This is a genomic window from Streptomyces sp. NPDC052012, from assembly GCF_040689265.1.
In the GTDB taxonomy this organism is placed as follows: Bacteria; Actinomycetota; Actinomycetes; order Streptomycetales; family Streptomycetaceae; genus Streptomyces.
On record NZ_JBFAXA010000025.1, the window covers coordinates 57,672 to 113,787 of the forward strand.

At 70.9% G+C, this 56,116-nt stretch carries 55 protein-coding genes (1 of these 55 running past the window's edge); 21 read left to right on the top strand and 34 right to left on the bottom strand.

Translation table 11 applies throughout. The features are described 5' to 3' along the window. On the bottom strand, positions 1-915 hold the 5' portion of the coding sequence (locus AB0412_RS29680; RefSeq protein WP_366405672.1) for an alpha/beta hydrolase. 159 nt of this gene lie to the left of the window's left edge; the window shows 915 of its 1,074 coding nt (coding positions 1-915); the start codon lies at positions 913-915; its stop codon lies beyond the left edge, outside the window. Between the two features lie 195 nt (positions 916-1,110). Here AB0412_RS29680 and AB0412_RS29685 point away from each other — a divergent pair, with 195 nt between their 5' ends. From AB0412_RS29685 to AB0412_RS29700, 4 genes are all read left to right on the top strand, one after another. Continuing rightward, entirely contained in the window at positions 1,111-1,338 is a 228-nt protein-coding gene (locus AB0412_RS29685; RefSeq protein ID WP_366405673.1) for a hypothetical protein, read from the top strand. Positions 1,339-1,529: 191 nt separating this feature from the next. Beyond that, positions 1,530-2,198 carry a TetR/AcrR family transcriptional regulator gene (locus AB0412_RS29690; protein ID WP_366405674.1) on the top strand — a complete coding sequence of 223 codons (669 nt, stop codon included), beginning with the start codon at positions 1,530-1,532 and terminating at the stop codon, positions 2,196-2,198. A gap of 156 nt (positions 2,199-2,354) precedes the next feature. Further along, positions 2,355-2,582 (top strand): DUF3107 domain-containing protein, encoded by a 228-nt coding sequence (locus AB0412_RS29695; protein WP_260827407.1) that lies wholly within the window; start codon positions 2,355-2,357, stop codon positions 2,580-2,582. 182 nt (positions 2,583-2,764) lie between these two features. Continuing rightward, positions 2,765-3,034, top strand: coding sequence for a hypothetical protein (locus AB0412_RS29700; RefSeq protein ID WP_366405675.1), 270 nt, complete (start codon positions 2,765-2,767; stop codon positions 3,032-3,034). Positions 3,035-3,115: 81 nt separating this feature from the next. Here the strand turns inward: AB0412_RS29700 and AB0412_RS29705 are convergent, their stop codons facing one another. Further along, positions 3,116-3,871 (bottom strand): ferritin-like fold-containing protein, encoded by a 756-nt coding sequence (locus tag AB0412_RS29705; protein ID WP_366405676.1) that lies wholly within the window; start codon positions 3,869-3,871, stop codon positions 3,116-3,118. Positions 3,872-4,356: 485 nt separating this feature from the next. Here AB0412_RS29705 and AB0412_RS29710 point away from each other — a divergent pair, with 485 nt between their 5' ends. Together AB0412_RS29710 and AB0412_RS29715 are read left to right on the top strand one after the other, a co-directional pair. Next, on the top strand, positions 4,357-6,891 hold the full coding sequence (locus AB0412_RS29710; RefSeq protein WP_366405677.1) for a DEAD/DEAH box helicase: 2,535 nt from the start codon (positions 4,357-4,359) through the stop codon (positions 6,889-6,891). Positions 6,892-6,976: 85 nt separating this feature from the next. Continuing rightward, positions 6,977-7,831, top strand: coding sequence for an alpha/beta hydrolase (locus tag AB0412_RS29715; RefSeq protein WP_366405678.1), 855 nt, complete (start codon positions 6,977-6,979; stop codon positions 7,829-7,831). Positions 7,832-7,855: 24 nt separating this feature from the next. Here the strand turns inward: AB0412_RS29715 and AB0412_RS29720 are convergent, their stop codons facing one another. Beyond that, entirely contained in the window at positions 7,856-8,749 is an 894-nt protein-coding gene (locus tag AB0412_RS29720) for an NYN domain-containing protein (protein WP_366405679.1), read from the bottom strand. A gap of 177 nt (positions 8,750-8,926) precedes the next feature. On the opposite strand from AB0412_RS29720, the gene AB0412_RS29725 reads away from it, so the two are divergent. After that, entirely contained in the window at positions 8,927-9,082 is a 156-nt protein-coding gene (locus AB0412_RS29725) for a hypothetical protein (RefSeq protein WP_366405680.1), read from the top strand. Between the two features lie 27 nt (positions 9,083-9,109). Here the strand turns inward: AB0412_RS29725 and AB0412_RS29730 are convergent, their stop codons facing one another. The 3 genes from AB0412_RS29730 to AB0412_RS29740 form a co-directional block, all read right to left on the bottom strand. Beyond that, complete coding sequence (locus AB0412_RS29730; protein WP_366405681.1) at positions 9,110-9,715, bottom strand: MarC family protein; 606 nt, start codon at positions 9,713-9,715, stop codon at positions 9,110-9,112. A 51-nt stretch (positions 9,716-9,766) separates the two neighbouring features. Then, on the bottom strand, positions 9,767-10,624 hold the full coding sequence (locus AB0412_RS29735) for a PHP domain-containing protein (RefSeq protein ID WP_366405682.1): 858 nt from the start codon (positions 10,622-10,624) through the stop codon (positions 9,767-9,769). Between the two features lie 119 nt (positions 10,625-10,743). Further along, a complete protein-coding gene (locus AB0412_RS29740) occupies positions 10,744-11,385 on the bottom strand; it encodes a DUF6758 family protein (RefSeq protein ID WP_366405683.1) in 642 nt (213 codons plus the stop codon). A gap of 160 nt (positions 11,386-11,545) precedes the next feature. Here AB0412_RS29740 and AB0412_RS29745 point away from each other — a divergent pair, with 160 nt between their 5' ends. Further along, a complete protein-coding gene (locus tag AB0412_RS29745) occupies positions 11,546-12,769 on the top strand; it encodes an MFS transporter (protein WP_366405684.1) in 1,224 nt (407 codons plus the stop codon). A 43-nt stretch (positions 12,770-12,812) separates the two neighbouring features. On the opposite strand, the gene AB0412_RS29750 is transcribed toward AB0412_RS29745, so the two are convergent. Beyond that, on the bottom strand, positions 12,813-13,397 hold the full coding sequence (locus AB0412_RS29750) for a suppressor of fused domain protein (protein WP_366405685.1): 585 nt from the start codon (positions 13,395-13,397) through the stop codon (positions 12,813-12,815). A gap of 499 nt (positions 13,398-13,896) precedes the next feature. On the opposite strand from AB0412_RS29750, the gene AB0412_RS29755 reads away from it, so the two are divergent. Together AB0412_RS29755 and AB0412_RS29760 are read left to right on the top strand one after the other, a co-directional pair. Beyond that, the gene (locus AB0412_RS29755) at positions 13,897-15,012 is read left to right on the top strand and encodes a magnesium and cobalt transport protein CorA (protein WP_366405686.1); all 1,116 of its coding nucleotides are present in this window, start codon (positions 13,897-13,899) and stop codon (positions 15,010-15,012) included. A 23-nt stretch (positions 15,013-15,035) separates the two neighbouring features. Beyond that, the gene (locus AB0412_RS29760) at positions 15,036-15,554 is read left to right on the top strand and encodes a hypothetical protein (protein WP_366405687.1); all 519 of its coding nucleotides are present in this window, start codon (positions 15,036-15,038) and stop codon (positions 15,552-15,554) included. Positions 15,555-15,582: 28 nt separating this feature from the next. Here AB0412_RS29760 and AB0412_RS29765 read toward each other — a convergent pair whose 3' ends face one another. After that, the gene (locus AB0412_RS29765) at positions 15,583-16,347 is read right to left on the bottom strand and encodes a hypothetical protein (RefSeq protein WP_366405688.1); all 765 of its coding nucleotides are present in this window, start codon (positions 16,345-16,347) and stop codon (positions 15,583-15,585) included. A 214-nt stretch (positions 16,348-16,561) separates the two neighbouring features. Between AB0412_RS29765 and AB0412_RS29770 the strand changes: the two genes are divergently transcribed. The 3 genes from AB0412_RS29770 to AB0412_RS29780 are packed head-to-tail and all read left to right on the top strand — an operon-like array spanning position 16,562 to position 19,620. Further along, positions 16,562-17,845, top strand: coding sequence for a CBS domain-containing protein (locus tag AB0412_RS29770; RefSeq protein ID WP_366405689.1), 1,284 nt, complete (start codon positions 16,562-16,564; stop codon positions 17,843-17,845). After that, positions 17,835-18,443, top strand: a complete 609-nt coding sequence (locus AB0412_RS29775; RefSeq protein ID WP_366405690.1) for a DUF1003 domain-containing protein — start codon at positions 17,835-17,837, stop codon at positions 18,441-18,443. The genes AB0412_RS29770 and AB0412_RS29775 overlap by 11 nt, the downstream gene beginning before the upstream one ends. A gap of 43 nt (positions 18,444-18,486) precedes the next feature. After that, entirely contained in the window at positions 18,487-19,620 is a 1,134-nt protein-coding gene (locus tag AB0412_RS29780; protein WP_366405691.1) for an Mrp/NBP35 family ATP-binding protein, read from the top strand. A gap of 129 nt (positions 19,621-19,749) precedes the next feature. Here AB0412_RS29780 and AB0412_RS29785 read toward each other — a convergent pair whose 3' ends face one another. The 5 genes from AB0412_RS29785 to sigE form a co-directional block, all read right to left on the bottom strand. Continuing rightward, entirely contained in the window at positions 19,750-20,421 is a 672-nt protein-coding gene (locus AB0412_RS29785) for a hypothetical protein (protein WP_366405692.1), read from the bottom strand. A 264-nt stretch (positions 20,422-20,685) separates the two neighbouring features. Next, on the bottom strand, positions 20,686-21,123 hold the full coding sequence (locus AB0412_RS29790) for a sec-independent translocase (protein ID WP_366405693.1): 438 nt from the start codon (positions 21,121-21,123) through the stop codon (positions 20,686-20,688). A gap of 99 nt (positions 21,124-21,222) precedes the next feature. Next, the gene (locus AB0412_RS29795) at positions 21,223-23,307 is read right to left on the bottom strand and encodes a trypsin-like peptidase domain-containing protein (protein ID WP_366405694.1); all 2,085 of its coding nucleotides are present in this window, start codon (positions 23,305-23,307) and stop codon (positions 21,223-21,225) included. Positions 23,308-23,441: 134 nt separating this feature from the next. Continuing rightward, positions 23,442-24,362, bottom strand: coding sequence for a zf-HC2 domain-containing protein (locus AB0412_RS29800; protein ID WP_366405695.1), 921 nt, complete (start codon positions 24,360-24,362; stop codon positions 23,442-23,444). Further along, a complete protein-coding gene (gene sigE, locus AB0412_RS29805; RefSeq protein WP_366405696.1) occupies positions 24,359-25,144 on the bottom strand; it encodes an RNA polymerase sigma factor SigE in 786 nt (261 codons plus the stop codon). The genes AB0412_RS29800 and sigE overlap by 4 nt, the downstream gene beginning before the upstream one ends. Positions 25,145-25,306: 162 nt before the next feature. Between sigE and AB0412_RS29810 the strand changes: the two genes are divergently transcribed. After that, positions 25,307-26,005 carry an O-methyltransferase gene (locus AB0412_RS29810; protein WP_366405724.1) on the top strand — a complete coding sequence of 233 codons (699 nt, stop codon included), beginning with the start codon at positions 25,307-25,309 and terminating at the stop codon, positions 26,003-26,005. A 106-nt stretch (positions 26,006-26,111) separates the two neighbouring features. Here the strand turns inward: AB0412_RS29810 and AB0412_RS29815 are convergent, their stop codons facing one another. Continuing rightward, a complete protein-coding gene (locus AB0412_RS29815; RefSeq protein WP_003966491.1) occupies positions 26,112-26,279 on the bottom strand; it encodes a DUF3117 domain-containing protein in 168 nt (55 codons plus the stop codon). Positions 26,280-26,661: 382 nt separating this feature from the next. On the opposite strand from AB0412_RS29815, the gene AB0412_RS29820 reads away from it, so the two are divergent. Beyond that, complete coding sequence (locus AB0412_RS29820) at positions 26,662-27,465, top strand: enoyl-CoA hydratase-related protein (RefSeq protein WP_366405697.1); 804 nt, start codon at positions 26,662-26,664, stop codon at positions 27,463-27,465. Between the two features lie 23 nt (positions 27,466-27,488). Here the strand turns inward: AB0412_RS29820 and AB0412_RS29825 are convergent, their stop codons facing one another. Both AB0412_RS29825 and AB0412_RS29830 read right to left on the bottom strand, forming a co-directional pair. Next, entirely contained in the window at positions 27,489-28,076 is a 588-nt protein-coding gene (locus AB0412_RS29825; RefSeq protein WP_366405698.1) for a DNA-3-methyladenine glycosylase I, read from the bottom strand. Further along, entirely contained in the window at positions 28,073-28,435 is a 363-nt protein-coding gene (locus tag AB0412_RS29830) for a DivIVA domain-containing protein (RefSeq protein ID WP_366405725.1), read from the bottom strand. The genes AB0412_RS29825 and AB0412_RS29830 overlap by 4 nt, the downstream gene beginning before the upstream one ends. Positions 28,436-28,598: 163 nt before the next feature. Here AB0412_RS29830 and folP point away from each other — a divergent pair, with 163 nt between their 5' ends. Further along, positions 28,599-29,459, top strand: a complete 861-nt coding sequence (gene folP, locus AB0412_RS29835) for a dihydropteroate synthase (RefSeq protein WP_366405699.1) — start codon at positions 28,599-28,601, stop codon at positions 29,457-29,459. A gap of 104 nt (positions 29,460-29,563) precedes the next feature. On the opposite strand, the gene AB0412_RS29840 is transcribed toward folP, so the two are convergent. Together AB0412_RS29840 and dapE are read right to left on the bottom strand one after the other, a co-directional pair. Then, positions 29,564-30,322: a TIGR00730 family Rossman fold protein gene (locus AB0412_RS29840; RefSeq protein WP_366405700.1), complete on the bottom strand. Its 759-nt coding sequence runs from the start codon at positions 30,320-30,322 to the stop codon at positions 29,564-29,566. A gap of 120 nt (positions 30,323-30,442) precedes the next feature. Then, on the bottom strand, positions 30,443-31,522 hold the full coding sequence (gene dapE / locus AB0412_RS29845) for a succinyl-diaminopimelate desuccinylase (protein ID WP_366405701.1): 1,080 nt from the start codon (positions 31,520-31,522) through the stop codon (positions 30,443-30,445). Between the two features lie 84 nt (positions 31,523-31,606). Here dapE and AB0412_RS29850 point away from each other — a divergent pair, with 84 nt between their 5' ends. Next, positions 31,607-32,587: a heavy metal transporter gene (locus AB0412_RS29850; RefSeq protein WP_366405702.1), complete on the top strand. Its 981-nt coding sequence runs from the start codon at positions 31,607-31,609 to the stop codon at positions 32,585-32,587. Positions 32,588-32,913: 326 nt separating this feature from the next. Next, positions 32,914-33,363, top strand: a complete 450-nt coding sequence (locus AB0412_RS29855; RefSeq protein WP_366405703.1) for an ATP-binding protein — start codon at positions 32,914-32,916, stop codon at positions 33,361-33,363. A 176-nt stretch (positions 33,364-33,539) separates the two neighbouring features. On the opposite strand, the gene AB0412_RS29860 is transcribed toward AB0412_RS29855, so the two are convergent. Both AB0412_RS29860 and fdxA read right to left on the bottom strand, forming a co-directional pair. Further along, entirely contained in the window at positions 33,540-34,634 is a 1,095-nt protein-coding gene (locus tag AB0412_RS29860) for a bifunctional succinyldiaminopimelate transaminase/glutamate-prephenate aminotransferase (RefSeq protein ID WP_366405704.1), read from the bottom strand. Between the two features lie 134 nt (positions 34,635-34,768). Further along, positions 34,769-35,086, bottom strand: a complete 318-nt coding sequence (gene fdxA / locus AB0412_RS29865) for a ferredoxin (protein WP_167994178.1) — start codon at positions 35,084-35,086, stop codon at positions 34,769-34,771. Between the two features lie 140 nt (positions 35,087-35,226). Between fdxA and AB0412_RS29870 the strand changes: the two genes are divergently transcribed. Together AB0412_RS29870 and AB0412_RS29875 are read left to right on the top strand one after the other, a co-directional pair. Beyond that, entirely contained in the window at positions 35,227-36,276 is a 1,050-nt protein-coding gene (locus tag AB0412_RS29870) for a GNAT family N-acetyltransferase (protein WP_366405705.1), read from the top strand. A 17-nt stretch (positions 36,277-36,293) separates the two neighbouring features. Next, entirely contained in the window at positions 36,294-37,145 is an 852-nt protein-coding gene (locus tag AB0412_RS29875; protein WP_366405706.1) for a transglutaminase-like domain-containing protein, read from the top strand. Positions 37,146-37,445: 300 nt separating this feature from the next. Here AB0412_RS29875 and AB0412_RS29880 read toward each other — a convergent pair whose 3' ends face one another. The 4 genes from AB0412_RS29880 to AB0412_RS29895 all read right to left on the bottom strand — a co-directional run bounded on the left by AB0412_RS29880 (position 37,446) and on the right by AB0412_RS29895 (position 41,495). Then, complete coding sequence (locus AB0412_RS29880; RefSeq protein WP_366405707.1) at positions 37,446-39,758, bottom strand: hypothetical protein; 2,313 nt, start codon at positions 39,756-39,758, stop codon at positions 37,446-37,448. Positions 39,759-39,952: 194 nt separating this feature from the next. Continuing rightward, positions 39,953-40,366 carry a DUF6113 family protein gene (locus AB0412_RS29885; protein ID WP_366405708.1) on the bottom strand — a complete coding sequence of 138 codons (414 nt, stop codon included), beginning with the start codon at positions 40,364-40,366 and terminating at the stop codon, positions 39,953-39,955. Beyond that, complete coding sequence (mshB, locus tag AB0412_RS29890) at positions 40,363-41,232, bottom strand: N-acetyl-1-D-myo-inositol-2-amino-2-deoxy-alpha-D-glucopyranoside deacetylase (RefSeq protein WP_366405709.1); 870 nt, start codon at positions 41,230-41,232, stop codon at positions 40,363-40,365. The genes AB0412_RS29885 and mshB overlap by 4 nt, the downstream gene beginning before the upstream one ends. Positions 41,233-41,300: 68 nt before the next feature. After that, a complete protein-coding gene (locus tag AB0412_RS29895; RefSeq protein WP_030842840.1) occupies positions 41,301-41,495 on the bottom strand; it encodes a hypothetical protein in 195 nt (64 codons plus the stop codon). A gap of 209 nt (positions 41,496-41,704) precedes the next feature. Here AB0412_RS29895 and AB0412_RS29900 point away from each other — a divergent pair, with 209 nt between their 5' ends. After that, the gene (locus AB0412_RS29900; protein ID WP_366405710.1) at positions 41,705-43,825 is read left to right on the top strand and encodes a prolyl oligopeptidase family serine peptidase; all 2,121 of its coding nucleotides are present in this window, start codon (positions 41,705-41,707) and stop codon (positions 43,823-43,825) included. Between the two features lie 164 nt (positions 43,826-43,989). On the opposite strand, the gene AB0412_RS29905 is transcribed toward AB0412_RS29900, so the two are convergent. From AB0412_RS29905 to AB0412_RS29950, 10 genes are all read right to left on the bottom strand, one after another. Further along, positions 43,990-45,042: a dipeptide ABC transporter ATP-binding protein gene (locus AB0412_RS29905; protein ID WP_366405711.1), complete on the bottom strand. Its 1,053-nt coding sequence runs from the start codon at positions 45,040-45,042 to the stop codon at positions 43,990-43,992. Then, the gene (locus tag AB0412_RS29910; protein ID WP_366405712.1) at positions 45,035-46,009 is read right to left on the bottom strand and encodes an ABC transporter ATP-binding protein; all 975 of its coding nucleotides are present in this window, start codon (positions 46,007-46,009) and stop codon (positions 45,035-45,037) included. Before AB0412_RS29910 ends, AB0412_RS29905 begins: the two co-directional genes overlap by 8 nt. Before the next feature lie 6 nt (positions 46,010-46,015). After that, the gene (locus AB0412_RS29915) at positions 46,016-46,993 is read right to left on the bottom strand and encodes an ABC transporter permease (protein ID WP_366405713.1); all 978 of its coding nucleotides are present in this window, start codon (positions 46,991-46,993) and stop codon (positions 46,016-46,018) included. Continuing rightward, complete coding sequence (locus AB0412_RS29920; protein ID WP_366405714.1) at positions 46,986-47,909, bottom strand: ABC transporter permease; 924 nt, start codon at positions 47,907-47,909, stop codon at positions 46,986-46,988. The genes AB0412_RS29915 and AB0412_RS29920 overlap by 8 nt, the downstream gene beginning before the upstream one ends. 6 nt (positions 47,910-47,915) lie before the next feature. Next, complete coding sequence (locus tag AB0412_RS29925) at positions 47,916-49,547, bottom strand: ABC transporter substrate-binding protein (protein ID WP_366405715.1); 1,632 nt, start codon at positions 49,545-49,547, stop codon at positions 47,916-47,918. 219 nt (positions 49,548-49,766) lie between these two features. Beyond that, positions 49,767-50,915, bottom strand: coding sequence for a dipeptide ABC transporter ATP-binding protein (locus tag AB0412_RS29930; RefSeq protein ID WP_366405716.1), 1,149 nt, complete (start codon positions 50,913-50,915; stop codon positions 49,767-49,769). Then, a complete protein-coding gene (locus AB0412_RS29935) occupies positions 50,908-51,963 on the bottom strand; it encodes an ABC transporter ATP-binding protein (protein WP_366405717.1) in 1,056 nt (351 codons plus the stop codon). The genes AB0412_RS29930 and AB0412_RS29935 overlap by 8 nt, the downstream gene beginning before the upstream one ends. 12 nt (positions 51,964-51,975) lie before the next feature. After that, positions 51,976-52,941: an ABC transporter permease gene (locus AB0412_RS29940; protein ID WP_366405718.1), complete on the bottom strand. Its 966-nt coding sequence runs from the start codon at positions 52,939-52,941 to the stop codon at positions 51,976-51,978. Next, entirely contained in the window at positions 52,934-53,863 is a 930-nt protein-coding gene (locus tag AB0412_RS29945; protein WP_366405719.1) for an ABC transporter permease, read from the bottom strand. The genes AB0412_RS29940 and AB0412_RS29945 overlap by 8 nt, the downstream gene beginning before the upstream one ends. A gap of 140 nt (positions 53,864-54,003) precedes the next feature. Beyond that, positions 54,004-55,635: an ABC transporter substrate-binding protein gene (locus tag AB0412_RS29950; RefSeq protein WP_366405720.1), complete on the bottom strand. Its 1,632-nt coding sequence runs from the start codon at positions 55,633-55,635 to the stop codon at positions 54,004-54,006. Positions 55,636-56,116: the final 481 nt, after the last annotated feature.

Here is a 56,116-nt window from a genome sequence, read left to right on the forward strand (position 1 = left end):
CACCGTCTCGGGGTACTCCATCATCGCCACGTGCCCCGCCTCCGGCAGCGTCACCAGCCGGGAGTCCCGGAACGCGCGGGCCGCCCGCTGGGCCATGCGGAAGCCGACGAGCTTGTCCCGGCCGCCGTAGATCAGCAGGGTCGGCGCGAGCACCCGCTCGGCCTGACGCCACAAGGCGTGCTGGCCACCCAGGGTGTACGCGTTGACGAGCCCCCGCGCGGAGCGGGCCATCGCGTCCCAGAAGTACGGCAGCCGCAGCCGCCGCTCCATCTCCTGCACGGCGTTGCGAAAGCCTTCCGGCGTCACGCGGGTGGGATCCCCGTAGCAGAGGGCCATCACCCCGCGGACCCGCTGCTCGGCCGACCACTCACGGGTGATCCGGGTGAACAGAGGTGCCACCCCGGGCATCGCGAGCAGTGCCGTCGGTACGGCGGTGCGCTGCACCCGCAGCTCGGGCAGGGCGGGGGACACGAGCGTGAGCGTGCGGACCAGGTCGGGGCGTACCGCGGCGACGCGCGTGGCGACCGCGCCGCCCAGCGAGTTGCCGAAAAGGTGCACCGGGCCGCGGCCGGCGGCGTCGAGATAACGGATCACCGCGCGTGCGTGCGCGGTGATCGAGTAGTTGCCGTCGTCGGGCGGTGGTGAGTCGCCGAAGCCGGGCAGGTCGACGGCCTCGTTGTCGACGACGTCGTCGAGCAGGGGCATCAGTGCCGACCAGTTCTGCGAGGAGCCGCCCAGTCCGTGGACGTAGAGCGCGGGCGGCAGGCCCTCGCGTGCGGGTTTGCGCGACCGTACCGTCAGGGTGACGCCGGGCAGCTGCACCGACCTGAGGTGCTCGCCCTCCGCGACCCTGACGGCGGCCACCTTGGGCAGCACGTTTGCGGGCGGCACGGACGGCAGCTCGGTCGAAGACATGCGGCAATGTTACGAGACGATCACGTAGTGGTTCATGTGTTCGCCATCACAAGGCCGACCGCAGGGTGCGCACCGCGTCACCTCTCGGTCGCGGATCGCATAGCGTCCGGATCCGGTGTCTCCTAGGCTCGTACAGAGGGCACCCGCATGTGGCCCCTGCATTCTCCAGGGACGTTCGTAGGAAGGGAGCCCAGCATGGCCGTAGACCCCACCGACCCCGAGACGTTCGAGGACGCCGAGGACGCGCAGGAGGGTCAGGAGTACGACGTCGAGGCGCCCGAGGTCGACGCGGCCGAGCAGCACGCGGACATCAGGCCGGACCGCGACGACCCGCTGACGGGTGTCGACCCCGACCGCGCCAACGAGGCGGACCTGGTGGAACAGGCCAGGATCGTCTCGCTCGACGAGGACGACTACCGGTGAGACGACTACCGGTGACACGAGCAGGAAAGAGGACGCATCTTGCCCGCTCTGACACCTTTTGAAACCGTCCGTGCCCCTTTCGCCGTCGTCCGGTCCGTGAAATTCTGCGTTCTCAGCGCGCACACCACGGTTACCGAAAAGTACGATGGCGGCGCGGCTCACACCGCATGTGGACGACAATGGGAGGCGGCGTGACAGCCATCGAGCAGACAGAGGCGGTACGCCCGAGGGGCACCCGCCTGCCGCGCCGAGCCCGACGGAACCAGCTCCTGGGCGCCGCCCAGGAAGTCTTCGTCGCGCAGGGCTACCACGCGGCCGCGATGGACGACATCGCCGAGCGCGCCGGTGTCAGCAAGCCGGTGCTCTACCAGCACTTCCCGGGCAAGCTCGATCTCTACCTCGCACTGCTGGACCAGCACTGCGAGTCGCTGATCCAGGCGGTGCGGGGCGCGCTGGCGTCGACGACCGACAACAAGCAGCGCGTGCGGGCGACGATGGACGCGTACTTCGCGTACGTCGAGGACGACGGCGGGGCCTTCCGCCTGGTCTTCGAGTCGGACCTGACCAACGAGCCCGCCGTGCGCGAGCGGGTCGACAAGGTCACCAACGACTGCGCCGAGGCGATCTGCGACGTCATCGCGGAGGACACCGGGCTGTCCCGGGACGAGTCGATGCTGCTCGCCTCGGGTCTGGGCGGGCTCGCCCAGGTGGTGGCGCGGTCCTGGCTGCACAGTGACCGCTCCGTCCCGCGCGAGCAGGCGGTCCAGCTGCTGACCTCGCTGGCCTGGCGGGGCATCGCCGGCTTCCCGCTGCACGGCAGCGAGAGCAACCACCAGCAGGGCGGCGAGCAGCAGCACTGAACACGGACCGGGCACCGGGGGACGGTCGTTTGTTCCCGTCGGTTGTTCGCTCCTGGCGTGGCCGGGCGGAGCGTGCAGGTCCCCTCACCGGGCTAATGTGTGCTGGGTACGGCGCGGAAGGTCGCGCACTTCACTGACCGTCGGAGGGACATAGCCGTGGAGGTCAAGATCGGCGTGCAGCACGCGCCGCGCGAGATCGTTCTGGAGAGCGGTCAGAGCGCCGAGGAGGTCGAGCGCGTGGTGGCCGAGGCGCTCGCCGGGAAGTCGCAGCTGCTGAGCCTCGTGGACGAGCACGGCCGCAAGCTCCTGGTCCCGGCCGACCGCCTCGCGTACGTCGAGATCGGTGAGCCCGCCCCGCGCAAGGTGGGCTTCGGCGCGCTGTAGGCGGCACGCGGAAGACAGGGCGAGGGCCCGGCGGTACGACACCGCCGGGCCCTTGCGCGTACTGGGCGCGTTCACGGATGGAGCACGGGTTCCGCACAGGGGAGGATTGGATTCCGCAGGTCAGGGGTATGACGGGCTACGACCGATATGAGCAGGCCGGCCATGTGGGAGGGACCCCCGACATGCTCTTGGAAGCGCTCAGCTCCGCGATCCTCGGCCTCGCTCTCGCCTGGGCGGCGACGCGCCGCCTGCCCCATCGGCTGCCCGCCCGCGCACTGGTCCTGTCGACCGGTGTGGCCGGAGCCCTGTTCGGCGCCTTCGTCACGCACACCGCGCTGGACGCGGGCGGCCTGCTGACCGTCCTGCTCGGGGCGGTGATCGTCTCCGTGGCCTCGCTGTCGCTCCTGCTGCGCCCCGCGGGAAGACTCCGCCGCCACTCGGCGACCGCCTGACCGGCGGCCGCCGCCGGCGGGGCACACGCCGGGGCCGGCGCTGAGACGCCCCGCCCACAGCCAGGACGGCACCGTCGGCGGTCAGGCCGCCAGGCCCAGTGCGGCCATGCGCTTGGTGTGGGCCTCGGTGATGCGGGAGAACATCTTGCCGACCTCGGCGAGGTCGAAGCCGTCCGCGACGCCGCCGACGAGCATCGTCGACAGCGCGTCCCGGTCGGCGACCACCCGCTGGGACTGGGACAGGGCCTCCCCCATCAGCCGCCGCGCCCACAGCGCGAGCCGCCCGCCCACGCGCGGGTCCGCGTCGATCGCCGCGCGCACCTTCTCCACGGCGAAGCCTCCGTGCCCGGTGTCGTCCAGCACGGCCAGCACCAGGGCGCGGGTGTCGGAGTCCAGCCGGGCGGCGACCTCACGGTAGAAGTCGCTGGCGATGGAGTCGCCGACGTAGGCCTTGACGAGCCCCTCCAGCCAGTCGGAGGGCGCGGTCTGCCTGTGGAAACCGTCGTACGCGGCCACGAACGGCTCCATGGCGCGGGTCGGCTCCTCGCCGATCTCGGCGAGCCGGTCGCGCAGCCGCTCGAAGTGGTGGAACTCGGCCGAGGCCATCTTCGCCAGCTCCGCCTTGTCGTCCAGCGTCGGCGCCAGCTTGGCGTCCTCCGCGAGCCGCTCGAACGCCGCCAGCTCCCCGTACGCGAGCGCGCCGAGCAGGTCCACGACGGCGGCGCGGTACTGCGGGTCGGCTGAGGCGGCCGTCCAGTCCAGGGCGGCGACGCCGGTGTGTCCGGCGGTGGGATCGGGGGCGTCCGCGGCGTGGTCAGGCTTGTCAGAGCTCGTCATGAAGCGCACAATAGCCCGCTCGTCGCATCCGGGAAGGTCCTGGTCGATCAGTGTGACGACGACTACGTGACCAAATCGGCCATCGCATGTGCGCGAATCCGGGGTATGGTGGTAATGCGCCTGCTGAGCACTCTGACGTACTCGACAGGCCGCATGTATGAGGATGCCCGGTCGGTGGCCCGATCGGCTCCGACCCGACAGCCCTCCCAGACCGTACGGCACATTGCGTACGGGACCCGGAGGGGGACACCCTCAGCGGTTCGAGCGCTAGAGCGTCGGCAGTGGTCCCGTGCCTCACGGCACCGCCCGTAAGGCAGCCGACGTCCCCGGCACGGTCACGTTCACGACCCCCCGCGCTCGCCTCGCACCGCGCACACAGAAGAGGCAGCACCCTGACTACGACGTTCCGAGAGCTCGGGATCCTCCCCGAGACCGCCGAGGCCCTGGAGGCCGTCGGCATCATCACCCCCTTCCCCATCCAGGAGATGACGCTCCCCGTGGCCCTCTCGGGCACGGACGTCATCGGCCAGGCCAAGACCGGCACCGGAAAGACGCTCGGCTTCGGCCTTCCGCTCCTCGAGCGCGTCACCGTCCCCGCCGACGTCGAAGCGGGCCGCGCGAAGCCCGAGGACCTCACCGACGCCCCGCAGGCGCTGGTCGTCGTCCCCACCCGCGAGCTGTGCACGCAGGTCACCAACGACCTGCTGACCGCCGGCAAGGTGCGCAATGTGCGCGTCCTCGCGATCTACGGCGGCCGGGCGTACGAGCCCCAGGTCGACGCGCTGAAGAAGGGCGTCGACGTGGTCGTCGGCACCCCCGGCCGGCTGCTCGACCTCGCCGGGCAGAAGAAGCTCGACCTCAAGCACGTGCGCGCGCTCGTCCTCGACGAGGCCGACGAGATGCTCGACCTGGGCTTCCTGCCCGACGTCGAGAAGATCATCAACCTGCTCCCGGCGAAGCGCCAGACCATGCTGTTCTCGGCCACCATGCCGGGCGCGGTCATCGGTCTCGCCCGCCGCTACATGTCGCAGCCGACGCACATCCGCGCCACCGCGCCGGACGACGAGGGCGCCACGGTCGCGAACATCAAGCAGTTCGTCTACCGCGCGCACTCCATGGACAAGCCGGAGATGGTCGCCCGCATACTGCAGGCCGAGGGCCGCGGTCTCGCGATGATCTTCTGCCGCACGAAGCGGACGGCCGCCGACATCGCCGAGCAGCTCCAGCGCCGCGGTTTCGCCTCCGGCGCGGTCCACGGCGACCTCGGCCAGGGCGCCCGCGAGCAGGCACTGCGCGCCTTCCGCAACGGCAAGGTGGACGTGCTCGTCTGCACCGACGTCGCCGCACGCGGCATCGACGTCGAAGGTGTGACGCACGTCATCAACTACCAGACGCCTGAGGACGAGAAGACGTACCTGCACCGGGTGGGCCGCACGGGCCGCGCGGGCGCGAAGGGTACGGCGATCACGCTGGTCGACTGGGACGACATCCCACGCTGGCAGCTGATCAACAAGGCGCTGGAGCTGGACTTCAGCGACCCGCCGGAGACGTACTCGACGTCGCCGCACCTGTTCAGCGACCTCGGTATCCCCGAGGGCACCAAGGGTGTCCTGCCGCGCTCGGAGCGGACCCGTGCGGGTCTCGACGCCGAACAGCTGGAGGACCTGGGCGAGCCGGGCGGCCGTGGCCCGCGCGGACGCGGTGGCCGGGGCGAGGCCCGCTCCGCCGAGCGCGAGCGCGAGCGTCCGGACCGTACGCCGCGCCGTCGCCGCCGTATGCGCGGTGGTACGCCGCTGGACGAGGCGGCTCAGCAGCAGGCCGCGGCGCCGGTCGCCGAGCACACCGGTGAGGCGGAGGCGGACTCCGCTCCCCGCACCCCGCGCCGTCGTCGCCGTATGCGCGGCGGAGTCCCGGCCGAGGCGGCACCGGCGGCTGAAGCCGCGGTCGACACGGCCGAGGGCACGGCGCAGGACGCCCCCGAGAGCCCGGCGAAGGCGCGTCGCCGCCGCACCCGCCGCTCGGCGGAGACGGCAGCGGCCGACACGACGGCCGCGGTGACCCCGGCGGTCGACACGCCGTCGAACACCCAGGCCCCGGTGACCACGGAAGCCCCGGTGACCACGGACACCGTGGCGGCCACGGACACGGTGGTGGTCGCGGAGTCCGAGGCTCCCGCCGCCGAGCCGCGCCGCCGCCGTACCCGGAAGTCCGCCGCCGAGACCGCGGTCGACACGGCCGAGGGCGCCACGCAGGCCACCGAGCCGGCCGAGGCTCCCGAGGCCGCGGAGACCAGGCCTCGCCGCACCCGCAAGACCGCGGCGAAGGCGGAGACGGTGACCGAGCAGGCCGAGGTCACGGAGACGGAGCAGCCCAAGCCGCGTCGTACGCGCAAGACCGCCGCCAAGGCGGAGGCGAGCGTCGACACGGCCGAGGCCACGGAGGCCGCACAGACCAGGCCCCGCCGGACCCGCAAGGCGACGGCAGCCCCTGCTGCCGAGGCCGCGCTCGACACGGCGGAAGCGGCGGAGGCCAAGCCCAGGACCCGCCGCACCCGCAAGGCCGCCGAGGCAGCCGAGCCGGTTGCCGCCGTCGCCGACATCCCGGCCCAGGCCGCACAGGAGCCGGAGACGGAGCAGCCCAAGCCGCGTCGTACGCGCAAGACCGCCGCCAAGGCGGAGGCGAGCGTCGACACGGCGGAAGCGGCGGAGGCCAAGCCCAGGACCCGCCGGACCCGCAAGGCGACCACCGCCGCACAGGATCCGGAGGCCACGGCCGAGGCCAAGCCGCGCCGCACGCGGAAGACGGCGGCCACCGCTGCCGAGGCCGCGCCGGGCACGACGGAGGCGACGGAGACCGCCGAGGCCAAGCCGCGCCGCCGCACCCGCAAGGCCGCCGAGGCAGCCGAGCCCGTCGCCGCCGTCGCCGACATCCCGGCCCAGGCGGAAGCGGCGGAGGCCAAGCCCAGGACCCGCCGCACCCGCAAGGCCACCACGGCCGCCGCGGAGCCCACGGAGGGCTGACCCACCACCCCACGGCCCGGTCCCCCACACCGTGGGGCCGGGCCGTGGGCGTGTCCGCGACACCGGCGCCCGCTACTCTCACCCCGTGACCAGCCACCACGCGCCCAGCGCCGAGTCGTACCAACTGCACACCACGCGCGGCGAGTTCGCCGTCGTGGACGTCGAGGTGCCCGCCGAGGCGGAGGCGAAGGGCACCGTGCTGCTGCTGCCCGGATACACCGGCAGCAAAGAGGACTTCACGCTGATGCACGAGCCGCTCGCCGCACGCGGGTACCGGAGCATCGCGGTGGACGGGCGGGGGCAGCACGAGTCGGAGGGTCCGGACGACGAGTCCGCCTACGCACTGGGCGAGTTGGCGCGGGACGTGCTCGCGCAGGTGGAGGCGCTCGGGGAGCGGGTGCACCTGGTCGGGCATTCGCTCGGCGGGCTGATCGCCCGTCGCGCCGTCCTGCTGGACCACTCCCCCTTCCGCTCACTCACCCTCATGGCCTCCGGGCCGGGCCGCATCTCCGTCTCGCAGGAGCAGCGCGTGAAGCTGTTGCGGGACGCGCTCGCGGTGATGTCGATGGAGGAGTGCTGGCAGGCGATCCTGGCCATGGGTCCGCCGGAGGAGGTCGGCGGCCCGGCGCGCGGAATCGGCGGACCCGAGCTGCTGCGCCGCCGCTGGCTGCGCACCAGCCCCGCACAACTCCTCGCAACAGGACGTCAGTTGTGCACGGAGCCGGACCGGGTCGCCGAACTCGCCGCCGTGCCGCTGCCGTTCCACGTCCTGTCCGGGGCGCGGGACGACACCTGGCCCGTGACGGACCTCGACGACATGGCCGTACGGCTGACCGCGCACCGCTCGGTCATCGAGGGCGCCGAGCACTCCCCGAACGCCGACCGGCCCGAGGCGACCGCCCGGGCCCTCGCGGACTTCTGGGACGCACTCCCCCGGTAGCCCCGCCTCACCGCCGGCAGCGTGCTAGTACTGCGCCTGCAAGTGGTCCCAGAACCCGTCCCGCAGCGCCCGCCGCAGATCCGCCTGGCCGCGCAGGGAGTACTGGAGCAGACCCTCCGCCTCCACCAGCAGGTCCTGGTCGACCGAGCCGGGCAGGTACGGATGGCCGGGCAGCAGCTCGACGAGGGTGTCCCGGCCGCGGGCGGCGAGCCACTTGGCGGCGATCTGCGCGCCGACGAAGCGGACGTCGTCCCGGGTGGGCCTGCCCACCGTGGCCTCGTAGGTGGCGGCGGTGCGCCGGGAGACGTACGGCTTGAAGAAGTCCAGGTCGAAGGTGCGCTGGCTGTCGACCTCCCAGAGCAGCGGCTCGGCCTGGTTGCGGCCCTCCGGGGCCTCGATGCCCCACAGGTGGACGCGGGCGCCGTAACCCTGGGCCGCCTCCACGGCCGAGACCAGGTCCTCGTCGCCGCCGAGCAGGGCGGCGTCGCTGATGGCCCGGTGCCGGGCGAGTGACTCCAGGTCGGTGCGGATCAGGGAGTCGACGCCCTTCTGCTGGTTGTTCGCGTTGAGATTGCCGAGGCGGACCTTGACGTCCGGGAGCTCGGCGATGGACTGCTGCTCGGCGGTGTGGATGCGGCGCCTGGCGCCGTCGTACCAGTAGACGCGCAGCAGCCTGCTGTCCGCGAAGATGGTGCGGGCCCGGTCGATCAGCGCGTCGATGAGGCCCTCGGCGTCGAGGTCGAAGGCCCGGCGGTCCTCGGTGCCGGCCACGAGCCGCCCGGCCGCCGCGTACAGATAGCCGGCGTCGACGAAGATCGCGTGCGTCGAGGGCGTCTTCGCCACCTCGGCGAGCATGCGCTCGAGCAGCTCGTTCGTGCGGTCGATTCGGGCGTTGGTGGCCGCGAGGTCGTCGTTCATCGGCTCCATTGTCCCGGCGGTCACGCTGCGAACACAACCGGTCCCGATCGGTCTCGCACCGAACACTTACCGGTCAGTATTTAGCCGATCGAAAAATTTCTTTAGCGTAGGGAATGTTTGCACAGCACAGCTCGTTGCATACGTACAGAACGACCCATCCAGAACGAGAGGGGACCTATGCGCTTCGAGATCATGCGACTCGACGACATCGACGGCACGCCCGTGGACACCACCATCGTGGACGCCGCGTCCGTCAACAGCATCGTCCAGCAGGCCGCCGCCATCGGGCAGCGCCTGTGGATCCGCCCGGCCGACCTGCCGGCCGCCTCGTAACACCGACGACCGGCACCGCGACGGGGATCAGGCGCCCTGGATCACCTGGGTGACCCCGTTGATGATCTGCTGCACGGCGATCGCGGAGAGCATCATGCCCGCGAGGCGGGTCACCAGCACCACGCCGCCGTCCTTGATGACCCGGATGATCAGCAGCGAGTACCGCATCACCAGCCACAGCACGACATGGATGGCGAGGATCGCCGACCACACCGACACCTGAGTGGCGACGGAGTCGGCCTTCTGCACGGCCAGGATGACCGACACGATCGCGCCGGGACCGGCCAGCAGCGGCATGCCCAGCGGGACCAGGGCGACATTGACGTCCTTGGTCTGCTTGGGCTCGTCGGTCTTGCCGGTGAGCAGGTCCAGCGCGATCAGCAGGAGCAGCAGTCCCCCCGCGATCATCAGCGCCGGGACCGAGACATGCAGATAGTCGAGGATCTGGTGCCCGAGCAGGCCGAACACGGTGATGACCCCACCGGCGACGCAGACGGCCTGGAACGCCATCCGCTTCTGCACCTTGCCGGGCCGGCCGGAGGTCAGGGCGAGGAAGATCGGGGTGATCCCGGGGGGATCCATGATGACAAAAAGGGTCAGAAACAGAGAGCCGAAGACGGCGACGTCGAACATGAGTGCCTTGCTGGGGATGAGCGGGGGTGAGGTGGGCGCGGGGGTGGGGGCTCAGGCCCCGCCCGTCCCCGGAACCGGGAACGCGCCGGTCGCGCGCCGCGTGATCTCGCCGTACACCTCGGGGTCCGTCATGAACTCGCCGAGCACACAGGTCTTCCGGCTGCCGTGGTAGTCGCTGGAGCCGGTCACCAGCAGGCCCAGTTCCTTGGCGAGGCCGCGCAGCCGGGCCCGGGTGTCGGGGTCGTGGTCCATGTGGTCGACCTCGATGCCGTCGAGGCCCGCCTCGGCGAGGTCCGCGATCGCCGACTCCGGGACGGTACGGCCCCGCTTGCTGGCGGCCGGGTGGGCGAACACGGCGACCCCGCCCGCGCCCTTGACGAGCCGCAGCGCGTCGAAGGGGTTGGTCTCGTGCTTCTCGACGTACGCCCGGCCGCCGTCGGCCAGCCACTCCTCGGTGAAGGCGTCGCTCACGCTGGGCACGACGCCCAGCTCGACCAGGGCGGTGGCGATGTGCGGGCGGCCGACCGAACCCTGGCCGGCGATCCGTGCCACCTGCTCCCAGGTGACCGGGACGCCCAGTGCGTTCAGCTTGGCGATCATGCCCTTGGCCCGCGGCACCCGGTCGTCCCGGACCAGCTCACGCTCGGCGAGCAGCGCCGGTTCCTCGGGGTCGAACAGGTAGGCCAGCATGTGCATGCTGATGCCGTCGAGCCGGCAGGAGAGTTCGGCGCCGGTGACCAGCGTGAGCCCCGCGGGCAGCACGGCGAGGGCCTCTGCGTGTCCGCGGGTGGTGTCGTGGTCGGTCAGCCCGATGACGTCGAGCCCGGCGGCCGCCGCCTTGCGGACAAGGTCGGCGGGCGTGTCCGTGCCGTCGGACGCGGTGGAGTGAGTGTGCAGATCGATACGCACGACGCATTACTCCAAGCGGGTGACGGACGGACGGGGACGCTTCAGGATAACCGGATTTTCCATCACCCCTGTCACACCCGAACCCGCCCTGCGCCCCCTACGCATCCCTGTGCGGACCTCTAGGTCTCCAGCAGCCTCGGTGACAGCGCCCCGCAGGGCACCAGCTCCACCTCGGCGCCGGCGTCGCGCAGGTCGGTGAGCACCAGCTCGTCGTACATCAGCAGTCCGGACTGCTCGGGCCACACCACCGCCCACAGCCACATCCCGAGGGCCTCGCCCGCGAAGACGGCACGGTCGTCCGGCGTCTTGGAGACATGCCAGAGCGGGGTGGGGCGGCCGGCGGCGAGCACCTTGGTCTGGGCCGGTTTCTCGACGTTCAGATACGGGCCCGGGTCGGGGCCGTCGATGCCCGCGTACCGGGCGCCGAGCCCGACGCCGAGCTCCTCGGCCACCAGGATCAGCTCGCCCATCCCCCCGAGAGGTCCGGGCCCGGTGCAGGCGACGGCCGTGGCACGCCCGCCACTGCGGTCGTCGCCCGCGCTCGCCACCCCCGTGAACAGCCAGCCCACGGGCAGCGGCCACGGCATCCACACCGGCACCTTCGTGCGATGCACCACGACGTTGAGAGCCTCGACGCTCGGCGGCAGCACGGGCTGGAGCGGATGCACGGTTCCGTGCACATCGCACTGCCACGCATCGGAGAAGAGGCCGGGAGCCCTGACCCGGCCACCACACTTCGGGCAACTGGGTTCGCCCCTCATAGAGCCCCACGGTCCTAGCTCTGCCGCGCCACGTCAAGGACGATCACCCGACCGGAGGGAACCGGACCCCGGAAAAATAGATGTAACTTACATTAATTAGCTGAGCTAACTTATTGTGTGCACCTACCACCCATCCATGCCCCGGGATTGGAGCACGCCAGTGGATCCCTTCGAAGCGGGAGCCGGAAGCATCCTCAGGCAGCCGGGAGCCGTGTGGGCGACCGCCGGTGCGTCCGTCGTCGCCTTCATGGGGATCGGGCTCGTCGACCCGATCCTGCCCTCCATCGCGGAGGGCCTCGACGCCTCGGCCGGACAGGTCTCCCTGCTGTTCACCTCGTACTTCCTCATCACCGCACTCGCGATGCTGGTGACCGGCTTCGTCTCCAGCCGGATCGGCGGCCGCCGGACCCTGCTGCTCGGCCTCGCACTGGTCGTGGTCTTCGCCGGCCTGTCCGGCACCTCGTCGTCGGTCGGCGAACTGGTCGGCTTCCGCGCCGGCTGGGGCCTCGGCAACGCGCTCTTCGTCTCGACGGCCCTCGCCGTCATCGTCGGCGCGGCGGCCGGGGGCAGCGCGGCGGCGATCCTGCTGTACGAGTCCGCCCTCGGGCTCGGCATGGCGTGCGGCCCGCTGCTGGGCGCGCTGCTCGGCGACGCGAGCTGGCGCTACCCCTTCTTCGGCACGGCCGTCCTGATGGCGATCGGCTTCCTGTGCATCATGGTGTTCCTGAAGGAGCAGCCCAAGCCGGCGCGCAGGACCTCGCTGCTGGACCCGATCCGGGCGCTCGGCCACGGCGGACTGGCCTCGGCGGCGGTCTCCGCGTTCTTCTACAACTACACGTTCTTCACCGTGCTGGCCTTCACGCCGTTCGTGCTGGACATGTCGCCGTACCGCTCCGGCGCGGTCTTCTTCGCCTGGGGTGTGCTGCTCGCCGTGTTCTCGGTGATCGTGGCGCCGCGCCTGCAGAAGCGCTTCGGTTCGCTCACGGTGCTGGGCGGCTCGCTGCTGCTGCTCGCGGCCGACGTGCTCGTGCTCGGGTACGGCGACCACACCACCGCCGTCGTCTGCACCGTCCTGTCCGGCGCCCTCATCGGGGTGAACAACACCGTGTACACCGAACTGGCGCTGGGCGTGTCGGACGCGCCCCGGCCGGTCGCGAGCGCCGGGTACAACTTCGTGCGCTGGTTCGCCGCCGCGGCGGCGCCCTACTTCGCGCCGAAGATCGAGGAGTGGAGCGACGTCCACATCCCGTTCGTGGTGGCGGCGGTCACGGCGGTGCTGGGTGCCCTGGTGGTGGTCGTACGGCGCAAGGCGCTCACGAACGAGGCCGAGGAACTCCAGCCGCGCCACGCCACCGAGGACGGCGTCGCGGTGTTCGCCAACTGAGCAGTACCGGCACGGATGTTGGTGAGTTTGCTCACGCCGCTGCTCAGTCCAGCGCGACGGACCTGCGGACGGGATCCCGCAGGTCCGTCCCGCTGCTCAGCCAGCGCTCCTGAAGGGCCTGTGCTCCGTGCACCCGCTTCCACGCGGCCTCGTTCGGGGTCATCGGCAGCAGCGGCAGGAACCGCACGGGATCGAGCGGCTCGTCCAGCTCCAGGTCCTCCACCAGGCCGCCCGGCTCGGCGACCAGCACCGAGGTGAACGGGGCGCCCGGCCACAGCGGTTCACCGACGTCGAGCGAGGCGCCGGGCGCCACGACCACGCCCTCGACCTGCGGGGACGCGGCGAGCACGGCGAGCGGGCGGAGCACCTTGTCGGTGTCCGCGAGCCCCGCGCGGACGGACAGCACCAGCTCGGCGCGCGGTCCCTTGACCGGGTCGGCGAGCATCGCGGTGGGGTCGGACATGGGCTGCGCGGACATGCCCAGAGTGGCGTAGCGCACGATGTCGCCCTCGGTGAAACGCAGCACCTCGATGCGGTCCGTGCCCAGGAAGGTGACCGCCGCACGCGCGTCCGGTTCGCCCAGCGCCGTACGCAACCGGGCTTCGACCAGAGGAAGAACATCAGCCATGCCGCGAGCATAGAACTCGTCAGGTCCGGGCAAAGCAGCGCCTTGACACACCGGTCGGCTGATACTCTTGGCCGGTCGGGGCAGCACGCAGAAGCGTCGCGGGTTCGAGCCCCGACGCCTATGTGACTCTCCCCGTCTACGGGGGAATCCCCCAGGGGATTGTGGATCGTCCCTCACGAGGGACCGGCCGGAGGAGGTGAGGCTGACATGGACCGAAGTCGACCGTGCAGTATCACCCGCTCTTCCGCCCGCTGATGTAGCCGCTTCGTTCTGGCTGCCACCTCTCGCATTCGCGTTCTTCAACGGAAGAGCACTTCGTTTCGTTCTGCCTGATCTGCCCCAGTAGCTGTATCAGCGACGAAGCTCGCCACCGCGACGGTGCGGTGCTCCCCGCTTTGTGGACGTGCCAAACATCCGCCAGTTCACGGACGTCCTCATTCCGGGTTGTTCCACCCGTCGTACCGGCGCCTTTCGTTGCCCGCCTGCGAAGGAGCCCGCCATGTCGATGATTCGCGACCTGCGTGCCGTGGTCCGTCCCTCCCGTGTCTCGCTGCGCAAGGACAGCGGCCCGTACGACACCACGCGCGACCCGGCGACCACCACGGCCGTCGTCGACTGCGCCGTCTACCGCGACGGCCGGCGCATCGAGACCGAGGGAACGCTCACCCCGCACGAGGCGATGCGCCTCGTCCGCCGCGACGGCGGTTTCGTGTGGATCGGACTGCACGAGCCGACCGAGGCCGAATTCGCCGGGATCGCCCGCGAGTTCGGGCTGCACCCGCTGGCCGTGGAGGACGCCGTCCAGGCCCACCAGCGGCCCAAGCTGGAGCGCTACGACGACTCGCTGTTCACGGTCTTCAAGACCATCCACTACATCGACCACGACCGGCTCACCTCCAGCAGCGAGGTCGTCGAGACCGGCGAGGTGATGTGCTTCACCGGCCGGGACTTCTTCATCACCGTCCGCCACGGCGGCCAGGGCTCCCTGCGTGCCCTCAGGCACCGCCTCCAGGACGACCCCGAGCTGCTCGCCAAGGGCCCCTCCGCCGTGCTGCACGCCATCGCCGACCACGTCGTCGACGGCTACATCGCGGTCGCCGACGCGGTGCAGGACGACATCGACGAGGTGGAGACGGAGGTGTTCTCGCCGGGCCGCAAGGGCACCCCGCGCGGCACCGACGCCGGGCGGATCTACCAGCTCAAGCGTGAGGTGCTGGAGTTCAAGCGGGCGGTGTCGCCGCTGCTGCGGCCGATGCAGCTGCTGAGCGAGCGGCCGATGCGGCTGATCGACCCGGACATCCAGAAGTACTTCCGGGACGTCGCCGACCACCTGGCCCGGGTGCAGGAGCAGGTCATCGGCTTCGACGAACTGCTGAACTCCATCCTCCAGGCCAACCTCGCGCAGGCGTCCGTGGCGCAGAACGAGGACATGCGCAAGATCACCTCGTGGGCCGCCATCATCGCCGTGCCGACCATGGTGTGCGGGGTGTACGGCATGAACTTCGACCACATGCCGGAGCTGCACTGGCGGTACGGCTACCCGATGATCATGGCCGTCACGGTGTCGATCTGCTTCGGCATCCACCGCACGCTCAAGCGCAACGGCTGGCTCTGAGGGCCGCTGGATAGGCTGAGCGCATGACAAGCGAGCTGCTCGACCGGGCCCTCATCGAGGAGGCCACGAAGAAGTCCGGCCTCATCTGGGTGCGCGGGCCCGGTGCTCCGGCGGCCCGCGCGCTGTGGCACGTGTGGCACGAGGGTGCCGCCTGTGTCGTCGGCGACGGCACCGGGGAGCAGCCGCTGCCGGGACTGGCCGACGGCGCACAGGCCGAGGTGACGGTCCGCAGCAAGGACAAGGGCGGCCGGCTGATCTCCTGGACCGCGCAGGTGGTCGAGCTGCCCTCCGGCGGCGAGGAGTGGACGGCAGCGGTCGCCGAGCTCAAGGGCAAGCGGCTCAACGCACCCGACGGCGAGGCGATGACCGAGCGGTGGGCCCGCGAGTGCCGGGTGCTGCGCCTGGAGCCCACCGGGGCGACGGCCCCGCTCCCCGACGGCTCCCTGTCCGAGCCCCCGCTCCCCTCCCCGGCGACGACCCGCCGCCCGATCCCGGCGGCCCTGCCCAAGCTGCTGGCCCGGAAGAAGCGCAAGCGCAGCTAGGGCCCTGTGCAGCTGCGGACGGCTGCGGCTACGAGCTCGGGAGCTGCTTGCCGTAGTCCAGGGTTTCGTCCTTGGACGGCTTCGTCAGGGGGAAGTCGGCGCCCCAGGCCGAGAAGGTGAGGGTGCCCGCCTCGCCGGCCCGCACCAGGCGCAGCGGATACGGCTTGCCCTCGAGGGAGACGTCGAGGGTGCCGCCGGAGCCGTCGTCGCCGGTGATGCGGATGGTGCGCACGCCCGCCTGCTCGTGGTGGCCGTCCGTGGCCAGCTTGCCGTGCAGGGTCAGCAGACCGCCGAGGAGCACGTCCTTGTCCGTGAAACCGCTGAACTTCTTGTACGAGGGGTCGCCCTGCGGCACCTTCACATACTTCTCGGCCAGCTTCTCGGCCGCCGCCACGTCCGCCTTGCTCCCGTCGCCGTCCTCGCCCTTGCCGTCGTCCTGCCCCCAGAACTCGGCACCGGCCTTCAGGAAGAGCTCGTCGCCGACCCGCAGCAGGCGGAACGTCTCGCCCTCGGTGGTGACCGACCCGATGCCGCCCTCGGACTTCACGCGCATGTCGAGCCTGTACGTGCGGCCGCTGGTGACCACCGTGCCGTGCAGCCGGACCGTGTCGACCGACGCGGCGGCCTTCTGCGTCCGGCTCTGGATCTCCTCGGCGGGCAGCTTGCCGACGCCGTTGGTGCCCTCGTTCGGATCCTCGGAGCACCCCGCGAGCGCCGTCCCCGTCACGAGCAGCGCGCAGACGGCGAGCGCCGGCGCGGCCCAGCGCGGACGGCCCTGGGAGATCGGAATCACAGGTGCGGCTGCCTCTCTGACGGGGGACCTGAACGGCGTACCGCAGGGTACCGGGGTCGCACGACGCGGACGGAGCCAGTCCGTCCGGACCGGCCGCGAGAGCACGGCCGATCGGGACGGGCTAGCCTGAAGCCCACCCGAGCGGGCAATTCGGAAAACAAACGCAGCAGGCAGTACCCGTAACGAACACCCCGCACGAAAAGGAGCCGCGGCCATGGCAGCGGGCGCCCCCCGGTTCTTCGTCTCACACCTGTCCGGTGTCGCCGTCTTCGACCCGACCGGCGACCAGGTGGGGCGGGTGCGCGATCTGGTCGTGATGCTGCGGGTCGGCCGGCGACCGCCGAGGCTGCTCGGCCTCGTCGTCGAACTCGCCACCCGGCGGCGCATCTTCCTGCCCATGACCCGGGTGACGGCCGTGCAGTCCGGGCAGGTCATCACCACCGGCGTGCTCAATGTGCGGCGCTTCGAGCAGCGGCCCACCGAGCGGCTGGTGTTCGGGGAGCTGCTGGACCGCCGGGTGACGCTCGTGGAGAGCGGCGAGGAGGTCACCGTCCTCGATCTGTCGGTGCATCAGCTGCCGGCCCGCCGGGACTGGGAGATCGACCGGGTCTTCGTGCGCAAGGGCAGGAAGGGCGGGGCGTTCCGGCGCAGCAAGGGCGAGACGCTGACCGTCGAGTGGTCCGCCGTGACGGGTTTCTCGCTGGAGGAGCACGGGCAGGGCGCCGAGAACCTGCTCGCCACCTTCGAGCAGCTGCGCCCCGCCGACCTGGCCAACGTGCTGCACCACCTCTCCCCCAAGCGGCGCGCCGAGGTCGCCGCCGCCCTCGACGACGACCGGCTGGCCGACGTGCTGGAGGAGCTGCCCGAGGACGACCAGATCGAGATCCTCGGCAAGCTGAAGGAGGAGCGCGCCGCGGACGTGCTGGAGGCCATGGACCCTGACGACGCGGCCGACCTGCTCGCCGAGCTGCCCGAGGAGGACAAGGAGCGGCTGCTGAGCCTGATGCAGCCCGGCGACGCGGCCGACATGCGGCGCCTGATGGCGTACGAGGAGCACACCGCGGGCGGTCTGATGACGACGGAGCCGATCGTTCTACGCCCGGACGCGACCGTCGCCGAGGCCCTCGCCCGGGTCCGCAACCCCGACCTGTCCCCCGCCCTCGCCGCCCAGGTCTACGTCTGCCGCCCGCCCGACGAGACACCGACGGGCAAGTACCTCGGCACGGTGCACTTCCAGCGGCTGCTGCGCGACCCCCCGTACACCCTGGTCAGCTCGATCCTGGACGACGATCTGCAGCCCCTGGAGCCGGACGCGGCGCTGCCCGTGGTCGCCGGGTTCTTCGCGGCGTACGACATGGTGGCGGCGCCGGTGGTCGACGAGGCGGGCTCGCTGCTGGGTGTCGTGACCGTGGACGACGTACTGGACCACATGCTGCCCGAGGACTGGCGGGAGACCGAGTTCCATCTCGACGAGGGGGTGGTGACGGATGGGGCCTGAGCGCGACGGCGTGCGCGAGCGTCTGCCCTCCGGTGCCACCGCCGCCGGACGGCCCCGGGTGCCCCGCCTGGACCAGCCGCGCCCGCCCCGGCGGCGGATCCTGCCCGAGTGGGACCCCGAGGCCTTCGGGCGGCTGTCGGAGCGCATCGCGCGGTTCATCGGCACCGGGCGGTTCCTGGTCTGGATGACGGTCACGATCATCATCTGGGTCGTGTGGAACACGCTCATGCCGCAGTCGGTGCGGTTCGACGAGTACCCGTTCATCTTCCTGACCCTGGCCCTGTCCCTGCAGGCCTCCTACGCCGCGCCGCTGATCCTGCTCGCGCAGAACCGGCAGGACGACCGCGACCGGGTCAATCTGGAGCAGGACCGCAAGCAGAACGAGCGCTCGATCGCGGACACCGAGTATCTGACCCGGGAGATCGCCGCCCTGCGGATCGGGCTCGGCGAGGTGGCGACGCGCGACTGGATCCGCTCGGAGCTGCAGGATCTGGTCAAGGAGCTGGAGGAACGGCACAACGGACACCGGGAGCACAACGGGACACTCCCGGCCATGCGGGCACAACGGCCGCCGGGACGTGACGCAGGCGACCACTGAAGGGCTTACCGGCCGGTGTACCGGGCGCCGTACCATCGTTCTCATGGCTACGGAAGACGCGGTGCGCGAGGCACTGGCGACGGTGAACGACCCCGAGATCAACCGGCCCATCACCGAGCTCGGGATGGTCAAATCGGTGGAGATCGGCGCGGACGGAGCGGTCGCGGTCACCGTGTACCTGACGGTCTCCGGCTGCCCCATGCGCGAGACCATCATCCAGCGCGTGACGGACGCGGTCTCCCGGGTCGACGGCGTCACCCGCGTCGACGTCACGCTGGACGTGATGAGCGACGAGCAGCGCAAGGAGCTGGCGAACGCCCTGCGCGGCGGCCAGACCGAGCGTGAGGTCCCCTTCGCCAAGCCCGGCAGCCTCACCCGCGTGTACGCGGTCGCCTCCGGCAAGGGCGGCGTCGGCAAGTCCTCGGTGACGGTCAATCTGGCGGCGGCGATGGCGGCCGACGGCCTGAAGGTCGGTGTCGTGGACGCCGACATCTACGGCCACAGCGTGCCGCGCATGCTGGGCGCCGACGGCCGTCCGACCCAGGTCGAGAACATGATCATGCCGCCGTCCGCCAACGGCGTGAAGGTCATCTCCATCGGCATGTTCACCCCGGGCAACGCCCCCGTCGTCTGGCGCGGACCGATGCTGCACCGCGCGCTCCAGCAGTTCCTGGCGGACGTCTACTGGGGCGACCTGGACGTCCTGCTGCTGGACCTGCCGCCCGGCACCGGCGACATCGCGATCTCCGTCGCCCAACTGGTCCCGAACGCCGAGATCCTGGTCGTCACGACCCCGCAGCAGGCGGCGGCCGAGGTGGCCGAGCGGGCCGGCTCCATCGCCGTCCAGACCCACCAGAAGATCGTCGGCGTGGTCGAGAACATGTCCGGCCTGCCCTGCCCGCACTGCGGCGAGATGGTCGACGTCTTCGGCACGGGCGGCGGCCAGGTCGTCGCCGACGGCCTCACCCGTACGACGGGCGCCAGCGTCCCCGTCCTCGGCAACATCCCCATCGACGTCCGCCTCCGCGAGGGCGGCGACGAGGGCAAGCCGGTGGTCCTCACCGACCCGGACTCCCCGGCCGGCTCGGCCCTGCGCGCCATCGCGGGCAAGCTGGGCGGCCGCCAGCGCGGCCTGTCGGGCATGTCGCTGGGGATCACACCGCGGAACAAGTTCTGAGAGACGTGGGTGGAAGCGCCCCGTAAGGGGCGCGGGGAACTGCGCGACCAGCCACACACAACCCGCAGCCGCCCACGCTCACGAGGCCCTACGGCGAAGGGGCGCCGAAATCCGACCGGCGCCCCTCACTCATGCGTACGCCGCAACGTCCTTCACCGCGGCGAATCCCAACCCGTACGCACTCATCCCCCGCCCGTACGCCCCCACATGCACGCCCGCCTGCGTGGACCCGGCCAGCACCCACCCGAACTCGGACTCCCGGTAGTGGAACGGCGTGGGCACCCCGTCCACCGGAAGCGACAGCGTCGACCACTCCGGCCCTGACAGATCGTCGGCCAGCGCCCACGCCGTCTCCGTCTGCTGCTCCAGCCAGTCGTCCCGCAGGGAATGGTCCATCTGCCCCGGCCAGGTGAACGACAGCAGCCCCACACCCGCGAGCCAGGCCGCGGAGGACACCGACGTGGCCTCCAGCAGCCCCGTGCCGTCGGCGCTGCGCCGCACCGGATTCGCGGCGACGGTCACCACGACCGCGAACTTCTCCTTGACGTCCTGACCGGACCCGGCGGCGTGCTCGTTGCGCACCGAGGGCTCGTCACCGTGCCCGATCGACCCGTGCTCGACGGCTCCGTCGGCCGCCGTACCGACCTGCATCAGCCAGCGCGGCCCCGTGAACGCCTCGTCGAGGCCGTACCAAGGGAAGGGCGCGCGCAGGTAGTCGTCGACCGTACGCCGGGCGGGGTTGACCTGTGGTCCGTCCTCCGCGGCCGGCGCCTGCGCGACTGCCCGACTCGTCGTCTCCATGATCCCGGACGCCTCCTCGCTCTCGTCGGACCGGGCGGCCCGCCCCCCTACGGGCGTACTCGTCCGATCCGCACAACAACTCGGCAGCATAGCCACCCCGTCGGCACGCGGCCGGAAACCGCCCGGCGCGTGGGTCGCGCGGACGTCCGGATCAGGCCGTGCGCAGCCCGGGCGACGTATGAAACGCATCACGTACGCGGGGGCGTGCGCCGGGCGCAGGCGCTGCTCGGCGCGGCACCGGTACGGTCAGCGCGCCGGCAGGCGTCAGGTGGCGTCCGCGTCGTACGGCGGCCGCTCGTCCGCGCTCGCCGGCCGCTTGGTCATCTCGACCTTGCCGCCGGACGAACCCGAGGCGGAGGCTGACGACCCGGTGTCGGAGTCGCGGCCGTGGACGGCGTCCGTGACCTCGGCCATCTCCTTCTTCAGGTCGAAGCCGTTGCGGATCTCCTTGAGCCCCAGGTCGTCGTTGTCCAGCTGCTTGCGGATGAACGTCTTGGGGTTGAGGTCCTCGAACTCGAAGTCCTTGAACTCCGGGCCGAGCTCCTGCCTGATGTCCTGCTTGGCGCTCTCCGAGAAGTCGCGGATCTTCCGGATGGTGCGCGTGACGTCCTGGATGACCTTGGGGAGCTTGTCGGGACCGAAGACGAGCACGGCGAGGATGATGAGCGTGACCAGCTCGAGCGGTCCTATGTCATTGAACACTGCAAGCTCCTCGCGATGCCTTCGGGCCGGGTCCACGGTACCCGGCCATCCTGTACGACCGGTACTGCGCCGAACCCGTACGTTTCCCTGGCCGCCGGATCACTCGCCGTCCGAGGAGCCGAGCACGAGCGAGACCGTGCGCTCCTTGCCGTCCCGTTCCAGGGTGAGCTCCAGGCGGTCGCCGGGGCGGTGGGCGCGGGTCTTGACGATGAGCTCCTCACCGGAGTGGATGGGCCGGCCGTCGACCTTCGTGATGACGTCGCCGGCCTTGATCCCGGCCTTGTCGCCGGGGCCACCGGTGGAGACCGGCGGGCCGCCGTCGCTGCCCTTGGTGCCGACGCGGGCGCCGTCACCGGTGTACTCCATGTCGAGGGTGATGCCGATCACCGGGTGGGTCGCCTTCCCGGTGTTGATCAACTCCTCGGCGACGCGCTTGCCCTGGTTGATGGGGATGGCGAAGCCGAGCCCTATGGAACCGGCCTGGCCGCCGTCGGTGTCGGCGCCGCTGCCGGCGGAGCGGATGGCGGAGTTGATGCCGATCACGCGGGCCTTGGCGTCGAGCAGCGGGCCACCGGAGTTGCCCGGGTTGATCGGGGCGTCCGTCTGCAGGGCGTCGACGTACGACACGTCGCTGCCGTCGCCCTCCTCGCCGCCCGCGGTGATGGGCCGCTCCTTTGCGCTGATGATGCCGGAGGTGACGGTGCCGGCGAGGTCGAAGGGGGCGCCGATGGCGACGACGGGGTCGCCGACCTGCACGTTGTCGGAGTTGCCGAGGGGCAGCGGGGCGAGCCCGCGGACGCCCTTCACCTTCACGACGGCGAGGTCGTAGCCGCTGTCCCGGCCGATGACGGTCGCCTCGGCGGTGTCGCCGCTGTGGAAGGTCACGGTGATCTCGCCGCCGTCTCCGGCGGGCTCCACGACGTGGTCGTTGGTCAGGATGTGCCCTCGCGTGTCGAGCACGAAGCCGGTGCCGGTGCCGGCCTCTCCGCCGCCGCTGACATGCAGGGTGACCACGCTGGGCAACGCCTGCGCGGCGATCCCGGCGACGCTCCCGGGCTCCCGCCCGGCGTCCTCCTTCCCGGCCTGCGGCAGCTCGACTGCTCCCACACCGCCGTTGCGCTCGAGATAGGCCCCGACGAGCCCGCCGACCAGCCCGCACACCACCGCGAACACCAGCAGCGCCCCGACCAGCACCCTCGCGCGCCGTTTACGCCGCCGCTCCTCGGTCTCGAGCGGCTCCCCGCTCAGCTGCAGCGGAGCAGCCGCAGCGGCAACGGCCCAGGGGTCGTACCGCCCCCAGGGATCCGGCGCACCGGAGACCCCGCCGACTGGCCCGTCCACCGGGCCGGGGCCGGGCGTCGGCGCCGGGACGCCGGGCGCCGGGGCGTGGGTGCCGGAGCCCTGCGCGGGAATGCCGGGCGCCGGGGTGTGGGCGCTCACGGCGGGCCCGCCCGGGGCCTGCGCGGGCACGCCGGGCGTCGAGGCGGGTGCGCCCTGTGCGGGAATCGGCGCTGCGGGAGAGGACGCGCCGCTCGGAGCGGGGACCTGGCCGTGAGTGCCCTGGGGCGAGGACGGGTGGGGCGGCACGGGGGGCGGGACCACCATGCCGTGGGCCGGTGTCGTCGCGGGGTGCTGCACCGGCGGCGCGGGAGCCCAGGGCCCGGGTTCACCGTACGGCGGGGTGCCGTAGGGGTCGGGGTCGTGCAACGGCTTCGGCTGCTCGGCCCGCGGGCCGGCGGACGTGCTGAGGGGCGTGGGCGACGCGGACGACACGGACACCGCCGCCGTCTCCGCCTCCGCCGAGACCTGCGGCCCGGCCTCCCCGTCCGCTGCGGCAGCCGGCGCCGCGGCCTCCGCATCCGCGAACGCCGGCGCGGTCGATGCCGACCCTGCCTCCGCCGTGACGGACTCGCGCTCGGCCTCCACGGGCGCCGGAGCCGCAGGTTCAGGGGACCCTGCCGGGGGCACGGGCCGCTGCTCGTCGGACAACCCGTCGGCCGGGGGCTCCGGTGCACGGGGGACAGGGCCCCTCGGGCGGTCGAGTTCGTAGTCGCCCTCGTGGGAGGCGGGCGGCTGGGGTCGGGCCGGTCGGGCCAGTTCGAAGTCGCCGTCGGTGGTCCGGGGCGATGCCGGCTCAGGCGCGCCCTTCCGCTCCCCCGACGGGCCCGGCTTCCCCTCGTTCATGCTCTCCCCGCAGCTGGTCGCGGCCCGGCACGTCGGCGCAGGCCGCAGATCATCGACTCCGTGGCTCCGCCCGGCTGAGCCTGGGCGCGCCTCCTGGATTCAATCAGGTTCGCGCGCCCGTGCGCAGGGGAGAGTCAGCGGACCGTACGGGAGGACGCCGCGGGACTGGCCGTCGGCAGCAGGTCCGGGGCCTTGATCCCGGACGTGGCCCATGCGGTCAGCACCGGCGGCGGGGTCGCGCTGAGCGGACGTATCAGCGGGGACACGGGCGCCGCGTCGCCCAGCATCGGTGTGCCGTCGCCCTGCGGGATCCCCGGCAGCAGCGGTGCCGCGACCACGGTGGGGGCGGCCGGGACGTCACCGAGCGTGCTCTGGGCGCCGTGGATCTGGCCGAGCATCGGTCCGGTGCCACGGCGCCGCTGTGTCTCGGACGCGACGGCCGCGCCGGTGCCCTGGGTGCGCACCGGGGTCACATTGCTGCCCTTGCCCGAGCCGCGTGCCTCCGCGTCGGTCGGGGTGATGGTGCTGACGCCGCCGAGCGCGATCGCGGCCAGCGACACCGCTCCGGCGGCGACGAACGCGAACCTCAGCCCGCGTGAGGACGCCCGGTCGTGCTCGGGCCGGCTCACGTCGTGGATGCGGAAGGCGCGGTCCGGCGACGGGCCCAGCGCCGGTGCGGGCGCGTGCCGCCGCGTCGGGGCATACGCGAACTCGAAACGCTCGCCGCGCTTGGCTCCGAACACACCGGAGGTGCCGCCCGGAAGCCCCCCGCCCAGCGGCGAACCGCCGCCGTCGAGGTCGCCGCCCCCCGGAAGGCCCTGCAGGCGCGCCAGCAGGCTCTCGGACGGCGGTGGAGGGGCAGCCTGAGCGAAGACGTTCTTCAGGCGGCGCTGTGCGTCCACCTCCGCCTTGCACTTGGCGCAGGTGGCGACATGCGCCAGTACGCGCTCACGCGCGTCATGACCGAGCTCGCCGTCCACCAGGGCGGAGAGTCGGTCTCCCAGGTGCTGCTCTGCGAGGTGTCCCTCGGAAGACTTCGGTCGTGAACCGCTCACGCGCTCGCGCCCCCTCCTCCCAGTGCGGGAACAGGCGGCACGAAGGAGCGGCGGTCCGCCCTGGCCTGCGGCGAGCGGTGCGCAAGGGCCTTGCGCAGCTGCGAGCGGCCGCGGTGGATCCGGGACCGGACCGTGCCGAGCTTGACGCCGAGGGTCGCGGCGATCTCCTCGTACGACAGCCCCTCGATGTCGCACAGCACGACGGCGGCGCGGAACTCGGGGGCGAGGGTGTCGAGGGCCTGCTGGACGTCCGCGTCGAAGTGGGCGTCGTTGAAGACCTGCTGGGGCGTGGGCTCCTTGCTGGCCAGCCGCTCGGCCGCGTCCTCGCCGAGCGCGTCGAAGCGGATGCGCTGCTTGCGGCGGACCATGTCCAGGAACAGGTTGGTGGTGATGCGGTGCAGCCAGCCCTCGAAGGTGCCCGGCGTGTACGTCGACAGGGAGCGGAAGACGCGGACGAAGACCTCCTGGGTGAGGTCCTCGGCGTCGTGCTGGTTGCCGGTGAGACGGTAGGCGAGCCGGTAGACCCGGCCGCTGTGCATGCTGACGATCTCCTCCCAGGTGGGCGGAGTCCACGCCTGCCCGTCCGCGTCGGTGGAGAAGCTCGCGGTCTGGGCCGGGCCGTCGGCGGCCCCGGCGGCGTGGCTGTGGTCAGCAGCGGTGTCGTTCACGGATTTCGGCCTGCCCGCTGATCCGAGGAAGCGCCGCAGCACTCCTCCGCGATCCACAGGCGCAGCCGCACCTCCCCTGTCGGCTCTGGTGGTGTCCAGTGGAGCCCCTACCATAGCCACCTCGCCCGTTAGCTCCGGATAAGCGGTTTTACGAGAATTTGATGCGGGCTGCCATGGCTCGTACGACTGCGTCTGCACTTGCTCGGCGTCCTCGTCCACTACCTACCCCCCGTCACGGCGCACACCCCTTGCTCATCCCTTTAAACGACCGGTCCCATCTGCGGGTTCCCGACGGCAACGGATACAGTCACGCCCAGGCAACCACGGGGACAGGAGAGGGTCATTACCGCCAACCGGCAGACGAGCTGGGCGTTCGCCGACGCCTATGTCGCCGAGGACGACGCACTGCGCTGGGCCCGCGACCGGGCCCGCGAGGCAGGGCTGCGCTCGGTGTCACCCGGCACGGGCGCGGCCCTGCGGTTGCTCGCCGCCACGGTGGAGGCCAAGGCGGTCGCCGAGATCGGCACCGGCTGCGGTGTGTCCGGGATCCATCTGCTGCACGGCATGCGTCCCGACGGGGTGCTCACCACGGTCGACCCGGAGCCGGAGCACCAGCAGTCCGCGCGGCAGGCCTTCCGCGACGCCGGTTTCGCCGCCAACCGGGCCCGTTTCATCCCGGGCCGGGCCCTGGACGTCCTGCCCCGGCTCGCGGACTCGGGCTACGACCTGGTGTTCTGCGACGGCGACCGGCTGGAGTACCAGGACTACCTCGCTGAATCGTTGCGCCTGTTGCGTCCGGGCGGCCTGGTCGCCTTCGAGGGCGTTTTCGCCAACGGCCGGACGGTCGACTCGGGGCCGCAGCCCACGGAGGTGCTGCGGCTGCGCGAGCTGGTGCGGTCGGTGCGCGAGAGCCAGGAACTGGTGTCGTCGCTGCTGCCGGTCGGTGACGGACTGCTGTGCGCGGTGAAAAGGTAGCGGGAGCACCGGGCGACGTCGGGACCACTGCGCCCACCTGCACAAACAGCCGCCCCGGCACCAGGTGCGGCGCCGGGGCGGCTGAAAGGGTATGGTCGCTTGCGCGTCAGCCGACGACCTTCTTGAGGGCGTCGCCGAGTGCGTCGGCCTCGTCCGGGGTCAGCTCGACGACGAGCCGACCGCCGCCTTCGAGCGGAACGCGCATGACGATGCCCCGCCCCTCCTTGGTCACCTCGAGCGGGCCATCACCCGTCCGCGGCTTCATGGCCGCCATGCTCGTTCCCCTTCCTGAAACCCAGCTCAACCGTCTCAGCCGACGGCCCACGAAGGGCACCCGCGGTCCCTTTTCAGGCAGGACACACCGCACCGGCATCGAACACATTGCTTCCAGGCCATTATCCCGCATCTCGCGACCCGATGACCAACATCAGTCGGCATCGCTTGGGCAACGCGCGCGAGCAAAACCACTCAATTCGGCGATGTGGCTGCGATACTGCGCCGCCACACACAGTTCCGCGGAACGAAAACGAACAGGAATTGTTAGACGCAGGTCACATGGCGGCCGCGGTTCAGGGCCGGCGATCTCCGTCATGCTGTCTGCAGACAGGACGTACCGCCCGGTACGTGCCGAGCCGCCCACACGGAGGGGATACGCCATGGCCGACACCGTGCTCTACGAGGTGAGCGACGGACTCGCGACGATCACGCTGTACCGCCCGGAGGCGATGAACGCGCTGAACGTCGCGACGAAGGTCGCCCTCCGCGACGCGGTCCGGTCCGCCGCGGACGACGACGCCGTACGGGCCGTGCTGCTGACCGCGGCCGGTGACCGGGCGTTCTGCGTCGGGCAGGACCTCAAGGAGCACATCGGGCTGCTGGCCTCCGACCGGGAGAGCGGTTCGGGCCAGACGATGAGCACCGTGCGCGAGCACTACAACCCGATCGTGAAGGCGCTGGCCGCCGCGCCGAAGCCGGTGGTCGCCGCGGTGAACGGCGTCGCGGCGGGGGCGGGCTTCGGCTTCGCGCTCGCGGCGGACTACCGGATCGTGGCGGACACGGCGTCCTTCAACACGTCGTTCGCCGGGGTCGCGCTGACGGCGGACTCCGGGATCTCCTGGACGCTGCCGCGGGTGATCGGTCCCGGCCGGGCGATGGACCTGCTGCTGTTCCCGCGGAGCATCTCCGCGCAGGAGGCGTTCGAGCTGGGCGTCGTGAACCGCCTGGTCCCGGCGGCCGAGCTGCGCGCGGAGGCCGAGAAGGTGGCGCGGGGACTGGCCGACGGGCCGACGGTGGCGTATGCGGCGCTGAAGGAGTCGGTGGCGTACGGGCTCTCCCACTCCCTGGAGGAGACGCTGGAGAAGGAGGACGAGCTGCAGACCAGGGCCGGGTCGTCCGAGGATCACGCCATCGCTGTGCAGGCGTTCGTGAACAAGGAGAAGCCGAAGTACCTGGGCCGATGAGCTCGGGGCGGTAGCGCCGCCCCCTACGGGGCGCTTCTGGCCACGCAGGTTTCCAGGTGGTCGTCGACCAGGCCGCACGCCTGCATCAGGGCGTAGGCCGTCGTCGGGCCCACGAAGCGGAGGCCGCGCTTCTTGAGGGCCTTCGAGAGTGCGGTCGACTCCGGGGTGACCGCCGGGACGTCGGCCAGGGTCTTCGGGGCCGGGCGGGTGGACGGGTCCGGGGCATGGGACCAGATCAGGGTGTCCAGCTCGCCCGGCGCCCACTCGGCCAGCACTCGGGCGTTGGCGAGGGTGGCGTCGATCTTGGCACGGTTGCGGATGATGCCGGCGTCGGCCAGCAGGCGTTCGCGGTCGGCGTCGGTGAACTCCGCGACCGTGGCGATCTTGAAGTCCGCGAACGCGGCGCGGAAGCCGGGGCGGCGGCGCAGGATGGTGATCCAGGAGAGGCCGGACTGGAAGGCCTCCAGGCTGAGCCGTTCGAACAGGGCGTCGTCGCCGTGGACCGGGCGGCCCCACTCCTCGTCGTGGTACGTGATGTAGTCCGCGGTGGACAGGGCCCAGGGGCAGCGCGGGGCGCCGTCCGGGCCGGTGAGCGCGGCGCCGTCGCTCATCGCTGCTCGTCCTCCTGGCGCGGAGCGGGCTTGTCCATCGACACATGGGCCGCAGCGGCTCGCGCACCGGCCAGCGCGGACTCCAGGTCGGCGATTCTGGCGTCCCGCTCGGCGAGTTCGGCGCCCAGGCGGCCGAGGGCGTCGTCCACGTCGGCCATGCGGTAGCCGCGGGCGACGAGCGGGAAGCGGAGGCGGTCGACGTCCGCCCGGCCGACCGGCCGGTCCGGCGGCAGGGAGTCCTGAAGGCGCTCGGGAGCCGCCTCGGGCAGCGGGCCGTTCTCGCCGCCGCCCACCACGGCGAGGGTCACCGCGGCGACCACGACGGCGAGCGCGACGACCAGGAACAAGAACATCACCATCGCTGGATCCCCCATGGGCGGAATGGTCGGACGGGTCTGACGGGTCTAACGGGTCGGACGAGTCGGTGTCGGATGCAGGATCCGATTGTGTGGCTCCGATCGTGCCATGCGAGTCTGACAGTCGGAGGCGCAGGCCGGAACGCACGAGGAGAGGTCACAGGGGATGCTCAGGCTGGGCAGGCGGGAATTCGAGCCGCACGAGCCGGTGATCATGGCGATCGTGAACCGGACCCCGGACTCCTTCTACGACCAGGGTGCGACGTTCCGCGACGAGCCGGCCCTCGCACGCGTGGAGCAGGCCGTGGCCGAGGGCGCCGCGATCATCGACATCGGCGGGGTGAAGGCCGGGCCGGGCGAGGAGGTCACCGCCGAGGAGGAGGCGCGGCGAACCGTGGGTTTCGTCGCCGAGGTGCGGCGGCGGTTCCCCGAGGTCGTGATCAGTGTGGACACCTGGCGGCACGAGGTCGGCGAGGCCGTGTGCGAGGCCGGGGCGGATCTGCTGAACGACGCGTGGGGCGGGGTCGATCCGCGGCTGGCGGAGGTCGCCGCGCGGTACGGGGCCGGGCTGGTGTGTACGCACGCGGGTGGGGCGGAGCCGCGGACGCGGCCGCACCGGGTGACGTACGACGATGTCATGGCCGACATTCTCGAGGTGACCGTGGGGCTGGCGGAGCGGGCGGTGTCGCTGGGGGTGCCGCGGGAGTCGGTGCTGATCGATCCGGGGCACGACTTCGGGAAGAACACGCGGCACAGTCTTGAGGCGACGCGGCGGTTGGGGGAGATGGTGGCGACGGGGTGGCCGGTGCTGGTGTCGCTGTCCAACAAGGACTTCGTGGGGGAGACGCTGGACAAGCCCGTGAAGGAGCGGGTGGTGGGGACGCTGGCCACGACGGCTGTGTCGGCGTGGCTCGGGGCGCAGGTGTACCGGGTGCATGAGGTGGCGGAGACGCGGCAGGTGCTGGAGATGGTGGCGACGATCGCAGGTCACCGTCCGCCTGCCGTTGCCCGGCGCGGGTTGGCGTAGGGGCGCTGCCCCTACACCCACGCCAGGGGCTCCGCCCCTGGACCCCGCCTATGCCCACCCACCACCCGACTCGGTAAGTGAAAAAGTGGGCAAGGCGGGGAGAGCTACCGGCCCGCTTCCTTGGAGACCAGGGCGACTGCCTCCTCCACGTCGTCCGTGACGTGGAACAGGAGCAGGTCCTTCTCCGCTGCCTTGCCCTGGGCGATGACCGTGTGGCGGAGCCAGTCGACGAGGCCGCCCCAGTACTCCGTGCCGAACAGGACGATCGGGAAGCGCGTGACCTTCTGGGTCTGCACCAGGGTGAGGGCCTCGAAGAGTTCGTCGAGGGTGCCCAGGCCGCCGGGGAGCACGACGAACCCCTGCGCGTACTTCACGAACATCATCTTGCGGACGAAGAAGTAGCGGAAGTTCAGCCCGATGTCGACGTACGGGTTCAGCCCCTGCTCGAAGGGCAGCTCGATGCCGAGGCCGACCGAGATGCCCTTCGCCTCGCACGCGCCCTTGTTCGCCGCCTCCATGGCGCCGGGCCCGCCGCCCGTGATCACCGCGAAGCCCGCCTCCACCAGGCCCCGGCCCAGCCGCACCCCCGCCTCGTACTCCGGCGAGTCCACCGGCGTGCGCGCCGAGCCGAAGACGCTGATCGCGGGCGGGAGTTCGGCCAGTGTGCCGAAGCCCTCGATGAACTCCGACTGGATGCGCAGCACCCGCCAGGGATCGGTGTGCACCCAGTCCGTGGGAGCACGCTCGTCCAGCAGCCGCTGATCCGTGGTGCTCGACTGCACCTGGCTCCGCCTGCGCAGGACCGGGCCGAGCCGCTGTTCCTCCGGCGGCTGCTTCTTCCCCTGGGGGTTACCGGTAGCCATGTGCGCTCCCTCCGTCGTGCCAGGTCGTACCGCCTCAGCGTAGATCTACGCGGGTTACGTACGGGGGACGTCAGCATGTCCGCAGAACGCCGGCCTAAACGTCCGGGAGCGCCGGCCCCCTCACGTCGTCAGCCAGGACCGCAGCCGCTCCTCCCCCGCCAGGATCTTCGCGGTGTCGACGCGCTCGTCCCGCTTGTGGGCCAAGTGCGGGTTCCCGGGCCCGTAGTTGACCGCGGGGACGCCCAGCGCGGAGAAGCGGGAGACGTCCGTCCAGCCGTACTTGGGCTGGGGTGTGCCGCCCACCGCCTCGATGAAGGCCGCCGCGGCCGGATGGGACAGGCCGGGCAGCGCGCCGCCGCTGTGGTCGTCGACGACGAACTCGGTCACCCCGCAGTCGGCGAACACCTCGCGGACGTGGGCCACGGCCTCCTCCGGAGTGCGGTCCGGGGCGTAGCGGAAGTTGACGGTGACCACGCACTCGTCGGGGATGACGTTGCCGGCCACGCCCCCGGAGATGGCGACCGCGTTGAGGCCCTCCCGGTATTCGAGGCCGTCGATCACCGGGTAGCGGGGTTGGTAGGAGGCGAGGCGGGCCAGGATCGGGGCGGCGGCGTGGATCGCGTTGGAGCCCATCCAGCCGCGTGCGGAGTGGGCGCGCTCGCCGCTGGTCTTCAGCAGTACCCGGAGCGTGCCCTGGCAGCCGCCCTCCACCTGCCCGTCGGAGGGTTCGAGGAGCACCGCGAAGTCGCCCTCCAGCCACTCGGGGTGGGCCTCGGACACGTGCTTGAGGCCGTTGAGCTCCGCGGCGACCTCCTCGTTGTCGTAGAAGACGAAGGTCAGGTCCCGGTTCGGGGCCGGGACCGTGGCCGCGATCCGCAGCTGGACGGCGACGCCCGCCTTCATGTCGCAGGTGCCGCAGCCCCACAGCACCCCGTCGCCGTCGAGCCGGGAGGGCACGTTGTCCGCGATGGGGACCGTGTCGATGTGGCCGGCGAGGATCACACGCTCCGCGCGCCCCAGGTTCGTACGGGCGACGACGTTGTTGCCGTAGCGGTCGACCGTGAGGTGCGGCAGGGCGCGCAGCGCGGTCTCGATCGCGTCCGCGAGCGGCTTCTCGGTGCCGCTCACGGAGGGGAAGTCGACGAGCTGCGCGGTCAGGCGCGCGGCGTCCAGCGTGAGGTCAAGCGGGGTGTCGGCCATGCCGTCGACCCTAACCCGCCGGGGTCCCGGCCCACTGTCCACACCCGGCACACGAGCCCCCGTACTCTCCAGTACCTTGTACGCGTGCCAGAGTCGTCCCTTCCTTCCAAGCGTCGTGGCCGCCTCTTCCGCTTCGGGGCGGCCTTCGTGGTCCTGCTCGCGGTCGCCGGATACCTCGTGGTGCAGTACGTCACCGGGGGCGCGGGCGGACCGGGCTGCAAGGTCGTCTCCGCCGACGGCGACGGCGAGACGTACGAGTTCACGCCCGAGCAGGCGGTGAACGCGGCGACGATCACCGCCGTGGGGACCGCGCGTGATCTTCCTGAGCGTGCGGTGACGATCGCGCTGGCCACCGCGCTGCAGGAATCGACGCTGCGCAACATCGACTACGGCGACCGGGACTCCCTGGGCCTGTTCCAGCAGCGCCCCTCGCAGGGCTGGGGCACGCCGGAGGAGATCATGGACCCGGCGTACGCGGCGGGGAAGTTCTACGAGCACCTCGTGAAGGTCCCGGGCTACACGCGGCTGCCGCTGACCGTCGCCGCGCAGGAGGTGCAGCGCAGCGGTTTCCCGCAGGCGTACGCCAAGCACGAGCCGGACGCCTCCCTGCTGGCCGCCGCCCTCACCGGACGCTCGGCGGCCACCCTGACGTGTGCGGGCCGTCCCGCGGCGACCCGGGCGGCGGGCGCGGACGCGGTGCGGGCCGCGCTGGTGCGGGACTTCGGCCGGGACGTGCTGGAGCCGGCCGGTGCGGAGGTGGGCGCCGCCAGGACGCCGGCACCCTCCGCGAGTACGCCGGTGGACTCCGAGCCCGGGACGGTGACGCTGCCGGTCACCGGTGAGGACACCGCGGGTGCCGCCGGGCGGAAGGCGGGGCCACGGGGCTGGCAGCTGGCGCACTGGGCCGTGGCCAATGCCTCCGAGCTGCACATCGAGCGGGTGTCGTACGCGGGCCGCGAGTGGGTCGCCGGGAACACCCACAGCCAGTGGCGGGCGATCGACGGGAAGGCTTCCGCGGACGCGGGCGACGGCGCGGGGGCGGTCCGGATCACGACCGGGCAGTAGTGCGGCGGCTCACTCGCAGGAGTTAAGCGGCGTCGTGCACGGCTGACGGGGTGCGCAGGTATTCGTGTCCGCCCGTACAGGGGCCCGGGAAGCCTTGAAAACAAGCGGCTGAAGCGATTCCGCAAACCCTCCGCGAAGACACCCTTTGCCCGTCTTTATCCACAGCCGATAATGCGACGCATTGCCAACTCTTTACGTCGCTGCGCCGCAACCTTCCCGGGCTTCGAGCGGTAGTCACTGCGTCCGAGCCCGGAGATCAACAGCCAGTCGATCAACTCACGGGCCGGTCTGCACACTTCACCGTTCTCTCCCGTCGAAGGAGCACCATGTCCCTCCCCCTGACCCGTCGGATCGCCCGTGCCGCACTGCTCGTCGCTGCGGGAGCGGCTGCCGGGGTCGGTGCGGCCGGTTCCGCCAGCGCGGCTCCCGAGCTGCCGGCCAACCCGAACCTCGGCGGGCTGACCGCCCTGGACGGGGCGAACGTCGGCAACACCGTGGACGGCGCGGCGCAGAGCGTCACCGAGACCGCGGGTGACACCGGCGGCAAGGCGGTCAAGAAGGCGGTGCCGGCCGCGGGCAAGGCCGGCGGCAAGGCCGTCAAGAAGACCGCGCCGGTGGCGCAGAAGGCGGCCGGCGACACGGCCGGGTCGGCCGGGGAGGTCCTCGGTGACACGGCCGGTACGGCGGCGAAGGGCGGTGCGCTGCCGACCGGGTCGCTGACGAAGGGTGGCGTCTCGACGAAGGACCTGCCGGTCAAGGGGCTCCCCGTCGGCTGACGCCGGGTCTGGACGGAGAAGCGGGGTCTGGGGTGCTCCCCAGGCCCCGCTTTTCGTGTGTGCGTGTGCCTACGTCGGTGCAGTGGGCGTTTGTTCGCCGGGCACCCGGCGTTGGTGGCCGTGCCCACCCGTTGCGGAACGACTGCCCACGGCGGTCAGGCGGTAAGGGCGGGCGGTCACCGCAAGCGGTGCACCGCTGCCGCTACCCGTTCGTCCGTTGCCGTCAGGGCCACTCGGACGAACTTCTCGCCTGCTGAGCCGTAGAAGTCGCCCGGGGCTACCAGGATGCCCAGCTCGGACAGGTGGGCGACCGTGTCCCAGCAGGACTCGTCTCTCGTGGCCCACAGGTAGAGGCTGGCCTCGCTGTGCTCGATGCGGAAGCCGTGGTTCAGGAGGGCCTCGCGGAGGGCCGTGCGGCGGGCCGCGTAGCGCTCGCGCTGGGCGTGGACGTGGGTGTCGTCGCCGAGCGCCGCCACCACGGCCGCCTGGGTCGGCGCCGACGTCATCATGCCGCCGTGCTTGCGGATCTCCAGCAGCGGGCCGAGCACCGCCGGATCGCCGGCGAGGAACGCGGCGCGGTAGCCGGCGAGGTTGGAGCGCTTGGACAGGGAGTGGACGGAGACGAGGCCGTCGTAGGAGCCGCCGTTGACGTCGGGGTGGAGGACCGAGACCGGGTCGGCCTCCCAGCCCAGCTCGATGTAGCACTCGTCGGAGAAGACCAGGACACCGTGCTCACGCGCCCAGGCGACGATCCTCGTCAGCTCCTCCTTGGACAGCACCCGGCCCGTGGGGTTGGACGGGGAGTTGAGCCAGAGCAGCTTGAGGTTCGCCGGGTCCAGGTCGGTCGGGTCGTCGTAGGCCTCGTGGTCGGCGCGGGCCAGGCGGGCGCCGACCTCGTACGTCGGGTAGGCCAGGCGCGGGTAGGCCACCTTGTCGCCCGGGCCGAGGCCCAGCTGGGTGGGAAGCCAGGCGACCAGTTCCTTGGAGCCGACGATCGGCAGGACGTGGCGGTGGGTGACCTCGCGGGCGCCGAGCCGGCGCTCCACCCAGCGGGTGATCGCGTCACGCAGCTCCGGCGTGCCCCAGACCGTGGGGTAGCCGGGGGAGTCCGCCGCGGCGATCAGGGCCTTCTGGATCGACTCGGGGACCGGGTCGACGGGCGTGCCGACGGACAGGTCGACGATGCCGTCGGGATGCGCGGCGGCCGTCTTCTTGTAGGGCTCCAGCTTGTCCCAGGGGAAGGTGGGCAGCCGGTCGGAGACTGCGGACACGGGTGCTGACTCTCTTTCTGCTACGGCGCCCAGTTCGGCAAACGCCTCGGTCCCGCGCGGCGATCGGGCGGATCGGGCCGTACGGGACCGAGGCGGCAGGTCTACGGGCCGGGCCGCCGGCGGCCGGCTCGGACTCAGGCCTGCGGTGGCAGCGCGGCGATCAGCGGGTGGTCCCGCTCGATCAGACCCAGCTTGCTGGCGCCGCCGGGCGAGCCGAGCTCGTCGAAGAACTCGACGTTCGCCTTGTAGTAGTCCTTCCACTCCTCCGGAGTGTCGTCCTCGTAGAAGATCGCCTCGACCGGGCAGACCGGCTCACAGGCCCCGCAGTCGACGCATTCGTCCGGGTGGATGTACAAGGACCGCTGGCCCTCGTAGATGCAGTCGACCGGGCACTCCTCGATGCACGCCTTGTCCTTCACGTCGACACAAGGCTGCGCGATGACGTAGGTCACGCTGTCGTTCCTCCTCGATAGGGCGCTGGCGGGCCTCCTCAGGCTCCGCCGCCTGGCGCGCGGGAGCGCGGCGTCGTCGATGCCCGCCCCTAGTATCTCCGTTCCTGGGCATGATCCGAACAGGAGGGGTGAACCGACCTGTGGAAATCTCTGCCGCCGGGCGCCTGGAGGTCCGTATCACCGCTGCTGACGTGGGAAAACGGGTCTCCGTACGGAGCTTGATCGAACATGGTCCCTCGGGTGAGAAGTTCACCGACACGGTCGGCGTTCTCACATCATGGGACCAGGGTGTGCTGCGTATCACACGAAAGAGCGGGGAAAGCGTCCACATCGCGGAGTCCGCACTGGTCGCGGGCAAGGTCGTGCCGGCCGCACCGGCGCGTCGACGAGGTCCTGCGGCGTCCTACGAGGAGCTGGCGCGGGTCGCGGCGCGGGCCTGGCGGCCCGTGGAGAGCGAGCGGCTGGGCGAGTGGGAGCTGCGCGCCGCCGAGGGGTTCACACGGCGGGCCAACTCGGTGCTGCCGCTCGGCGACCCCGGGATGCCCCTGGACGCCGCGCTGGACGCCGTGCGGCGCTGGTACGGCGAGCGCGGGCTGCCCGCGTACCTCCAGACGGCGACCGGCGCCGAGGGCACGCAGGAGCTGCTGTGCGCGGAGCTGGAGCGGCGGGGGTGGGTGCGTGAGGTGACCGCCGAGTTGTGGATCGGGGGGCTCGCGCCCCTCGCCGATCTGGGTCCGGAGCCGTCCGGGGTCGTGCTGTCGCGGGAGGCCGGCGAGGCGTGGCTGGCGCGGTATCGGCGCAAGGGCGTGAGTCGGGTCGCATTGCAGGTGCTCGGGGGAGGGCCGTCGGTGTGGTTCGCGACCGTGCCGGGGGACGCCGGGGTCCCGGCGGCCATCGGCCGGTGTGTCGTGGACGGGCGGTGGGCCGGGTTCGCGGCGGTCGAGGTGGATCCGGAGCGCAGGCGGCAGGGGCTGGCGACCGCGGTGATGGCCGCGCTGGCACGGCAGGCGCTCGCGGAGGGGGCGTCGGCGGCCTGGCTCCAGGTCGAGGAGGACAACGGGGGCGCGCGGGCGATGTACGAGCGGATGGGCTTCATGGCGCATCACGCGTATCACCATTACCGGGAGCCCCTGGCCGGCACGGCGCCGTCCGCGGAATCGTCGGCTCCGGCCGGTAGCGGATCGCCGTGACAGGGCACGAACGGGGCATGCGTTCCCCCCATCCCCCACCGCCCGAGCGCTCCGCCGAACTGCGGCGGCGGTTCGCCGAGGAAGCCCGCTGCGAGCGGCCCGATCTGTCCACGCTGTGCCTGCTGGTGGGCGCGGAGGCGGACGGGACGCTGGACGAGGCGGGCATGGACGCCGCGGAGATCGAACTGGACCGGCTGGCCGGGCTGCTGCCGTACCGGCCCGGTACGCCTCTCGCGTGGGCGCAGGCGCTGCGGGATCTGCTGGGTGAGCGGTGCGGCTTCCACGGCACCCCGGGCGACTACCGGCGGCTGGAGTCCTCGCTGCTGCACGAGGTGCTGCGGCGCAGGCGTGGGCTGCCGATCCTGCTGTCGGTGGTGTGGATGGAGGTCGCCCGGCGGGCGGGGGCGCCGGTGTACGGGGTCGCCCTGCCGGGGCACTTCGTGGTCGGCTTCGGGGAGGCGGAGCAGCAGGTGCTGGCCGATCCCTTCGACGGGGGCCGGGTGCTGACCGGGGCGGATGCGGAGTTGCTGGTGGTGGGGGCGACAGGGGCGCCGCTGGATGCGTCGATGTTGCGGCCGGCGGATCCGCTGGATGTCGTGCTGCGGATCCTGAACAACGTGCGCGCGTGGGCGGCGGCGCGGCCGGAGCGGTCGGAGGTGGCGATGTGGGCGGTGGATCTCTCGCTGCTGCTGCCTTCGCATCCCGCGCGGTTGAGGTATGAGCGGGCGCAGTTGCTGGTGCAGCGGGGGGAGTTTCTGGAGGGGGCCGCTGAGTTGGAGGCGTATGCGGAGGTGGTGGCTGCGGTGGACGAGGCGGCGGCGGTGAGGGTTCGGGGGCAGGCTCATGCGGCGCGGGCGATGTTGAACTGAGCGCCCCAGGGGCTGCTTGTCGTGGTTGGCTGCGGGTGCGTTGTGGCTGGTCGCGCCCACGCGGCGGAGCCGCATATGGATAAAGTCCCGCGCCCCTTGGCCGGCTGCCCCTGGCGCAGTTTCCAAGCCGGCCCTTCTCCCGAGCCGTCCTCACCGCCTCCGTTCTGTTCCTGCCGCCGGTTGGACTCGGCCGGTTCGGCGTTGCCCATGGCGGTGCCGCCGACGCCGCCCAGGCTCCTCGGTGCGGTACTCCGGTCCGGGGGATGACGCACGTCATGTCACGCCCCCGGTCGGTCCGGATCAGCTGGGGTCGGTCTCGATGACCGCCACCCGGTCGGTCTTGCTCTTCAGTGCCTGGCGGAGAGCGCCGTAGACGTCCTCGGGCGTGACGGGCGTCTTCTCGCCGTTGGCGCGGGTGATGAGCACGCCGTCGAACGCCCCGCCGTAGAGCTGCTTCAGGGCGTTCAGGTCCGGCTTCTCGACCAGCTTGCCGTCGACCGCCGTCACCCTGAGGAACTTCCACAGGGACTTCTGCGGGCTCATCGGCACGGGCTGTGCCCCGTCCGCCTGCACGGTCACGTTGGCCGACATCGCCGGCTCGGCGAACTCCTTCATCATCCGGTCGACCTCGGCCTTGGACACCGTGGGCTGCCGGGTGGTGGTGGCGACCGGTACCGGGGCGGACGTGCCGGTCTCCACCTGGGTGCGGTACGCCTCCTCCACCGCCTCGGTCGACTTGTCGACGTCGATGCCCTGGCCGGCCTTGCCGTAGACGGGGACGGCCTTGCCCGACACGAACTTGATCGTGCCCTCGGTCATCGAACCCGCGTCACCGGCGACGTCCTCGAGCGCGGCGTGCAGCTTCTCCTCGTCGACGGGGATGACCGGGTCGACGACGCGCTGGTTGCCGAAGAGGGAGCCGATCACGGAGACCGGGTTGTAGTCGCTCCCCGCGGCGGCGTCGACGGTGGCGTCGGTGTCGAGCTGGAGTCCGGCGTTGTCCGGCTGCAGTTCGACGGTCTTGCCGGCGACCTGGAGCTTGAGCGGCTTGTTGAGGCGTTCGGCGAGGGCGTCGTTGAGCTTCTTGACGGCCTCGTCGCGGGTGCCGCCGCCGATGTCGGCACCGAGGACGGTGGTGCCCTTGGGAACGTCGGAGTGGTTCATCAGCAGACCGGCGCCGTAGGCGACACCGGCGAGGGCGAACACGCCGCCGCCGACCAGGGCGAGCTTGTTGCGCCCCTTCTTCTTCGGCGGCTTCGAGGAGCTCGCCGGGGGCGGGGAGACCGGCTCGGGCAGCTTGGGGGGCGTGTGCGGGAGGGGGCCGTCGGTGGGGGCGCCGCCGCCCGCGCCGAAGGCCGCGCCCGGCGGGACGACCGGGATGCCGCTGGTGACGGTGTGCCCGGAGACGTTGTCGTGCCGGGGGTAGCCGGGAGTGCCCTCCGGGGCGGGCGCCTGCGGGGTGAGGATCGCGGTGTCGTCGCTGAGGCCGGCGCCCGGGGCACCCGGGTTCCCGGTCCCGGTAGCGCCGGACTGGGGCGGGGGCTCGGGGAGACCGGCCGGCGGGATCACCGGGCCCTGGCCGGTGACCGGGCCGGAGGTGGGTCCGGCGGGTGTCCGACCGCCGTAGCCGGGCCGGTCCGGCTGCTGTCCCGGCTGCCCGGGGCGGCCGTCGGTGCCGCTCTGGCCGCCGTGGCCCTTCTGGTCGCCGCGTCCGCTGCCCGTGCCGTCCTCGGTGAAGTACGGCAGGTCGTCGCGCCGGGGCTCGCTACCGCCGCGAGTGCCGCCGGTCAGCGCCTCGGTGACGTCGAAGGAACCGGTGCCGCCGCCGTGCCCCGGGGCCACGGGTCCGCCGGTCGCGCCGGGGAGTCCGGAGCCGGGACGGGTGCCCGCGCCGGTGCCGGTGCCGGGTGCGGAACCGTTCGTGCCGCCGCCCGGCCGGGAGCCGCCGGGCACGTTCATGGCACCGACCACGCCGCCGGGACGTCCGCCGCCGGGACGTGCACTGCCTGGCGCACCGGCGGGGCCGGGGGCGCCCGGTGCCGCGGAGCCGGCCGCTCCTGCACCCGAACCGCTCGGCGCATTCCCGGCATTGGCGGAGGAACCACCCGTACCGGCCTTGGCGGCCGCGGACTTGCGGGGCGCGAACCAGTCGCTGGTCGACTTCTCCTCGGCCGTCTGCTGCCCGGCCGAGGACGAGGCACCGGCGGACGGCTGCGTGGACTGACCGGGCTGACCGGACTGACCGGACTGACCCGACGGTGCGGCGGGCTGTGCGGGCCGACCGGGCTCGGCGGGGGCCGTGCCGTTGCGGGCTGACGCACCGGAACCCGGCGTGGGGGTCGCGGTGTCGGTGCCGGCCTTGCCCTTGGCGTCCGTGACGGGCTTGCGCACGACGACCGGCGGGATGGGCCGCGATCCGGGGATGTTGATCCGGATCCGCGTCGTCAGCGTGGTCTCGGTCTTGCGGTCCTCCGGGCGCGCGGCCGCACGGCCGCCCGCGCCCGTGCCCTCGTCCGGAACCGTCGGGGTCCCGTAGGGCGGGGTGCCCGACGGGTACGCGGCTCCGCCGTGCCCGTTGGGCCCGGAGGACGGAGTGTCAGTTTCACGACTCAAGGCAGGTTCTCCCGGTTGGCTCCGCCGCCCGTCACGACCTCACGGTGGGGGTCCCCCCAACTCGGGCGAAGCCGAGGGCTTGGGGGAGGCTCGGCGGCGCGCACCACCATACTGTCCACGTCCGGCGCGTATCCCAGGACCGCTGGGGAAAACCACACCGGACCCGCACTGCCATCACCCGGCGAAGTGGTACGTCACTTGCCAAGTCGGGCGGGACCGTCGTGAGGTTGCCGCCCCGGGGCGAGCGTGGCGCAGATCACAGCAACACCGATGCCGCCGAGCAGGAAGAGATACGAGCCGCTGCCCGCGGCGAACAGGAAGTCGCCCTCCGGACGGCTGGTGGTGAGCAGGATGACGGCGAGCATCCAGCCACCGGCGGCAGCGGCGGCAGCGGCACGGCCGCGCAGGGCACGGGCGGCCCCCAGGCACAGCCCCGCCTCGGCAGCGAGGGCGAGCAGCAGCCCGCCCGGGAACCACCCCGGCTGCACGAGCGCCCCGGCGACGCCGACGACGGCGCCGAGCACGAACAGCCCCAGATACGCGGCGATCCGCGTGACGGACGGCGGACGCAGCGGCTGCGCGAGCAGGGGCGTACGGTCGCCGCTCATGATGCCTCCCCGATCCCGGCGAACAGGTCGCTCTCCCTCGTTTCGGACGCGTCAGGACGCTCGCCCCGTACCAACTCGTAGTACTCGGTGGTGAAGAGGGGCTGCGCGAGCTCGTTGGAGAGGACGAAGTACGGCTCGGCCACGGTGATCTGGGTGGCGTGGGCGCGCATCGCGGCGGCCTTGGCGGCAGCGGCGTGCCCGGTGCCCTCGACGGCGGCGGTGATCCGGTCGTCGTTGACGACGCCGGGTACGTCGTCGATGGTGGCCGCCTTGTCGAAGGGCAGGCCGGGCAGGTCGCCCTGGAGCCGGGCGAAGGCCTGCTCGGCGACGGAGCGGGGCACGCGGTTCCAGTAGACCTTGGGGATGCTGTACCCGGTGTCGGCGGCGAGTTCGACGCCCCGCATGGCGACGCGGTGCGCCTGGATGTGGTCGGGGTGGCCGTATCCGCCGTTGTCGTCGTAGGTGACGAGAACCTGCGGGCGGACGTCCCGGATGACGTCGGCAAGCAGGCCGGCGGCCTGATCGACGTCGGCCTGCCAGAAGCAGCCGGGGTCGTCGTTGTCGGGCAGCCCCATCATCCCGGAGTCGCTGTACCGCCCGGCGCCGCCGAGCAGCCGGAAGTCCTCGACCCCGAGGGCACGCATGGCCTCGCTCAGCTCGCGGAAACGGTGCTGCCCGAGGGCGGCACCGCTGAGGTGGGCCAGCTCGGGCGGGATGACCTCACCCCGCTCACCGAGCGTGCAGGTGACCAGCGTCACATGAACACCCTCGGCGGCATAGCGGGCCATGGTCACACCGTTGTTGATCGACTCGTCGTCCGGGTGCGCATGCACCAGCAGCAGACGCCGAGCGGGCAGTTCCGTCATGGGCCCAGCCTACGAGGTGACCACTCCCCCGCCGTCGCCCTGGTGGCGCGGCGGACTGCTGGCTCACCTCAGAACTTGATGCTGCCGATCATGCCCGCGATGTTCGTCGTCAGCTCGTTGATCGTCGGAGCGACGGTGGACGATGCGAGGTAGAAGCCGAGGAGCATGCAGACGATCGCGTGGCCGGCTTTCAGGCCCGACTTCTTGATCAGCAGGAAGACGATGATCGCCAGCAGCACCACCGCCGAAATCGAGAGTGCCACGGCGGCTCACCTCCAAGGGTCCAAGGCGGGGGGCAGACAAGTCGACGCAGTCATCGACACAGCCATCGATGCAGTTGTCGACACAGATAAATCCACTTGTAGGCCAGCAGGTTGATACCCACTATGCGCTAGCGATCATAACTATTCGTACGTGCGCATCGATCGGCGCACGGCCGCACAAGGGGGCGCATGGCCAATATGGTCAGGGCATGACGACCGAGACCGACTCCTTCCCCCGACGGCACGCCCGTACCCAGCGCTTCACGCTCGGCGCGCCGCGTTCGTTCACCGTGGCGCCCGACGGCTCCCGTGTCGTGTTCCTGCGCTCCGGTTCCGGTACGGACCGGGCGAACTCGCTGTGGGTCCTCGACACAGGGGAGGGCACGGAGCGCGTCGCGGCCGACCCGCGCGCCCTCCTCGGCGGCACCGAGGAACACCTCTCCCCCGAGGAGCGGGCGCGGCGTGAGCGCAGTCGCGAGGGTGGGGCCGGCATCGTCTCCTACGCCACCGACGCGGCCGTCGAGTTGGCCTCTTTCGCCTTGTCAGGGCGGCTTTTCGCGGCCGAGCTGCGAGCCGGTACCGCACGTGAACTGCCCGTCGCCGGGCCGGTGATCGACCCTCGGCCCTCCCCCGACGGACGGCATGTCGCCTACGTCGTCGGCGGCGCCCTGCGGGTCGTCGGCGCCGAGGGGGCGGACGACCGCGCACTCGCCACGCCCGACGGCGACCACGTCACCTACGGCATGGCCGAGTTCATCGCCGCCGAGGAGATGGGGCGCTCGCGGGGCTTCTGGTGGTCCCCGGAGTCGGACCGGTTGCTCGTGGCGCGCGTGGACGACACGCCGGTGAAGCGGTGGTGGATCTCCGATCCGGCGCAGCCGGAGCGTGAGCCGAGCCGCGTCGCCTACCCCGCCGCGGGGACCGCGAACGCCGACGTACGGCTGTTCGTGATCGGGCTCGACGGGGTGCGTACGGAGGTCTCCTGGGACCGCGCACGGTACCCGTATCTCGCGCGAGTGCACTGGTCGGAGGCGGGTGCCCCGCTGCTGCTCGTACAGGCGCGCGATCAGCGCAGCCAGTTGATCCTGGCCGTGGATGCCGACTCCGGGGCGACCAGGATGGTGCATGCCGACGAAGATCCGACTTGGCTTGATCTTTTCCCCGGAGTTCCGTGCTGGAGCCCCTCCGGGCAGCTGGTGCGGATCACGGACGAGGGGGGCGCGCGGCGGCTCGCGGTGGGCGAACGGCCGCTCACCGGGCCGCAGTTGCACATCCGGGCCGTGCTCGACGTGTCCGACGACGACGTGCTGGTCTCGGCCTCGGCGGGCGAGGAGGCGGCCGAGCCGGAGATCGGCGAGGTGCACGTGTACCGGGTGAACGAACTGGGTGTCGAGCGGGTGTCGCAGGAGCCCGGTGTGCACTCGGCGGTGCGGGCCGGGGACGTCACGGTACTGGTGTCCGCGACACCGGATCGGCCAGGTTCGCGAGTGCGGGTCCTGCGTGACGGGAAACCGACCGCGACCGTCCTGTCGTACGCCGAAGATCCCGGTATGTCCCCCAGGGTGACCCTGACCCACGGGGGCGCACGCCGTATCCCGTGCGCCGTGCTTATGCCCCGGGACTACGCCGGTGACGGCCCGCTGCCCGTGCTCATGGATCCGTACGGCGGGCCTCACGGTCCCCGGGTCCTGGCCGCGCACAATTCCCAGCTGACCTCCCAGTGGTTCGCCGACCAGGGTTTCGCGGTGGTCGTCGCCGACGGCCGGGGTACGCCTGGCCGCTCCCCCGCCTGGGAGAAGGCCGTCCACCACGACTTCACGCTGTCCCTGGACGATCAGGTCGAGGCCCTCGAAGACCTGGCGAAGTCCCACCCCCTCGACCTCTCGCGGGTGGCGATCCGCGGGTGGTCCTACGGCGGCTACCTCGCCGCGCTGGCCGTGCTGCGCCGGCCCGACGTCTTCCACGCCGGGATCGCCGGAGCACCGGTGACGGACTGGCGGCTGTACGACACCCACTACACCGAGCGGTACCTCGGCGACCCGGCCGCACATCCGGCGGCGTACGTCAGGAGTTCCCTGGTCACGGACGAGGGGCTGTCCTCCCCCGCCGAGCCGCACCGGCCGCTGATGATCGTGCACGGGCTCGCCGACGACAACGTGGTCGTCGCGCACGCCCTGCGGCTGTCCTCCGCACTGCTCGCCGCCGGCCGGCCGCACGAGGTGCTGCCGCTGTCGGGGGTCACGCACATGACCCCGCAGGAACAGGTCGCGGAGAATCTGCTGCTCCTCCAGGTGGACTTCCTGAAGCGCTCCCTGGGGCTCACGGGCTGAGCGGCGCCCCGCACGCACGGCAGCGGGCCGGGACCCTCACAAGGGTTCCGGCCCGCTTACGGCACCCGCACGGCCGTACGCTGTTCAGCCTCGCGTGTCCGTATATCGGAACCGAGTCCGTGAAGTTGCGTGCGTGTTAACGCAGTTGGCGCGCAAATGTACGGCTATGCGAACGGCACCTCGGGCGGCACCACCTGCTTCTCCTCCGCGAAGTGGCACGCCGAGTCATGGGCCGCCGGGCCGCCCCTCGCGCGGAACTCGGCGAGGACCGCCAGCGCCGGCACCTCCACCGCGCACCGCTCCCGCGCCTTCCAGCAGCGGGTGCGGAAGCGGCAGCCGGAGGGGATGTTCGTCGGGGACGGGACGTCGCCGGTGAGGATGATGCGTTCGCGGTGTTCCCGGGCCTCGGGGTCGGGGACCGGGACCGCGGAGAGCAGCGCCTGGGTGTAGGGGTGGGTCGGGTGGTCGTAGATCTCGGTGTCCGTGCCGATCTCGACGATCCGGCCGAGGTACATCACCCCTACCCGGTCGGAGATGTGGCGGACGATCGACAGGTCGTGGGCGATGAAGACGTAGGAGAGATCGAACTCCGACTGGAGCCGGTCCATGAGGTTGATGACCTGGGCCTGGACGGAGACGTCCAGCGCGGAGACGGGTTCGTCGGCGACGATCACCTCGGGGCGCAGCGCCAGGCCGCGCGCGATGCCGATGCGCTGACGCTGGCCGCCGGAGAACTGGTGCGGATAGCGGTTGATGTACTCGGGGTTGAGGCCGACCACGTCCAGCAGATCGCGGACCCGCTGCCGCCGGTCGCCCTTGGGCGCCACCTCGGGGTGGATGTCGAACGGCTCCCCGATGATGTCGCCCACCGTCATCCGGGGGTTGAGCGAGGTGTACGGGTCCTGGAACACCATCTGGATGTTCCGGCGGACCGCCTTCAGCGCCCTGCCCGTCAGCCGGGTGATGTCCTCGCCCTTGTAGCGGATCGCCCCGGCGGTCGGCCGCTCCAGGTTCACCAGCATCTTCGCGACCGTCGACTTGCCGCAGCCGGACTCGCCGACGATGCCCAGGGTCTCGCCCCGGCGGAGCGTGAAGTCGACGCCGTCGACGGCCTTCACGGCGCCGACCTGCTTCTTGAAGACGATGCCCCGGGTCAGCGGGTAGTGCTTGACCAGGCCGCTGACCTCGAGAATCGGCTCGGCACTCGGCTCACCCATCCAGGCACTCCCTCCAGAAGTGGCAGGCGCTCCCCCGCGCCCCGGAGACCTCGTACAGCGGAGGTTCGTCGGTGCGGCACACGTCCCGGGCCAGGGGGCAGCGGGGGTGGAAGGCGCAGCCGGGCGGGATGTGCATCAGGTTCGGCGGCAGGCCCTTGATGGCGTAGAGCTCCTGGCCCTTCTGGTCCAGGCGGGGGATGGAGTCCAGCAGGCCGCGGGTGTACGGGTGGGCCGGCGCCTTGTAGATGTCGTGCACCGGGGCCGACTCGACGATCCGGCCCGCGTACATGACCGCGATGCGGTCGGCGACGTCGGCGACCACGCCCAGGTCGTGGGTGATGAGGATGAGGCCCATGTGGTACTCGCGTTGCAGTTCGGCGAGGAGTTCCATGACCTGGGCCTGGACGGTGACGTCGAGGGCGGTGGTGGGCTCGTCGGCGATGATCAGGGCCGGCTCCAGGGCCAGCGCCATCGCGATCATGATGCGCTGGCGCATACCGCCGGAGAACTGGTGCGGGTACTGCTTGACCCGCTCCCGGGCCGCGGGGATACGGACCCGGTCCATCAGCTCGACCGCCTTCGTGCGGGCGTCCCTGCGGGACATGCCCCGGTGGACGACGAACATCTCGCCGAGCTGGTCGCCCACGGAGATCACGGGGTTCAGCGACGACAGCGCGTCCTGGAAGATCATCGCCATCTCGGCGCCCCGGACCCTGCGGCGCTCCTCCTCCTTCAGCTTCAGCAGGTCCCGGCCCTGGAAGAGGACTTCCCCGCTGGTGATCCGGCCGGGCGGCATGTCGAGGATGCCCATGATCGCCTGGGCGGTGACCGACTTGCCGGAGCCGGACTCGCCGAGCACGGCGAGGGTCTCGCCCGCGTCGACGCCGTAGCTGACGCCGTTGACGGCCTTCGCGACCCCGTCCCGGGTGCGGAACTCCACGTGCAGATCACGCACTTCGAGCAGCACCCCGGCTCACCTCAGCTTCGGGTCGAGGGCGTCGCGCACCGCGTCGCCGAGCATGATGAACGCCAGGACGGTGATCGCGAGGGCGCCGGAGGGCCACAGCAGCGCGTGCGGGGCGTTGCGGACGTAGGGCGAGGCGGCGGAGATGTCGATGCCCCAGGACACGCTGGGCGGCTTCAGCCCGACACCGAGGTAGGACAGGGTGGCCTCCAGCGCGATGTACGTGCCGAGCGCGATGGTGGCGACGACGATGACGGGGGCGATCGCGTTCGGCGCGATGTGCCGCAGCAGCAGCCGGGAGTTGGAGGCGCCGAGGGCGCGGGCGGCCTGCACGTAGTCGTTCTGCTTGGCGGTGATGACCGAGCCGCGGGCGATGCGGGACAGCTGGGGCCAGCCGAGCAGCACGATGAAGCCGATCACGGGCCAGACGGTGTTGCTGGTGATGACGGACAGCAGCACCAGGCCGCCCAGGACGACCGGGATGGCGAAGAAGACGTCGGTGATGCGGGACAGGACGGAGTCCCACACGCCGCCGAAGAAGCCGGCGAGCGCGCCGAGGACGCTGCCGAGGACGGCGACGCCGAGGGTGGCGAGGACGCCGACGGCGACGGAGGTGCGGGCGCCGTAGACGGTGCGGGTGTAGACGTCGCAGCCCTGGCCGTTGAAGCCGAAGGGGTGGCCGGCCTGGGAGCCCTCCTGGGCCTTGGACAGGTCGCACTTCAGGGGGCTGCCGGAGGCGATCAGCGAGGGCCACAGGGAGATGACGACCAGGAAGAGGATCACCAGGCCGGAGACGATGAAGACCGGGTTGCGGCTCAGGTCGCGCCAGGCGTCGGACCACAGGGAGCGGGGTCTGCCCTCGGGTCCCGCGCCGTCGGGGCCGGGCTTCTTCTCCAGGGTCTCGGCCTCGTCCACACCCAGGTCCATGGTGCCGCCCATGCCGGTCCCCGCGATGGCTTGATCGGATGGGTAGTGCTGGTCAGGCATAGCGGATCCTCGGGTCGAGTACGGCGTAGAGAAGGTCGACGACGAGATTGCAGACCAGGAAGACCAGCACGAGGACGGTCACGAAGCCGACGACGGTCTGGGTGTTCTGCCGCAGGATGCCCTGGTAGAGCTGGTAGCCGACGCCGTGGATGTTGAAGATTCGCTCGGTGACGATGGCGCCGCCCATGAGGAAGCCGATGTCGGCGCCGATGAAGGTGACCACCGGGATGAGGGAGTTGCGCAGCAGGTGCCGGGTGATGACCCGGTGGCGGGGCAGCCCTTTGGCGATGGCGGTGCGGACGTAGTCGGAGCGCCGGTTCTCGGCGATGGAGGTGCGGGTCAGCCGGGTCACGTAGGCCAGGGAGACGGAGGCCAGGACCAGGCCGGGCAGGATCAGCTCGTCGAGGGGGGCCTCCGGGGAGACGGAGGGGCGGATCCAGCCCCATTTCACGCCGAGCAGCAGTTGCAGCAGCAGGCCGGTGACGAAGGTGGGCACGGAGATGACGACGAGGGTGAGCAGGAGGACCGAGGTGTCGACCGGGCGGCCCCGGCGCAGGCCGGTGACCACGCCGAGGGTGATGCCGATGACGATCTCGAAGAGGATGGCGACGACGGTGAGCCGGATGGTGACGGGGAACGCCGTCGACATCAGCTCGGTGACCTCCTGGCCGTTGAACGCCGTGCCGAAGTCGCCGGTGAAGACGTTGCCCATGTAGGTCAGGTATTGCTGCCACACCGGCTTGTCGAGGCCGAACTCGTGCCGGAGCTGGGCGGCCGTCGCCGGGTCGCAGCGGCGCTCGCCGCACAGGCCGGCGATGGGGTCGCCCATCACGTTGACCATGAGGAAGATCAGCAGCGTGGCCCCGATGAACACCGGGATCATCTGGAGCAGACGCCGGACGACGTAGCGTCCCATGGCGGCTCAGCTGACCTTGATCTCGCCGTAGACGGGGACGCTGAAGGGGTTGAGCTTGACGTTGGACAGCCGCTCGGACCAGCCGGCGCTGCCGTTCTGGTACCACAGCGGGATGGCGGCCATGTTGTCGCGGACGACCTCCTCGGCCTGCCGGAACAGGTCGATGGCCTTGGCGGTGTCGCTCTCCTGGTTGGCCCGGTCGATGAGGTCGTCGAACTGCTCGTCGGACCACTTGCCGTCGTTGGAGGAGGCGTTGGTGTAGTACAGCGGCTGGAGGAAGTTCTGGATCAGCGGGTAGTCCATCTGCCAGCCGGCGCGGAACGGGCCGCCCATCTTCCGCTGGGTGATCTGGCTGCGGAAGTCGGCGAAGGTGCCGACCGGGTTGCCGGTGCAGGCACGTTCGTTGTCGAGGGCGTTGTTGATGGAGTTGCACACGGCGTCGACCCAGTCCTTGTGGGAGCCGGTGTCGGCGTTGTAGGTGAGGGTGATCCGGCCGCCGGGCAGGCCGCCGCCCTCCCGGATGAGCTTCTTGGCCTCCTCCGGGTCGAAGTCGCAGGCGTCGCCGCACAGGCCGGCCTGGTAGCCGCCGTCCTCGCCGAGCACGGGTGAGGTCCAGTCGGTGGCGGGGGTGCGGGTCTTCTGGAAGATGGTCTCGGTGATCTGCTCCCGGTCGATCGCCCGGGACAGGCCGGTGCGGACCTTCTCCATGCCGGGCTTGTTCCAGGCCTCGTCGTAGAAGGGGAAGGCGAGGGTCTGGATGATGCCGGCGGGGGTGTTGAGGTAGCGGTCGCCCAGGTCGCTCCGCACGTTCTTCAGCTGGGAGGCGGGGACGTCGTCGACGAGGTCGAGATTGCCGGCCATCAGGTCGGTGTAGGCGGTGTTGTTGTCGGTGTAGACCTTGAGGTCGACGCCGCCGTTCTGGGCCTTGTCGTCGCCGGGGTAGTCGTCCCACCTGCGCAGGGACATCTGGGAGCCCTTGGCGTAGGAGTCGACCAGGTAGGGGCCGTTGCCGATGGGCTTGGCGACCCAGGCGTCGTGGTCGTCGAAGAAGGCGCGGGGCAGGGGGGCGTAGGCGTTGTAGCCGAGGGTGTCGGGGAAGGTGGAGAACTTCTGAGTGAGCTTGACGGTGAAGGTGCGGTCGTCGACGACCTTCAGCCCGGAGAGGGTGTCGGCGCTCTGCTCGCCCTTCTCCGGATGGACCTTGTCGTAGCCCTCGATGTAGCCGAAGAAGTACGCGTTGCGCTGGTTGTTCCTCAGGCCGGCGCCGTAGTTCCAGGCGTCGACGAAGGACTGGGCGGTGACCTTCTCGCCGTTGCTGAAGGTCCAGCCGTCCTTGATGGTGATGGTGAAGTTCTGCGAGTCGCTGGTCTCGATCCGCTCGGCGAGCATGTCCTGGGCCTCGCCGGTCTCCGGGTCGTAGCGCTTGAGCCCGCGGAAGATCATGTCGAGGACCTTGCCGCCCTGCACCTCGTTGGTGTTGGCGGGCTCCAGCGGGTTCTGCGGGTCACCCCAGGAGGCGCTCAGCACGGCCCCGGCGTTCGCGCTCCCGCCGCCGCTGTCCCCGCCTCCGCAGGCGGTCGCCGCGAGAGCGACGGCCATCGCACCGACGACCCACCTGGCGTGCGTGGCTCCACGCATGGAGTGCCTCCTCGTACGTGCACCTATCGATCCCTGAGGGTTCAATATCAACGCAAAAGGTGCACATCGCACACGTACGACGCCTGTCCGGGGCGGATTACGGGGCGGACTCCCACCATATGTACGTATCGCCGGGGCGGCCGTGCGGACCGTGCCCCGAGACGCCGGAACCCGGCGACCCCTGACGGGGTGCCGGGTTCCGGGCGGGGCGTGTGGGGGTCACGCCGCGTGGACCACGTCCTTCTCCTCGGCGAAGTGGCACGCCGACTCGTGGGCCGCCGGGGTGTCCGAGGACTTGAAGCGCTCGGGGATCGCCAGCAGGGGGACCTCCTCGGCGCACTTGTCCTGAGCCTTCCAGCAACGGGTGCGGAAGCGGCAGCCCGAGGGCGGGTTGGCCGGGGACGGCACATCGCCGGTGAGGATGATGCGCTCGCGGTGGTCCCTGGCCTCGGGGTCGGGGACCGGGACCGCGGAGAGCAGCGCCTGGGTGTAGGGGTGCGTGGGGTGGTCGTAGATCTGCGTGTCCGTGCCGATCTCGGCGACCTTCCCCAGGTACATCACCCCGACCCGGTCGGAGATGTGACGGACGATCGACAGGTCGTGCGCGATGAAGATGTAGGACAGGTTGAACTCGTCCTGCAGTCGCTCCATCAGGTTGATGACCTGCGCCTGGACGGAGACGTCCAGCGCGGAGACCGGCTCGTCGCAGATGATGATCTCCGGGTTGAGCGCCAGGCCGCGCGCGATGCCGATGCGCTGGCGCTGACCGCCGGAGAACTGGTGCGGGTAGCGGTTGATGTACTCGGGGTTCAGGCCCACCACGTCCAGGAGCTCCTGGACGCGCTTGCGGCGGTCGCCCTTCGGAGCCACCTCGGGGTGGATGTCGAAGGGCTCCCCGATGATGTCACCCACCGTCATCCGGGGGTTGAGCGAGGTGTACGGGTCCTGGAACACCATCTGGATGTTCCGGCGGACCGCCTTCAGCGCCCTGCCCGACAGCCGGGTGATGTCCTGGCCCTTGTAGAAGATCTCGCCGGCAGTCGCCCGCTCCAGGTTCATCAGCAGCTTGGCCACCGTGGACTTGCCGCAGCCGGACTCGCCCACGATGCCCAGGGTCTCGCCCTGGTACAGGTCGAAGGACACACCGTCGACGGCCTTGACCGCGCCGACCTGCTTCTTGAACAGGATGCCCTGGGTGAGCGGGAAGTGCTTCACCAGGTTGCGCACCTGCAGGATCGGCTCACCGCGCTCCACCGGCGCCTCGATCGCCGCGACGGCCTCGGCCTCCGAGCGGGCGTCGACCTCGGCCACCTCGGAGACGTTCGGCGTGGCGTCGACCGGCTCGTCCTTCTTGCTGAGCTCAGCCATTGATCGTCTCCTTCCAGAAGTGGCACGCCGAGGCACGGCCGACCAGTTCGGTCCCGTCCGTCCCGGTCACCGGGTGCAGCGGCGGAACATCCGTACGGCAGATGTCCTGCGCCATGGGGCAGCGCGGGTTGAACGCGCAACCGCTCGGGATCCGCGTCAGGTTCGGCGGCAGTCCCTTGATCGCGTACAGCTCCTGGCCCTTCTGGTCCAGGCGCGGGATCGACTCCAGCAGACCCTTGGTGTAGGGGTGCGCCGGGTTCTTGTACAGCTCGTGCACCGGGGCGCGCTCCACGATCCGGCCCGCGTACATCACCGCGATCTTGTCGGCGACGTCCGCGACCACACCGAGGTCGTGGGTGATGAGGATCAGACCCATCCGGTACTCGCGCTGGAGCTCCGCCAGCAGGTCCATCACCTGGGCCTGGACGGTCACGTCCAGCGCGGTGGTGGGCTCGTCGGCGATGATCAGGTCCGGCTCCAGGGCCAGGGCCATCGCGATCATGATGCGCTGGCGCATGCCGCCGGAGAACTGGTGCGGGTAGTCGCCCACCCGCGCCGCGGCGGCCGGGATCTTCACCCGGTCCATCATCTCGATCGCCTTGGCCTTGGCGTCCTTCTTGGACAGGCCCTGGTGCACCCGGAACATCTCGCCGAGCTGGTAGCCCACCGAGAGCACGGGGTTGAGCGAGGACAGCGCGTCCTGGAAGATCATGGCGATCTTCCGGCCGCGGATCTTGCGGCGCTCCTCCTCGGACATCTTCAGCATGTCCTGACCGCGGAAGACGATCTCACCCTTGGGGATGCGTCCCGGCGGCATGTCGAGGATGCCCATGATGGCCTGCGCGGTCACGGACTTGCCGGAGCCGGACTCGCCGAGCACGGCGAGGGTCTCGCCCGCGTCCACGGTGTAGTTGACCCCGTTGACGGCCTTGGCGACACCGTCCCGCGTGTGGAACTCCACATGCAGGTCCCGGACTTCGAGCAGGGGGCCGTCGAAGCCCTCGGCACGCGGCTCGAGGACGGCGTCGGTCTTGTCGATGATGCTCACGTAACGCCTCCCTCAGCGCGACTTGGGGTCAAGGGCGTTGCGGACCGCATCGCCGAACATGAGGAACGCCAGCACCGTGAGGCTCAGCATCGCGGCCGGGAAGAACAGGACGTACTGCGCGGTGCGCAGGTAGTCCTTGCCCGCCGAGATGTCCTGACCCCAGGAGATCGAGTCGGTCAGACCGATGCCCAGGAAGGACAGGGTCGCCTCGGCCGTGATGTAGCCGCCGAGCGCGATGGTGGCGACGACGATCACCGGGGCGGCGGCGTTCGGAAGGATGTGCTTGAACAGGATCCGGTTGGTCCCGGCGCCCAGCGCCTTGGCCGCGGTGACGTAGTCGGACTGCTTGACCGTGATCACCGAACCGCGCATGACGCGGGCGATCTGCGTCCAGCCGAGGACGGCCAGGGCCAGCGCGACCACCGGCACCGAGCGATCGGCGAAGGTGTTCAGGACGACCATGGCGCCCAGCAGGAACGGGATGCCGAAGAAGACGTCGGTGACCCGGGAGATCACGGAGTCGACCCAGCCGCCGAAGTAGCCGGAGAGCAGGCCGACCAGACCGCCGAGCAGGGTCACCGCGACGGTGACCAGGACGCCGACGAGGATCGAGGCGCGGGTGCCGTGCAGGAGCCGGGCGTAGATGGAGCGGCCCTGGTGGTCGTAGCCGAGCCACTCGGCGGAGAAGAGATGGCCGAGTTCCGGCTTCTGCAGGTAATGGTTGGTCAGGTCGCCGTCGCGCGGGCTGACCGAGCCCGAGATGAACAGGTCCGGTACGGCCGCTATCAGCAGCAGCAACAGGATCAGGCCCGCGGAGATCAGGAACATCCAGTTGTGCCGCAGGTCGTACCAGGCGTCCGACCACAGGCTGCGCGGCTTGCCCGGAGCGGGGCCGGCGTCCGTCGCGAGGACCGCGTCCGGGGTGGTCGCGGCCTGTGCGGCCACGGCCGTGTCCGTTTTTGAGGCCAGCTCAGGCATAGCGAATCCTCGGGTCCAGGACCGCGTACAGCAGGTCGACGATCAGGTTGACGAAGAGGTAGATGAGGACCATCACCGTGACGATGCCCACCACCGTCGCTCCCTCGCGGCGGCTGAGCGCCTGGTAGACCAGGTTGCCGATGCCCTGGACGTTGAAGATGCCCTCGGTGATGATCGCGCCGGTCATCAGGTTGCCGATGTCGATACCGAGGAAGGTGACCACGGGGATCATCGAGTTCCGCATCAGGTGCATCGAGACGATGCGCCGGCGCGGCAGACCCTTGGCGACCGCCGTGCGCATGTAGTCCGCGCGCAGGTTCTCCGCGATGGACGTACGCGTCAGACGCGCGACGTACGCCAGGGACAGCGAGGCGAGGACGACGGCCGGCAGGAACAACTGGCCGAAGTTCATCGAGTCCTGGACGGTCGGTGTCACCCAGCCCAGCTGCATGGCGAACAGCCACTGGAACAGGAAGCCGAGCACGAACGACGGCACCGAGATGAGCGCCAGCGTCAGCACCAGCACACCGGTGTCGGTCTTCTTGCCCGCCCGCATGCCCGAGAGGATGCCCAGCGACACACCCACGAGAACGGTGAAGACGAACGCGATGATCGTCAGTCGGACGGTGACGGGGAACGCCTCCCCGATGACCTCGGCGACCGGTCGCCGGCTGGCGATCTGGATGCCGAAGTCGCCCTGCGGCAGCCCGGCGAGGTAGTTGACGTACTGCTGCCAGAGCGGCTTGTCGAGTCCGTACTCGGCCTTGATCGCCGCGATCTGGGCCGGGTCAACCGACTGCTCTCCGTACATCGCGCGCACGGGATCGCCGGGCAGCGCGTACATCATGAGAAAGATCAGCAGTGTCGTCCCGATGAAGACCGGGATCATCTGGAGCAGTCGCCGCGCGACGTAGCGCCCCATGGTTCCTCCATGTCGGTCACAGCGGGAAAGGCCGACGGGCTGTCCGCTCCGTGTTCCGGAGACTCACGCCCGTCGGCCCCCCGCCGGCACCGGTGACGGCCCCGGATCGAGGGACCGTCACCCGCGTGCGAACTGTTCGATTACTTCTTGAGGACCTCGACGTCCTGCAGGACCGGGTCACCGTTGTTGTCGAACTGCACGTTCTTGACCTTCGTGGAGTAGCCGTAGTTGGCCTTGTAGTACCAGAGCGGGATGGCCGGCATCTTCTCGAACATGGCCTTCTCCGCCTCCTGGTAGGCCGCGATGGCACCGTCCAGGTCCTTGGCGCTGTCGCCCTTCTTGAAGAGGTCGTCGATCTCCTTGTCGGCGAAGCCGGAGGTGTTGCCGTCCGCCTTGGAGCCGTACAGGTCCCTCATGAAGTTGACGTTCAGCGGGTAGTCCTGCACCCAGCCGCCGCGGTACATGGACTTGACCTGCTTGGCGTCACGCGCGTCCAGGTCGGTCTGGAAGTCCGGCTTGGAGTCGCCGGTGCACTCGACACCGGTGGCCTTGCGGATGCTGTTGCAGACCGCCTCGACCCACTCCTTGTGACCGCCGTCCGCGTTGAACTGGATGGAGATCTTGTTGCCGGGAACGCCGCCGCCCTCTTCGATGAGCTGCTTGGCCTTCTCCGGGTTGTAGGTGAGGATGTCGCCCGCGACGCCCGCCTGGTAACCGGCGACGCCCTTGGCCACGAAGCTGGTGGCCGGCTCACGGGTGCCGTTGAGGACGGTCTTGGTGATCGTCTCGCGGTCGATCGCCATCGACAGGCCCTGCAGGACCTTGGGGTCGATGTCCTTCCACTGCTTGGTGTAGAAGGCCGGGACGATCGACTGGACGGCGTTGTAGTCCTCGTCCACCGCGCGGTCACCGAGGTCGGCCTTGCGCTTGGGCAGGTCCTTCGGGCCGATCTGGCGGATGATGTCCAGGTTGTTGGAGAGCAGGTCCTGGTAGCCGGCCTCGACGGTGGTGTAGTTCTTGAAGATCACACCACCGTTCTTGGGCTTGTCCGCGCCCTTGTAGTCGGCGAAGGTCTTGACCTCGATCTGCTTCTTGTGCTCCCACTTGACGAACTCGTAGGGGCCGTTGCCGACCGGCTTCTCGCCGTAGGCGGCCGGGTCCTTGTAGAAGCCGCTGGGCAGCGGGGACCAGACGTCGTAGCCGAGCTTGTACTCGAAGTACGGGATCGGCGAGGTCAGCTCGATGGTGAAGGTCTTGTCGTCGACGACCTTCAGGCCGGACATCTTGTCGGACTTGGGGTCACCCTTCTCCGGGTGGACGTCCTCGAAGCCCTTGATGTCGGAGAACCAGTAGCTGTTCGTCTGGTTGTTCTTGATGTTGGCGGCCCAGTTCCAGGCGTCCACGTAGGACTTGGCCGTGACGGCCTCGCCGTTGTGGAACGTCCAGCCGTCCCTGAGGGTGACCGTCCAGACCTTGTTGTCCTCGGTCTTGATGGACTCGGCGTTCTCGTAGACGATCTTGCCCTTGTCGTCGAAGTCGACAAGCTGGGAGAAGATCGCGCGGATCACCTTGGAGCCGTTCGACTCCTTGGCGTTGGCGGGCTGCAGCGGGTTCTGGGGCTCGCCGACGTCGACCGAGAAAATCCCCTTCGGGTCGACTGCGGCGTTGCTGTTGTCGCTGCCGCTGTCACCGCTTCCCCCACCACAGGCGGTCGCGCCCAGCGCCACAACCGCGGCTATCGCGACCCACTTGGCGCTCTTGGCACCGCGCATGGGTTCCTCCTCATGAGTCCATTGGTTCACCGCAAAGAAGAGCACACGACATGTCGCCGCCCACCGCCCGTCGCCGGTGTCGGAGATCGTCAGGTGCCCCCGCGCTCGTGAGTCGGCGCCGTCAGCGCGTGACCCGTTCGTCCGAGCTCTACGCGCCTAACTATCTGCCATGCGCCAGGACCGAACCACACCCTCGAGGTCTCGGTTCGATCACAGCTCGGGCCTACATCTTCCAAAATCCGGACAAAGGGTTTGGTGAAAGATCCCTGCGAAACGGACTTGTTACACATCTATCGGGGGTGGGCGTCCGCATACCGGACGTCCGGGTGAGAAAAACCGATTGCGCGTAACCTGACCGCCGTGCAGGGTGACCGCCGGGGCTGCCGTGTGCTCAGCACGCTTGGCCGGCAAGGCCGTTGGCCATGGGGACCGCGGACCTTCTTTCTGCTGCCGGCCATATGGGCGCTTTGCTTCGGAGCAG

Bases quoted from the DNA above. Each gene is read 5' to 3' on its own strand.
- AB0412_RS29685 (WP_366405673.1), top strand. From the start codon at position 1,111: ATGGCCGTAGACCCCACCGACCCCGAGACGTTCGAGGACGCCGAGGAC.
- AB0412_RS29700 (WP_366405675.1), top strand. From the start codon at position 2,765: ATGCTCTTGGAAGCGCTCAGCTCCGCGATCCTCGGCCTCGCTCTCGCC.
- AB0412_RS29705 (WP_366405676.1), bottom strand. From the start codon at position 3,871: ATGACGAGCTCTGACAAGCCTGACCACGCCGCGGACGCCCCCGATCCC.
- AB0412_RS29710 (WP_366405677.1), top strand. From the start codon at position 4,357: ATGACGCTCCCCGTGGCCCTCTCGGGCACGGACGTCATCGGCCAGGCC.
- AB0412_RS29720 (WP_366405679.1), bottom strand. From the start codon at position 8,749: ATGAACGACGACCTCGCGGCCACCAACGCCCGAATCGACCGCACGAAC.
- AB0412_RS29725 (WP_366405680.1), top strand. From the start codon at position 8,927: ATGCGCTTCGAGATCATGCGACTCGACGACATCGACGGCACGCCCGTG.
- AB0412_RS29730 (WP_366405681.1), bottom strand. From the start codon at position 9,715: ATGTTCGACGTCGCCGTCTTCGGCTCTCTGTTTCTGACCCTTTTTGTC.
- AB0412_RS29740 (WP_366405683.1), bottom strand. From the start codon at position 11,385: ATGAGGGGCGAACCCAGTTGCCCGAAGTGTGGTGGCCGGGTCAGGGCT.
- AB0412_RS29750 (WP_366405685.1), bottom strand. From the start codon at position 13,397: ATGGCTGATGTTCTTCCTCTGGTCGAAGCCCGGTTGCGTACGGCGCTG.
- AB0412_RS29755 (WP_366405686.1), top strand. From the start codon at position 13,897: ATGTCGATGATTCGCGACCTGCGTGCCGTGGTCCGTCCCTCCCGTGTC.
- AB0412_RS29760 (WP_366405687.1), top strand. From the start codon at position 15,036: ATGACAAGCGAGCTGCTCGACCGGGCCCTCATCGAGGAGGCCACGAAG.
- AB0412_RS29770 (WP_366405689.1), top strand. From the start codon at position 16,562: ATGGCAGCGGGCGCCCCCCGGTTCTTCGTCTCACACCTGTCCGGTGTC.
- AB0412_RS29775 (WP_366405690.1), top strand. From the start codon at position 17,835: ATGGGGCCTGAGCGCGACGGCGTGCGCGAGCGTCTGCCCTCCGGTGCC.
- AB0412_RS29780 (WP_366405691.1), top strand. From the start codon at position 18,487: ATGGCTACGGAAGACGCGGTGCGCGAGGCACTGGCGACGGTGAACGAC.
- AB0412_RS29785 (WP_366405692.1), bottom strand. From the start codon at position 20,421: ATGGAGACGACGAGTCGGGCAGTCGCGCAGGCGCCGGCCGCGGAGGAC.
- AB0412_RS29795 (WP_366405694.1), bottom strand. From the start codon at position 23,307: ATGAACGAGGGGAAGCCGGGCCCGTCGGGGGAGCGGAAGGGCGCGCCT.
- sigE (WP_366405696.1), bottom strand. From the start codon at position 25,144: ATGGTAGGGGCTCCACTGGACACCACCAGAGCCGACAGGGGAGGTGCG.
- AB0412_RS29815 (WP_003966491.1), bottom strand. From the start codon at position 26,279: ATGGCGGCCATGAAGCCGCGGACGGGTGATGGCCCGCTCGAGGTGACC.
- AB0412_RS29820 (WP_366405697.1), top strand. From the start codon at position 26,662: ATGGCCGACACCGTGCTCTACGAGGTGAGCGACGGACTCGCGACGATC.
- AB0412_RS29825 (WP_366405698.1), bottom strand. From the start codon at position 28,076: ATGAGCGACGGCGCCGCGCTCACCGGCCCGGACGGCGCCCCGCGCTGC.
- AB0412_RS29830 (WP_366405725.1), bottom strand. From the start codon at position 28,435: ATGGTGATGTTCTTGTTCCTGGTCGTCGCGCTCGCCGTCGTGGTCGCC.
- folP (WP_366405699.1), top strand. From the start codon at position 28,599: ATGCTCAGGCTGGGCAGGCGGGAATTCGAGCCGCACGAGCCGGTGATC.
- AB0412_RS29840 (WP_366405700.1), bottom strand. From the start codon at position 30,322: ATGGCTACCGGTAACCCCCAGGGGAAGAAGCAGCCGCCGGAGGAACAG.
- dapE (WP_366405701.1), bottom strand. From the start codon at position 31,522: ATGGCCGACACCCCGCTTGACCTCACGCTGGACGCCGCGCGCCTGACC.
- AB0412_RS29855 (WP_366405703.1), top strand. From the start codon at position 32,914: ATGTCCCTCCCCCTGACCCGTCGGATCGCCCGTGCCGCACTGCTCGTC.
- AB0412_RS29875 (WP_366405706.1), top strand. From the start codon at position 36,294: ATGCGTTCCCCCCATCCCCCACCGCCCGAGCGCTCCGCCGAACTGCGG.
- AB0412_RS29885 (WP_366405708.1), bottom strand. From the start codon at position 40,366: ATGAGCGGCGACCGTACGCCCCTGCTCGCGCAGCCGCTGCGTCCGCCG.
- mshB (WP_366405709.1), bottom strand. From the start codon at position 41,232: ATGACGGAACTGCCCGCTCGGCGTCTGCTGCTGGTGCATGCGCACCCG.
- AB0412_RS29900 (WP_366405710.1), top strand. From the start codon at position 41,705: ATGACGACCGAGACCGACTCCTTCCCCCGACGGCACGCCCGTACCCAG.
- AB0412_RS29905 (WP_366405711.1), bottom strand. From the start codon at position 45,042: ATGGGTGAGCCGAGTGCCGAGCCGATTCTCGAGGTCAGCGGCCTGGTC.
- AB0412_RS29915 (WP_366405713.1), bottom strand. From the start codon at position 46,993: ATGCCTGACCAGCACTACCCATCCGATCAAGCCATCGCGGGGACCGGC.
- AB0412_RS29920 (WP_366405714.1), bottom strand. From the start codon at position 47,909: ATGGGACGCTACGTCGTCCGGCGTCTGCTCCAGATGATCCCGGTGTTC.
- AB0412_RS29925 (WP_366405715.1), bottom strand. From the start codon at position 49,547: ATGCGTGGAGCCACGCACGCCAGGTGGGTCGTCGGTGCGATGGCCGTC.
- AB0412_RS29930 (WP_366405716.1), bottom strand. From the start codon at position 50,915: ATGGCTGAGCTCAGCAAGAAGGACGAGCCGGTCGACGCCACGCCGAAC.
- AB0412_RS29940 (WP_366405718.1), bottom strand. From the start codon at position 52,941: ATGCCTGAGCTGGCCTCAAAAACGGACACGGCCGTGGCCGCACAGGCC.
- AB0412_RS29945 (WP_366405719.1), bottom strand. From the start codon at position 53,863: ATGGGGCGCTACGTCGCGCGGCGACTGCTCCAGATGATCCCGGTCTTC.
- AB0412_RS29950 (WP_366405720.1), bottom strand. From the start codon at position 55,635: ATGCGCGGTGCCAAGAGCGCCAAGTGGGTCGCGATAGCCGCGGTTGTG.